Source organism: Myroides sp. TSA_177.3 (assembly GCF_052691955.1).
In genome coordinates this window covers 1-57,564 of record NZ_JBQZGD010000021.1, presented here as the reverse complement: position 1 = coordinate 57,564, position 57,564 = coordinate 1, and the positions used below count along the sequence as shown (strand labels likewise).

Below are 57,564 nucleotides of genomic sequence, written 5' to 3'. Positions count from 1 at the left end.
AAGGAGAAGCTTTAGTACAACGCAATGCAGTGTACGACAATGCGGCGTATAAATTAAAAACATACGCTGTGGGAATTAAAATAAAATATGGTTTTGGTCTATAATTGATTTTTTGTTTTAATTGTTTTAGCACTCGCTCGTTAAGAGTGAGTGCTTTTTTTAGGGAAAGAGAGAGGGTGGTCTAACAAGGCTGCCCTCTTCTTATTTATAACGGTAAACGAATGATGTTGATCAAGATAAAGTTTTAATAAGGTGGATATAAAAAAAGCTGTCTCTTTTGAAGACAGCCTTTTTTTTATTAATTGAATAAGTTATGCTTTTTTACGCGTATCTAATTCTCCGAAGTACATTTCTTGGAAACTCTTAGTTACACCGTGATCCACACGTTTATGGAACGTTCTAGGGTCAATTTCACTTGGTTTTTCATATCCAACTGCACTGATGAATTCTCCTAAAGCTTTCATTGTATTTTTGTGGAAGTTAGCTACACGCATTCTCTTGTCTGTAACATCTAATGCTTTGTATAAGGTTTCATCTTGTGTAGCAATACCTACAGGACAGTGACCACTGTCACACTGTAAAGCTTGGATACAACCTAAAGCAAACATCATCCCTCTTGCGCTATAACATGCATCAGCACCAAGTGCCATTGTTTTAGCAATATCAAAGGCAGAGATAATTCTTCCTGAAGCTAAAAGTCTGATTTTTCCTCTTAATCCATTTTCGATTAATGTCTTATTAGCAAATACTAAAGCATCATTCAAAGCCATTCCCATATAGTCGATAAACTCTAATGGAGCAGCTCCTGTACCACCTTCAGCACCGTCAATCGTGATAAAGTCTGGTGTGATACCTGTTTGTTTCATTGCATCAATAATAGCGATGAACTCATCTCTACGACCAATACAGATTTTAAATCCAACTGGTTTTCCGTTTGATAATGTTCTAAGCTTCGCTAAAAATTGTACTAATTCAACTGGATTACTGAATGCCGTATGTCCAGATGGTGAGTGTACCGTTGTATGTGGTGTAATACTTCTAATTGCAGCAATTTCAACCGTATTCTTTTCAGCTGGTAATAACCCTCCGTGCCCAGGTTTAGCTCCTTGAGAAAGTTTTAACTCGATCATTTTTACCTCAGGGTAATTTGAACGCTCTTCAAATAATTGGTCACTGAAGAATCCTTTTTCATCACGACAACCAAAATATCCTGTACCAATTTGCCAAATTAAATCACCTCCTGAACGGTGGTATTGGCTAATTCCTCCCTCACCTGTGTTGTGAGCAAAACCACCAATCTTAGCTCCTTCGTTTAAAGCAGTAATCGCTTTTTTACTCAAAGCACCATAACTCATTGCACTAATATTATAAATACTTGCGCTGTACGGTTGTTTACAATCTTCACCTCCAATTAAGGTTCTGAAATTAGTATCTGAAACGTGTTTTGGATATACAGAGTGTGCAGCCCATTCGTAACCAATACGATTAGCATCATCTTGCATACCAAATGAAACGGTTTGTTTTTCGTTTTTAGCTCTTTGATAAACAATAGAGCGCTCACGACGGTTAAATGGTTTTCCGTCTAATTCTCCTTCCCAAAAATACTGACGCATCTCTGGACGAATAGATTCAAACATATATCTGAAACGCGCAAATAAAGGATAGTTTTTACGAATCGTATGTTTGTTTTGAATTAAATCATAGATTGTTAAATATGTTAGAATTCCGGAGATTACAAGATTAACAATGCTAGCTGTTGATCGGTAAAGAACAAAAGTGGTAATAGAGTACAATACGTAAATCACAACCAATGCAATGGTCAATTGTCCAAATGTGAATCGATTAAAAAACTTTTTGTGAAACATAAATCTAAAATTTAGTGCAATCTTTTTGTTGTCTAGTTTGTAATGTTAATAGTTTAAAAATAGGGTGAATAGGGCCGATTTTTTCCCTTTTCTATTTCAAAAAAAACAGAAAATAAAATCACTTCTATCGGAGGCAAAGGTAGTAAAGATTTTGAATTTAAAAGATTTTTATAATTATTATTTTGGCAAGATTACGCTGTAAAAATGCTAATATGATAATTTTATTAGGAATGAATGATGATTTTTTATATATTTTTATATTTGTGTGATTAAAATGTAATCTTTGTTCTTTTTTTTTAGTGTTTAAGCGTATGGAAGCTTGGTTTTATAGGTATAATTGAAATTTATAGATGCTGTGTTTACCACTGATGAAATAAGCGATTAGACAACAAAGGGCAGTGTAGATAAGTGTTTCACTTCCAAATAATTCAGTAGCCATAAAGATACACGCCAGTGGTGTTTTTGTAGCACCTGCAAATACAGCAACAAATCCTAAACTAGCCACAAATCCGATAGGCAATTGAAGGTATAGGGCTAAAAAGCTACCCAAGGTAGCACCAATGAAGAATAAAGGGGTGACTTCTCCACCTTTGAAGCCTGCACCTAATGTAAGAGCTGTAAATACTATTTTGAGTAAAAATACACTATAGGTTTGCGAGGTATGAAAGGAATCAATAATAGTTTCTACCCCCAATCCTAAGAATCGCGTATCTTGAACCAAATAAAAGAGAAGGAGAAAGAGAATCCCACCCAAAAATGGACGCAAAGGAGGATAGCTAATATACTTGGATGCAAAATGAGAAACAGTATCCGTTGACTTAACAAATAAAATGGCTGTTAACCCAAATAACACACCCGCTATACTTACCTTCAGCAGCGTATAAAGTTCCAAAGTAGGAACCCAATCTACTGTATAAACTGTATGCGTGATACCCCAAGCTAAACATACATAATGCGAAACAATAGAAGTAAGTAGCAAAGGCAAGATATAGGTGTACTTATTACGACCAACAACCATGAGCTCTAAAGCGAATACCGTTCCGGCTAGTGGAGTTCCAAAAACAGAAGCAAATCCGCCTGCAATCCCCATCAAGAGCATCGCTTGTCGATCCGTAGCCCCTAGTTTGAACAGTTTTGTGAATTGATCAGCGATTGCACCTCCCATTTGTACCGCAGTTCCCTCTCTACCAGCAGATCCCCCAAATAAGTGGGTAACCCAAGTACCTACTAAAACAAAAGGGGCCATTTTAAATGGTATTTTTGCTACCGGGTGATGATATTCTTGAATTAATAAGTTATTGCCTTTGTTTGCATTCCCTCCAAAATAGTAGTACAAACAGCCAATAAAAAATCCTCCAACAGGAAGTCCAAATAAGAATAGTGGATTCGCTTGACGTACTGTTGTAACGTATTCGAGAACAAATAGAAATAGGGCAGAGGCACTACCAATTAAACTACCAATAAGTAAACTTAAAACTACCCAAACGAAAGGTTTGTTCGGGGAATGGAAAAGAAAGTCTTTAATTTTTTTACTTGTATTCATAACGGCTTTGTATAGATTATATAAACTATAGTATACTAGACGTCATCAGCTACAAGGCGGTTCGAGGCAGACATCATTGCCTATTATGATGATACAAAGATAAAAAAAAAGTTCAACCCATCGAGTTGAACTTTCGTATTTATTTTTTTATAAAAGATTAAATATCATCAAATTCTACGTCTGTAAAACTGTTTACTGAATCATCTTCTTCTTTTTGATATTCTTTTTTGAAATCTTTTTGGTGTCTTTCAGAAATAACTTCTTCACCTTTATGATTTACTACGTATTCTGTCATTTCATCTAAGATGTCTTTAAATGCAGCAAAATCTTCTTTGTATAAATAGATTTTGTGTTTTTTAAAGTGGAATGATCCATCGTCTTCTGTGAATTTTTTACTTTCAGTTACGGTTATGTAGTAATCATCAGCTTTTGTAGCTCTTACATCAAAGAAATAAGTTCTTCTACCCGCTCTCAATACTTTCGAGAAAATCTCTTCTTTTTCTAACATTTCGTTATCTCTCATAATCCTTCTATCAATTAATTGATTTGTATATATAGCTTTCAAAAGTCTAAAAAAAATCCTAATAAACCAACTTTTTACACTATTTCTTTTTCTTTCAATTGTTTTTCATGTAACTCCGCATAATATCCTTGTTGATTAATCAAAGTTTCATGTGTTCCCGCCTGAATAATCACGCCTTGATCTAAGACAATAATCTGATCTGCATTTTTAGCTGAGGATACGCGATGCGTAACAATGAGCGTAGTAATATGTTTGCTGTGTTCTTCTAAATGTTTTAAGATGCGTTCCTCGGTTTCTGTATCTACTGCGGATAAAGCATCATCCAACAAGAGAATAGGAGCATCTTTGATTAAAGCTCTCGCAATAGAAACACGTTGTTTTTGTCCACCAGACAAGGTCAATCCTCGTTCTCCTAAAACAGTGTCATACCCTTTTTCAAATTGCTCAATATTGTGGTGAACGACAGCCTTTTTAGCGGCATCAATTATTTCCTCAATCGTCGCATTTTCTTTTCCAAATCGTATATTATTGCTAATAGTATCCGAAAATAAAAAGGAATCTTGTGGAACAACCGCAACATTTTTTCTCAAATCAGTTAAATTACAATCTTCAATCAGAGTTCCGTCAAATAGAATACGCCCTGAATCAATAGTATACATACGACTGATTAAGGATAATAACGTACTTTTTCCAGATCCCGTTTTTCCTAGAATAGCCAAAGTTTCGCCTTGTTTTAAGCTAAAACTGACATCTTTCAAAGCTTGAATCCCCGTATCAGTATAAGTAAAAGAAACATGTTCGAATGTGATATCTCCTTTGATTACTGTAGGATTAGGATTAGTATTGTAAATTTCAGGTTGTACATCTAAAAACTCATTGATGCGCTTTTGTGAAGCCTCTGCCTCTTGAATCATCGAAGAAATCCAGCCTAAAGAAGCAACAGGCCAGGTTAACATATTGATGTAAAGAATAAACTGGGCAATGACTCCAATATCGGGAATATCGCCATTGAAATACATGATAGAACCAATGGTAATCACCAGTAAATTACTCAATCCAATCAGCAAAATCATCAAAGGACCAATCAAGGCTCCCGTTTTTGCCAGTTTAAGCGATTTCTCTTTGCTGCTCTGGGTTAATTCTTCAAATTCAGCTACTTTTTTAGGTTCAATAGCATAAGCTTTGATGACGCGCATCCCCGAAAATATCTCTTGCGTAAAAGTAGATAAGATGGATAAGTTCTGCTGAAAAATTAAACTGCGTTCGTTGATTTGTTTGCTGAGCTTAAAAATAAAATACCCCAATAGCGGTAAGGGTAGAAGCGAATAAAAAGTCAATTGAGGTGAAATGATATACATCTGCGTCAATACCACAGCAAAACGAATTAATGTATTGATTGAATACATGACCGCTGGACCTACGTATTGTCTTACTTTTCCAACATCTTCACTGATGCGGTTCATTAAATCCCCTGTTCTATTTTGCTTGTAAAAGCTTTGAGTGAGAATTTCGTAATGCTTGAAAATATCATTCTTTAGGTCAAATTCAATATGGCGAGACATCACAATCAACGTTTGACGCATTAAAAAAGTCAAAAATCCGGCAATTAAAGTCGTAACCAAAATCCAAAAGATATTGGACAATAAAAGCGCAGTAACTTTTTCCTTGTCAAAGGTGTTTAATTGCTCTAAAATTCGAATCGAATCCCCAACTAATTTTGGAGTATAAAGAGTGAAAATCTGAGCAACGATCGTAATAATAACACCCGTAAGGAAGTGATATTTATACTTATAGAAATATTTATTTAAGGATTGTAAAGCTCGCATAGTTTGTTTGTCTAATCTTGCAAAGTAAGGAAAATGATGGAGATAAAACCATCTTTTCACAACTTTAAAAAGTAAGATGCAAATATAAACTATTATTCTTTTTTCTTGTAATACTGATCTTTCATTTCACACAAGGATAAGGGAATTAACCCAATGAAAGAAAATAGAACTGAGTGGAATACTAAAGTTGAAAGCTTAAAAATAAACTAATAAAAAGTTAAAAATAATCTAACTAAACAAAAGGTAAGAAGAAAGTAAATATATTTGTTGCATACTAAAAAGAAGAAAAATGCAATTTATCATTATAAAAAAGGGAAAGAAGATAAACTTACGTCAAGCATCGTGAGCAATATCCTTATTTTTTATAATGAAATAAAATAACAAAGGGTTTGTCATCGCGACAAACCCTTTTTTGTGTGTGTAAATGAAAGATATGAAAGTATTAAAATTTGGAGGAACTTCCGTGGGAAGTCCTGAGCGATTCGAAAAGTTATGGCCTATTATCCAATCGCAAAAGAGCGATCGACAATTGGTCGTTTTATCTGCAGTGGCAGGAACTACAAATGCATTAGTGGCGATTGCAGCACGCTATGCACAAGGAGAAGTAGCTCAGGCGCGGCAAATGATTCAACAGCTATTTCAATCTTATCAAGTATTTGTGGATACGCTTTTTGTTACTACGGACGGAAAAGAAAAGGGACATACGCTAATCCAAAGTCATTTTACGCTGCTAGATGAGTTAGGAAATGATTTGTTTACTTCGGTAGAAGAACGTTGGGTTTTAGCACAAGGCGAATTGTTGTCAACGGCGCTCTTTCATCAGTATCTCATAGAAAAAGGGATTGCATCCGTTTTACTTCCTGCTTTAGATTTTATGCGAATCAGTGAAGATCAGGAACCTGATTTACCCTATATTCAACAACAATTAAACAATAAGCTCACTCAATTTCCGACAGCCACCTTGTTTATTACACAAGGTTACATTTGTAGAAATGCTTTTGGCGAAATAGACAACCTAAGACGAGGGGGATCTGATTATACTGCTTCTTTAATTGGAGCAGCATTAAAGGTAGAAGAGATTCAAATTTGGACGGATATTGATGGTTTTCACAACAATGATCCCCGTTGTGTATCCAATACCAAACCCATTGCTCATTTGAGTTTTGATGAAGCTGCTGAATTAGCCTATTTTGGTGCGAAAATATTGCATCCTCAAAGTGTTTTTCCAGCGCAAAAAGCCAATATTCCTGTTCGACTACTCGATACATTAGATATCCAGGCGCCAGGCACTTTAATCTCCTCGACGTTTGATCATCCCGATGAAATTGTAGCCGTTGCAGCGAAGGATAATATCACAGCTATTCGCATTCACTCTTCGCGTATGTTATTAGCATATGGTTTTCTAAGACGTGTTTTTGAAGTATTTGAACGTTATAAAACACCTATAGATATGATCACCACTTCTGAGGTTGCGGTTTCATTGACGTTGGATGACTGTACACATTTACAGGCAATTATAGCAGAATTGAACCATTTTGGAAAGGTGGAAGTGGATGAAGATCAGACTATCGTTTGTATTGTAGGAGATTTTAAGCGAAATAAGAATGGATATGCAACTCTTGTATCGGAAGCGGTAAAACACATTCCGATTCGCATGATTTCCTATGGAGGGAGTGAGCATAATATTTCACTTTTGCTTCCGTCTAAATACAAAATTGAAGCCTTACGCGCTTTACATCACCGATTATTTTAAAGAGAGAACTATGATTTCAACTGCGATATTAGAACAACTAAAAAAAGAAGAAACACCCTTGTATTACTATGATTTGCCTTTGCTCAGAGCGACGATATCTGCAGCAAAAACTGCTGCAGATCAATGGGGATTCCATATTCACTATGCGGTAAAAGCGAATAATAACCCCAGAATCCTGCAAGAAATTAGCGCCTTAGGATTGGGGGCAGATTGCGTCAGTGGTCTAGAAATAGAAACGGCAATTGCCCATGGATTTCAAGCGAAATCAATTGTTTTTGCAGGTGTAGGTAAAACAGAAAAGGAAATCCGAGTGGCATTGAGCCAAGGCATATTGGCTTTTAATGTAGAATCACTGGAAGAATTGCAAGTCATTGATGCCATAGCTAGAGAAATGGAAACACATGCTTCGGTTGCTTTGCGCATAAATCCCAATATTGATGCAAATACCCATCATTATATCACTACAGGGTTAGATGAGAATAAATTTGGAATCATGATGCATGAATTGGAGGATTGCTTGACCCTGATTCATTCTAGTGAAAGTGCTTTAGCTTTGGTAGGACTGCATTTTCACGTGGGGTCTCAAATTACGGATTGGACTGTTTTTAAACGTTTGTGTTTAAAAGTTAATGAATGGAATACGTGGTTTATTGAAAGGGGAATTGTAGTGCCAATCTTGAATGTAGGAGGAGGGGTTGGTATTAATTACAAAGATCCAGATGGCGAAGCAATCGTAGATTTTGTCGACTTTTTTGCGTTGTTCCATCGTTTTTTGGAACCCAAACCAGGGCAACAAGTGCATTTTGAATTAGGACGATCATTAGTAGCCAATTGTGGCAGTTTAATCAGCCGTGTATTGTATATTAAAAAAGGGGTGAATAAAAATTTTGCCATTCTCGATGCAGGTATGACTGAGCTATTGCGACCAGCACTGTATCAAGCCTATCATCAAATACAGTATTTGGAGCAAGGAGAATCTGAGATTGAGGCAACAGAAAAGTACGAAGTAGTGGGGCCTATTTGCGAAAGTAGCGATTGCTTTGGTAAGAATGTAGAGCTCCCTGTATTAGTTCGCGGAGATTTGATTGCTATTCGTTCTGCAGGGGCTTATGGAGAGGTGATGTCTTCTCGTTATAACTTGCGCCAACCGCTGCAATTTTATTTTGAAGAATAAATGCTTTTGTAGTAGATATTAGAAATACTTTGTTAAATTTGATTGAGATAAAAACAAAACTTTAATTTAACACCAGTAAGATGAAATTAGGAGATATCGACGTAGCAGGAGAATTAATCGATTTGAACTTTCAATTATTAAGAACACAAATCTTATTAGAAGAAGTATTAAAACACAATGCAGAAACATTAAAATTGCCTTCACCTGAAGCAATGAATGAAATTAATGAATTTGCTTTACAATCTATTCAAAAGAAATTTCCAAATATGAATATTGCGAAAAGGGATGATGAACAACAACAACCTCAAGCAGAATAAGGATAAAAAAAAAGTCGTGATTTAAATCACGACTTTTTTTTTATGTTAACTGCAATGAGAAGCATTCCAATTAGTGTGGCCTCGTCCTTCCCAGCATTTATAGCTTTGTTTGATTTGCGTTACTTGGTTGTGACCATCTTTTGCCTTAATAGTCATGACCACTTTTTTCGCTTGCATCGAATCATCATTTATTCCTTCTTCGGTTAACGTGATTAAAGTGAGCGATGAATTTGACATTTGTAAAACGGTGATGTCATAGCTGTATTTCCCTTCTGCTTCTTTATCCTCTGGAGCGTAGAATCGCATAATCCCTTCTACCGAAGTTAGTTTCTCACGTTTAATAGCTTCGTTTAGTTTATCTATTGTGTCTTGCGAAATCAATTCGTATTCGTCAATAGCAGTATCAATTTTCACTTGATCTACTGGAGTACTTGTCTCTACCTCAGAAGGAGTGGGGGATGGCGTTTTGTCTTTACAGCCCATCACACTTACTCCAACAAGTATCATGCTGAAATAATAAAATAATCTGTTCATCGCTAATTAATTAAGATTGTACTCTTATAAATATATAGAAAAAAAACAGAATATTGTAATTATTTTTTAGCTTTCTATTGAGATTACTAAACTTTTAGTTATAAACCTATGCTAAAAGAGCGAATTAAATACCAATTTCGAATTGCATTCTAAAATACCAATTGTTTTTACTTGATCCTTGGTAGAAATCTAACTTGTCATACGTCAATTCAGCCTGAAGTTTGAAGGCATGTTCCCATAAATATTTGGTTACCCCTACAGTAAATTCAGTCGTATTAGGTAAATTTAATTGCTCGTATAATTGTGTTTTCATTTTTTGTGTTGAAACACGGCCAATTAACTCGTAGTTATTAAGAAATAAGTAACTCAATTGGTAATCCATTCCATGCCCTGCGTATACATAGCTGTTGCGTTTAGTTCCATCTGGATCTATACCATAAGTAATAGCATCATCAACATTTCGATTCATAAAAGAAACCATTCCAGCCCATCCATCATATTTTAGGATTGCATCAGCCATGAAAGAGTTTAGATTTCTCGTTTCGTATAATTTTGTTCCTGTTTGTCCTTGTGAGTTTTCTGCATTATTGTTGTGTGAAAACGTACCAGCAAGCATTAACTTTGGCTTAGTCTCTCTCGCGATATCTCCTTCAAAGTAAGCTCCATTATTTTTAAAACTTCCCATAGGAAATAACTCCACGCGTCCTGTTAAAGCATAACTGTCACTTTCAGAACCTTGGAAATTTCTTCCGCGTCCTGTTGAAACCGCTGTTTTGATAACATAACCAAATTTGTCTTTGCGCTCTTGGTGATAGTAGGCTTGTAAACCAAAATCACGGTCTATATTAAATTTAGAGTTGTTAATTGAACGATCCGTTAACTGAAGTGCTCCTGAAGAGTTAATACGCTGTCTGTTTCCTGGAAGTTTTGTTTGTCCAAAGATGAAACTCCAATTCTCATTTGGACGATAAGTCATTGCCGCATCACGGATGATATTCACCGATTCTCCCTCGACTGTTTTCCCCATATCTTTTGGCGCAAATGATAATTGAATTACGTATAAGAACTTAGGATTCCCTACATAACCATCGAAACGCAAACGCAAACGACGAATCTCTCCTTCATATTTTGTTTTTTCCCCTTCATTCTCCATAAAAGTCAAGCGGTTTTGCATGCGAAAACGCAAGTTCAATTGAAATATACTATCCGAAGATGTAATTCCAACTCCTTTACCGAAGTTGTAATAAGGAAGTTGAGCTAATTTAATATCGTTATTAGCTGTTTCAATCTTTTGTGCTATTGCGTTAAGTGATAGTAACGACAATATTAATAAATAGATTTTTTTCATGTGTTCGTGTGTTGAGATTGCAAAAATAAGATTAGTTTTGTTTCCACATTTATATCGTTGTTATTGAAATGTAAGGGCAATGTTATTAAATGGTTAACTAAAGATAGTAAAGAAAAAACAGCATGTCATATATTGGATATCATTTTACAGTAGAGCCTTTAGTGCCTGGTGTAGAAATTCTTATCGCAGAATTAGGGGAAAAAGCATTTGAAAGTTTTGAAGAAACAGCTATAGGTGTTAGTGCTTATGTACAACAAGACTTGTGGACAGAAGATATTTTAGAGGATATTTTTATTCTACAATCCGATCAATTTACGATTACGTATCGAAAAGAAGAAATCGAACAAGTGAATTGGAATGAGGAGTGGGAAAAGAATTTTGATCCCATTGATGTAGATGGAGTATGCTATATTCGAGCGCCATTTCACGAAAAAACACAAGCGCAATACGATATTGTAATTGAGCCTAAAATGAGTTTTGGAACAGGGCATCATGAGACAACTTATATGATGGTTCGCCAAATTTTAAACAACGATATGCAAGACAAAGTTGTTTTGGATATGGGATGTGGAACGGCAATTTTAGCTATTTTGGCTGCCATGCGTGGAGCGAAAAATGTCGATGCTATTGATATTGATAATTGGTGTTATTTGAATTCAATTGAAAATGCTGCCCGTAACGCTTGTAGCAATATCGACGTATTTGAAGGGGATGCATCTATTTTAGTTCAAGAGCCTAAATATGATGTGGTTTTAGCCAATATTAACCGCAATATTTTATTGAATGATATGGATCACTATATCCGTACCATGAAAGAAAATGCTGAGATTTACTTCAGTGGATTCTATACAGAAGACGTTTCAAGTATTAAAAAAGCAGCAGAAGAAAAAGGTTTAACCTTTGAAAATCAATTAGAAAAAAATAATTGGGTATCTTTGAAGTTTAAAAAGTGATAGTCATTGTATTAAAATTTTGATATTATGAGTACAAAAGAAATCGTAGAAGAAAAGATTGATGTATCAGAATTGTTGAATGGTCAGAGTGAAATTATCTTGTATAATGATGATGTCAACACGTTTGATCATGTAATTGAAACCTTAATCAAAGTATGTGACCATACAGCAGAACAGGCAGAGCAATGTGCGATATTAGTGCATTATACTGGAAAATGTACGGTTAAGACGGGTGAGTTTAAAAAATTAAAACCACAATGCTTGCAATTATTAGATGCAGGGTTAAGTGCTGAAATACAATAAAAAGGGAGCTAATTGCTCCCTTTTTGTTTAAATTGTGGTCCTATAAATAGGCGTGTAGGATTTCCTCTTGCTATCTGTAGCTGATTCATCCACGTTTGTTTTTCCACAAGTTCTGCGTGGTTCTCTTTGGATTGTTCCAATTTAAGAAGCAAGCGCTCTTTGGCTAATTTCTTGTTCTGATGCTGTGATCGACTATCCATCGCAATGACCTGTAAACCCGTTGGTAAATGGGTGATGCGTACTGCGGAGCTTACCTTATTGACGTGTTGCCCTCCTGCACCTGAACTGCGAATGGCTTGATAAGCGAAATCTTTTTCCTCCCAAAGTACTGCTTGTTCTCTCGGTTCTGTCTCAAAAATACCAATGAACCAATTCTTGCGTTTGTGCTTGGGTCTCAAAGGACTGCTGCAAACCCACTGTATACTTCCTAACCATGATTCAATAAATGCTTGAATGCCTTGCTTGTCTGTTCCCTTTATTTCAATAAAAATTGAATCAGATGCTGCTGTTGTGGAAGGTAGATAAGTTGCAACAAGTTGCTGTTGATTCGCTTCTTTGACTAAAATAGCTGCGATTTTAGTAACAGCAAGAGCACATTCTGCTGGTCCTCTTCCTGATGTAATTTGTATAATCCGCTCCATATTACTTATCCATTCGTACAAACTTAGGAGTAAAGGTTCCTAGTACTTTTACTAAATCTTCTTGTGCTTGCATGACAGCATTAATGTCTTTATAGGCCATTGGTGCCTCATCTACACTACCACCAATTAGTTGTACACCCGCTGTTTTTAACTCGGTTTTGATATCGCTTTTGGTGAATTTACTCTTGCAAACATTTCTTGAATGTAATCGACCTGCTCCATGTGAAGCAGAATGCAAACTAGCTTCATTTCCCAGACCTTCCACGATAAATCCATTTGTCGTCATGGATCCTGGGATAATACCCAATTGACCAACTGCTGCAGGTGTTGCTCCTTTGCGGTGAACAATCAGTTCTTCTCCATTGATGACTTCTTTCCACGCAAAATTGTGGTGATTCTCTATGGTAAAAGCAATTTGTTTTCCCAAAGCTTTGGCAATGCGACGGTGAATATCATCATGGCAAGCTTTGGCATAGTCACCGGCTAAATTCATCGCCATCCAGTATTCTTGACCATCGTGAGTATCGAGATCCAACCAAGCTAAATGTTGTGCATTACTCGGTAAAGGACATTGCTTTGTTGCCAAATAAGTATAATGTTTCGCAATATTGGCGCCCAAGCCTCTCGATCCACTGTGGGATAAAACGGCTAAATAATCACCTGGAATTAATTTCCACTCTGGTTTGGTTTCTGCTAAGTGAACAATGCCAATTTCTACGAAGTGATTTCCACTCCCTGATGTCCCTAATTGCTTGTAGGCCTTATCTAATAATCCTTTCACAAAGGGAATATTCTTAAATTCATCGCGATAGAATACTTCGTGATCTACTTTGTTTTGATGTGTTTCATACATACCAAATTTGGTGTGATCGGATAAAATATTCAATAGCTGATGATCCTTTCCTTTGAGGAAGTTGGCTGGTAAATTGAATACAGATAAACTCATTCTACATCCAATATCAACCCCAACTCCATATGGAATAACAGCATTGTGTGTGGCTAAAACCCCACCAATTGGCAATCCATACCCATAATGAGCATCGGGCATTAAAGCACCAGCTGCTGCAACGGGTAATTTTAAAGCAGTATATAGTTGATATTTGGTTTGTTCATCTATAGCATCTGCTCCAAAAATGGAGAAAGGTGCTCTTGTATGAGTTAATTCATGTCGTTTTACTTCGACTTGCTTGACCATGCTTTCTGCTACTTTCCCCCAGATGCCATCACCTAAATAGGCGCCGGGGTTTTGTAACACTTGTTTTGCTTCCCTAAGTACCGCGTCTTTGTTTTCTTTTTTCTTATAACGACTAATGGTACCTAAAGCAATATTGATTGTATTATTTTGAGGAAAACCCAATTGAATTAAGTCTTTCCCTGAAAGTTTCCTTCCCATGATATGTTGTTTAATTGACAATAAAGGTCATGTAGAATATACATGACATAAAAAATCGTTGGCGTTCGACCAACATGTCAATTCGGGTTTTCTGTAAAGGGTCCGGAATAAACAAAAAAAAAGCCCGAATTTACATCTTCGGGCTTTTCATATATAAAAGTAATTGATTTTACTAAAAAGAAGTACCACGAAGATACACTCCTGCACCTGGTGCGGATGTGAACAATGCCGATGTAGAATTTAGTACAAACATTTTTTCTTCGTTTTTTATGTGTTAAACTTATTTGAATGCAAATTTTGCAAAAACTTTTTGATATAAACAACAAAAAATGATTTTTTATTTTTTTACATGAATAATACTGAGAAAAAAGCAATAAGTATCGATGGGAGAATTGATGTCGCATAAAGAGCACTGTTACTAAGATTTGTCTATTTTTGTAAATAAAAACATAGAGTATGAAAAAAGTAATTGGATTAATGGTAGCCTTTGGCTTTCTATTTCAATCTTGTGTAACAACAGAAGAGGTAACCGTAAAAAAAGAAGGAGTAATCACCTATGCAATGGATATGGATTTCTCTGAGTTACTACAAACAATGCCGAGTAGTGCAAATGGAATGTCTAAAGACGTAAAAAAAGCATTAGATCTAATTAATGGAGAGGAATTGACAGTAGAACAATTGTTAGATATTAGTTTGTTAGAAAGTAAAAAACCAGAACAAAAGAAAGATAGTATCCTAAAAGCAAATCCCAATTTATTAAAGAAAACAGAAAATCTTCGCGTGCGAGTGATGATGAATGATTCTATTGGGAATATTGGTTTGAAAATTAGTGCAAAAAATGCATCAGACTTGAATACTTCATTGGTTAATCTATCGGAATTAAGTGCATTAGGTGAAGGAAATGGCAAGAAATTAGATGCTCCTGAGTTTGTGAAGAAATCTAAATTTGAATGGAAGAAAAAATCATTACAACGTACTTTGTCAGTGAAACCGGAAGAATTACAAAAAGGTTTAGGTGAAATCGGGCAAATGGCAGGGATGTTTACCTATCGTATTAAAGTAAATTTCGAACAAGCAATCAAATCAGTTTCTTATCCAGACGCTTTAATTGCACAAGATGGTAAATCATTTGTCAAAGAATTTAAAATGTCAGATGTAATAAACAATCCGAAAGTATTAGAATATACTGTAGAATTGAAATAATATTTTTTATAAAGAAAAACAACAAAAGGAAGCCTAGGCTTCCTTTTGTTGTTATTTAGTAAGCTACTGTCTATGGAGAGACAACTATAAATTCTAATACAGCATCTTTCAAAACATTAACCTTTATTGTTACATGATTCCCGTATTGATCATACAAATTAAAAACCATAGGTTTTAGCCATATATGATTAGCCCATAAGGCTCCATGCCATACGCGATAGACCCAGAAGCATGCACCTGATCTCTCATGATTTTTCTCTGTTATCGTGATTTCCCAATTGTCTGTAATATGAAAGGTTGTCGTAAACCGAGCCCAATAATTAATTCTAACAGAGTTGTCTGTGGTGGTGGAACAGGCTTTGTAATTTCCTTTTTGTCTATAGTTAAACCAATATTCATCTTGTATATCTGTACTTTCGCTGATAGAATCAGTGTTAGAGGAAAAGTTTACATAATAGCTCTTTAGAATTGAATTGTAAGAGTCGGGTCTTATTTTTTCAATAGTCTCTACAGTAATGTCTTTTTGTTGAAACGTATGAGCCTCTACAAGATGTATAGGCAGGGAATTTGATACGATATGTTGATGATTAGTCGAAGCTGCCGTTGTATCTTCTTTTCTTTTATCTAAAGAGACTTTTTTGTGATGCATCAAACAGCATGCATGAAGTTTTATTTTCCCTAAAACCTGAGTGGTAGACAAGTAAAATAGACAACTAGAAATTTTAGGTTCTGTTAATTCATTTTCAACAGCTAAAGAAGATACATATTTTCCTGGTATATCACTAAATAAGAATATGTCGTTCAGTGGTGTATGATTTTCATCTTCCCATTGTATGTTCTTAAAAATTTCATGGGGAGGAATTGAAATATAATTTCCTTGAATATCTAGCGCTTCTAAAAGAACTTGAACTTGAATCTGATGTCGTCCATTAGCATAAAGAGTTTGGGTTTCATGTGCTTGAACGTGTTGTGTAATAAGCTTCAATGAAACGAGTGAATTGATTTCATTCCAAGTAGATGGATCGTTAGATTGGCGTTCATCAGTAGTTGTGGCCGTTTCTTGTTTGACATGAGCAGTACCATATACTTGAGTATTACTTTTGATACTGGCTTTTTCATAAACTTTAGCATTCCCATAGACGGAGGCCTGCTCAGAAACCATAGCATGACCATATACAGAAGCTTGTTCATATATCTCCGCCTCGTTGCAAATTATGGCATGATCACTAATTGTTGCATCGCCATAAACTTTGGCATTGTCTAAAATCATACAATTTCCCAACTGACTTAGATTTTTTTCGCTTTCAACCCAGCCTCCTTTTGCTCCAGTTGCTATATGTTCTATACGCCAAAGAGTATAGCCTTTGTGAATCATAGATTCCTCAGTAAGTTTATATTTTTTCATGGGTTGGTTTTAAAATTTCAGAACGTTTATATTGTGATAAGAGCTATGCTTCATTCAGTTTGATATATATATATCGTTTTATAAAGAGGAGTAATGATTGTTTTAAATTTAAATAATTGAGGATGAGTTTAGTAAAGCTAGCTTAAATACAAGAATTAATTAGAGATACTTCGTTAAAACAAGTATCAGATAGTGATTTTTTAAACAAAAGAACATCTTTTTAAAAAGATGGAATTTTATTTCCTTGTTTGGATAAACAAGGAAGTATAAGAATAGGTTTACAACGTTTGAAAACTTTGTTTATAAGAAAAGGAAGAGAAATAGAAATGAAGAGAAATAGAAATGAAGAGGATTGAGGTAGGTGATATAAGGAAAAACGAAAGAAATCGTAGTGTAGAAGCAATAAAAAAAACAGCAGTACAAGGAGATGTACTGCTGTTTTATACTATTTTATCTTTTATAAAGTGAATATAATATTCAGTCAGAATTAAAGATTTTTTATAATTTATTCATGTTTCCAGCTAGCGCTTCGATGAATTTTCCAATAGGTCCTTTCACCATCATAGCCATCATAGGATTGAAACTTCCTTCAAATAGAAGTTGAATTTCAGTATTGTTCGCGTCAACTTCTGTGATATTTCCAGTTAAAGTAAATGGTAATTTATCACTTGCAGCTCCTAAAACAATTTGAGAATTTGGAGTTGCCTCTTTTTTCTTTAATTTGATTTCTGGCATTCCTTTCAAAGCAAAGATGAAAGAATCATCTCCAGTTACTTCAAATTTAGCAATCGATTCAGGCATTAACTTCTCGAAGTTCTTTACGTCAGATAATGCGTTAAATATATATTCAGCAGATTGCGCTACTTTTACTTTTGGACTTTCTAATTGCATACTTTTATTTCTTTAATTATTGATTCCATTCTGATGGATTAACTCTCCATTCTTGTAGTGTCTCTAAGTCAGAAGCAGAGATGTAATTTTGTTTTACTGCATTTTCCAATAGAGAAGTATAGTTACTCAAGGTAGTCAATTCAACACCTGCTTGAGCAAAGTTATCTTTAGAAACTTGAAACTCATAGGTAAAGATAGCAGCCATACCTACAATATCAGCTCCATTTTCTTTTAAAGCTTCAACAGCTTGTAAGCTACTTTTTCCTGTACTGATTAAATCTTCAATTACAACTACTTTTTTTCCTGGTTCTAATTGTCCTTCAATTTGATTTTGTCTTCCATGTTTCTTCGGTTCAGGACGAACATAAACGAAAGGCAATTCTAAGGCTTCAGCTACTAATAAGCCAATTCCAATAGCTCCTGTTGCTACACCAGCAATTACATCAGGTTTACCATATTTTGCAACAATATGCTTTGCAAACTCCTCTTTTAAGTATTTTCTAATCTCTGGATAAGACAGTGTAATACGGTTATCACAGTAAATAGGAGATTTCCATCCAGAAGCCCATGTAAAAGGATTTTTTGGATTTAATTTAATTGCGTTAATTTGCAGAAGTAATTCGGCAGTTTGTTGAGCTGTTTCTTTAGTAAAAATCATAATACAAATGTATAAAGTTTTTGTAAACGATAAACCGTTGTTTCTAACTGATAAAATTGAGAAAGAAACCGATTTTCAGTTGTTCTTGTTAGACAGTGTTGATATTGACAAAATTATCATTAAATATTTTCAAAATAAAATTGATAAGGCATTTTTATATCATCCAGACGAAAAAGCCATGATGAAAAGGCTAAAAGAAAAAATTCCTGTTCAAAAAGCGGGTGGAGGTGTTGTCTATAATGCAGAAGGGAAAGTACTTTTTATCAAGAGAAATGGTAAATGGGATTTACCCAAGGGAGGAATTGAAAAATATGAAGAAATAGCAGATACGGCAGTACGAGAAGTGGAGGAAGAAACGGGGGTTCGAGAATTGAAAGTGATCAAGAAACTTCCCAAAACCTACCATATCTTTAAGCGAAATGGGAAATATCGATTAAAAATTACCAGTTGGTTTGAGATGAGCACGTCCTATGATGGATCATTAATAGGGCAAGCAGAGGAAGGAATTGAAGAAGTAGTTTGGTTTGATAAGGAACAAATCAAAGAAGCAATGTCCAATTCCTATGAAAATATTAAACTTTTAGTAGAAGAAGCAGGTTTGCTTAGTGAATAAAATAAAAAAGTCGCTCTCGAGCGACTTTTTTTATCTGTTATATTCGGACAGGTTCGGGTACTAGTCTGATGTAATCTCCGTGATTGCGGATCACATCACGTACTATACTTGAGCTGATGAATGAAGTACTTGCAGCGGTAAGTAAAAATACCGTTTCAATTTTTGATAGAAAGCGATTGGTATGTGCAATTGCTTTTTCAAATTCAAAATCCGCTGGATTTCGCAAGCCTCTTAAAATAAATTGAGCCTTTTTTTCATGACAAAAATCGGTAGTTAACCCTTGATACGTCTCTACTTTTATTTTAGGTTCATTTGCAAAGGTCTTTTCAATAAAAACCTTGCGTTCTTCTAAACTGAACATGTATTTTTTATCCGCGTTGACACCAATCGCAATGATAATTTCATCAAAAAGCGGCAACGCTCGTTTGATAATGTCGTAATGTCCATTCGTGATGGGATCAAATGACCCAGGAAAAACAGCTCTTCTCATATTTTGGGAGTCTTTATTTCTGCAAAGCTAAAACTATTGCATTGTCAAACAAATCGGGCAATGAAATTTTAGCTTCTGCCGCCTGTTGAGGTAAAATACTTTCTCTAGTTAAACCAGGAACTGTATTCATCTCCAATAAAAATGGGGTATCTCCAACAATGATAAATTCACTTCTCGAAAATCCGTCCATTTTTAAAATGCGATAAATCTTAATCGCAATATCTTCTATTTTTGCTTTAATTACATCGTCAATGCGAGCGGGTGTAATCTCTTGAGATTTACCTAAATATTTTGCTTCGTAGTCGAAAAAGTCATTTTCACTGACAATTTCAGTAATAGGTAAGACAATAATATCCCCCTTATAATTGATTACACCTACAGAAACTTCTGTTCCTTTAAGGAAGCTCTCAATTAAAATTTCATTGTCTTCTTTATAAGCAACCTCAATCGCATGAATTAATTCTTCAGTGGTATGAACTTTAGAAATACCAAAGCTTGATCCTGAACGGTTAGGCTTAACAAAACAAGGTAAGCCAACACGCTGTATAATAGCTTCAGGGTTGATATCATCTCCCTCATTCAAATAATAGGATATGGCTGTTTTAATACCATAAGGCTTTAAAACAGAAAGCATATCTCTCTTGTTCATGGTTAATGCGGCTTGATACGCATTACATGAAGTATGCGGCATATGGATTAAGTCAAAGTATGCCTGTAATAAACCATCCTCACCAGGTGTACCGTGGATAGCATTAAAAACAACATCAAAGGTTAATTTTTGCCCTTTGTATGATACCGAAAAATCATTTTTATCTACTGGGAATTCCTCGTTGTGCTCGTCTACATAGACCCATTTATCGCGAAAAATATGGATTTTATACGGTGTGTATGTTGTGCGATCCAATGTGTCAAATACAACTTGACCACTTTTAAGCGAAATTTCAAACTCGCTCGAATAGCCTCCCATAATTATTGCTACGTGCTTCATATACCCAGGATGTTGAGGTTAGATTTATAAAAGAATTGTTTCAAACAAATTTATAATAAAACACAGAAACAAAAAATCTTTTCGATTTTATATCTTTGTCAAAAATCTAACCCTATGAAATTAGTTCAATTTTTTAAAAGTAAGAGCTTTTTAATTTCTTTGGCAGCAGCCATCATTATCTCTATTGTGGGGGTACTAGGCCTATTGAAATGGTTGAAAGTAACGACAAATCACGGACAGCGAATTGAAGTACCCAATTTATTAAAGCTAGATACCTATCAAGCTGAGCAAACGTTGGATCAAAAAGAATTGCGTATGATTGTCTTGGATACGCTGGATTACAATAAAAATTTCCCTCCTCTAACTGTTTTAGAACAAGATCCTATGCCAGGTTCTAGCGTGAAGGAAAATAGAAAAATCTACGTTAAAATTAACGCAGCTGGGTATGGTAAAGTGATTTTACCAGAATTAGAACAGTTAACGTACCGACAAGCGAGTGCTACGATTGCTTCTATGGGCTTAAAAGAAGGAACAAGATCTTATGCCACGTTTATTGGTAAAGATGTTGTTTTGGAAGTACATCAAAATGGCAAGAAATTGAAAAAAGGAGATTTAGTAGTGAAGAACTCTAAAATCGACTTCGTTTTAGGAGATGGAAAAGCGGGTCTTTCTGCAGAACAATTGGATGTAGCACCCGATATTGATTAAGAAAAATAATTTATGCAAGAAAATGTAAATGAAGTGTTCGATGATTTAGAAGATGAATTATTTGAACATTTTCGATTTGAAGCAGGTAAAGGGCAAGCGCCGCTACGTGTAGATAAATTTTTGATGAACTTAGTTGAAAATGCAACGCGCAATAAAATTCAACAAGCAGCATCAAACGGGAATATTTTTGTGAATGATGTGGCTGTAAAGTCAAATCATAAGGTAAAAGCCTTGGATGTTGTACGTGTACTCATGAAACAGCCTCCTTTTGAAAATATTATCATTCCAGAAAATATCCCTTTAAATATCGTATATGAAGACGATGCATTATTAGTGGTTAATAAAGAACCAGGGTTGGTTGTGCATCCTGGACATGGAAACTATACAGGGACTTTGGTCAATGCGTTAGCCTACCATTTTGAAAACTTACCGCTAAATAGCAGTGAACGCCCAGGACTAGTACACCGTATTGATAAAGATACGAGCGGATTATTAGTCGTAGCGAAGACGGAGTGGGCAATGACTGAATTGCAACGTCAATTTGCTGAGAAAACTACGGAAAGAGAATACGTAGCTTTGGTATGGGGGAATGTAGTTGAAGATCAAGGTACCATAGAAAGTTATATTGGAAGACACGTGAAAGACCGTATGCAAATGGCTGCTTTTGAGGATGAGAGTAAAGGAAAATGGGCCGTTACGCATTATAAAGTATTGGAGCGTTTTGGTTATGTGACTTTAGTCTCTTGTCGTTTAGAAACAGGACGTACGCACCAAATTAGAGTGCATATGAAGTATATTGGCCATACGCTATTTAATGATGAACGCTATGGTGGAAATTTGATTCTAAAAGGAACCACCTTTACAAAATACAAACAGTTTATCGAAAATTGTTTTCAGCTCTTGCCAAGACAAGCACTTCATGCTAAAACCTTAGGCTTTGAACATCCTATAACCAAAGAGTATGTTCGCTTCGATTCAGAAGTACCTCAGGATATGGTTGCTTGTATTGAAAAATGGAGAACCTATTCACAAAATTCCACACTTGAGTTAGAATAAAATAAAACCACAAATTAAATTTTGTGGTTTTTTTATGTACAGAAATGAACCTAGAATAAGGGTTTTTCGCGAAAAAAAGGGTATTTTTGGAGTTTGCTAGACAATTGTGAATAAAGATTAACATTTATACACCGCTTGTGCTAGATATGTTGAGGTAATCCATGGAAAATAAGTTTAGAAAGCATCTTGAATCAAATTTTGCTGAATTGACACAACACCCTATTTTACTTGCTGTTAGCGGTGGAGTAGATAGTGTTGTTTTATTACATTTATGTCATCAAGTTGGACTAAATGTTGCAGTAGCACATTGTAACTTCCACTTAAGAGAGGAAGATAGTAATCTAGATCAACAGTTTGTTGAAGATCTAACTGTGCAACTAAAAGTGCCTTTTTTTGTAAAAGAATTTGATACCAATCACTATGCGACAGAAAATAAAGTTTCCATTCAAGTTGCTGCAAGAGAACAACGCTATGTTTGGTTTGAAGAAGTTTTAAAACAAGAAAACTACCAATATTTATTGACAGCGCACCACTTGGATGATTCGATGGAAACTTTTTTTATCAATTTTTCGAGGGGAACGGGTATTGAAGGATTGCTAGGGATACCAGAGAAAACAGACTATATTCGGCGGCCACTGTTAGTATTTACTAGGGCGGAAATTGAGGCGTATGCAAATAAGAATCAACTCACTTGGCGAGAAGATTATACAAATGCGCAAACAAAATATTTGCGAAATAAGATAAGAAAAAATATCTTGCCTGTTTTTAAGGAAATCAATCAGCAAATTGACCAAACTTTCCAACAGACTATTGGATTTTTGAAAGAAGCACATCAAATGAGTGAGGATGCAAGTCAAATGATGTTTGAAAAAGTAGTGCTGAAGCAAGGGGATGACCTCTTGTTTCCTTTAAAAGAGTTAAGTGAATTGTCAATACCTAAAGCCTATTTGTATAAATGGTTAGAACCTTACGGTTTTAAAGCGTGGAACGATATTGCGGATTTAGTAAAGGCAGAAACAGGAAAGAAAATTCTGGCGGAAAACTATTGCTTGATTAAAGATAGAGGATACCTCTTACTGCGATTAAAAAGCAAAATGGTGGAAGAGGCAGAGGATTCTTTTTATATACAAGAGAACCAAACTATTACACAACCAATATGCTTAACATCAACTAATTATGAAAGAAATGAAATTGAACTGACGACGGATCCCTTATGTGCTTATCTTGACCGAGATAAATTGCAGTTTCCGTTACTGATTCGCAAACCCAAGAAAGGAGATTATTTCGTGCCTTTTGGAATGAAAGGAACAAAGCGAATTTCGAAATATGTAAAAGATGAGAAAATGACCCAAATAGAAAAAGAAAATATTTGGTTATTGTGCTCAGGTGATACTATTGTATGGATTATTGGAAGTCGAATGGATGAACGATTTAAAGTAAGAAATACAACTACTAATGTTTTAAAAATTAAATTAACCGTATGAAAAAATTAGCTTATTTGCTATTTTTCTTTATATCTATTTTCACGGCTCAGGCGCAGATGATGGAAAATCCTGCCAAATGGACAACGAAAATTGAAAAGAAATCCGATACAGAATATACCATCACATGGAATGGTATTATTCAAGATGGATGGCATATGTACTCTCAATATACAGCTGATGGAGGACCCTTGCCAACCGAATTTATATACAACAATATAGATGGAAATTATGAACTCGTTGGTGACGCCAAAGAGAGTGAAACAAAAACCGTTTATAACGATATCTTTGAAGTAGATGAGACTTATTTCGTAGGTCCTGTTCAATTGGTACAAGAAATTAAATTAACTAACGCTGATACACCGAATATTCAAGTAGAATTAGGATATCAAGTGTGTTTAGATGTTTGTATCAGTCAAAGTAATTTGTTTGTATATGACTTAAAAACACTTCAGGTTACGGAAGTGGAGAATTTTGAGGCTTATGAAAATAAGACAACTACAGCAAAAGAAGGCGAAACAGCTGCAACGGATACAAAAGCAACCGCTCCTAAATCAGAAGAGAAAAGAGGATTATTTACCATCTTCATTTTAGCATTCTTCTCAGGTTTTGCAGCTTTATTGACGCCTTGTGTGTTCCCAATGATTCCAATGACCGTGAGTTTCTTTACAAAACAAAGTAAAACACGCGCGAAAGGAATTAAAAACGCGATTATCTATGGTTTATCGATCATCTTAATTTATGTAGTATTAGGAACGATTGTAACCGCAATCTTTGGAGCAGATTCATTGAATGCACTGTCAACAAACGTATATTTTAATATCATTTTCTTCTTGTTATTAGTCGTGTTCGCAACGTCTTTCTTAGGAGCATTTGAAATTATGTTACCCAATTCTTGGGCGAATAAAGTAGATTCACAAGCCGATCGTGGAGGTATTATCGGTATCTTGTTTATGGCTTTAGCTTTAGCTATTGTTTCATTCTCTTGTACTGGACCTATCGTAGGAACTTTGTTAGTAGAAGCTGCTTCTAAAGGTGGAATTGCTCCAATCGTTGGAATGTTAGGTTTCTCTTTAGCATTAGCACTTCCATTTATGTTGTTTGCTATGTTCCCTGGATGGTTAAACTCTATGCCACGTTCCGGTGGATGGTTGAATACAGTAAAAGTTTCTTTGGGATTCTTAGAATTAGCATTAGCCTTTAAATTTTTATCCAATGCCGATCTTGTATTACAAGCACATTGGTTAGAAAGAGAAGTGTTCTTAGCGATTTGGATTACTATTTTTGGAGCTTGGGCCTTGTACTTATTTGGTAAGATTCGATTACCACACGATAGCCCAATGGATAGCATTTCCGTTGGACGTTTATTCATGGGATTATTTGTTACAACGTTTACCATCTATTTAGTACCTGGATTATGGGGAGCACCATTGAAGATTATTTCAGGTTTCCCTCCTCCGATGACGTACTCAGAAAGTCCTTATGGAGTAGGTGGTAAAGGTGGATCAGGAGGAGCTTCTACAACAGAAGTTTTACCAGAAGGAGCGAAGTACGGTGCACATGACATCGTTGCTTTTACCGATTATGAACAAGGAATGGCGTATGCCAAATCAGTAAATAAACCAGTATTGCTTGATTTTACAGGATTTGCTTGTGTGAATTGTCGTAAAATGGAGGATTACGTTTGGTCAGATCCTGCAATCTTAGCTTTATTGAAAAATGAAGTGGTCTTGATTTCATTGTATGTAGATGATAAAAAAGAATTGCCAGAAAATGAGCAATACATATCAGAAACAACAGGAAAGAAAATCAAAACCATCGGAAATAAATGGAGTGATTTCCAAATGAAGCACTATCATGCCAATGCACAACCGTACTATATTGTGTTGGATGCAGAAGGACAACGTTTGTCTGAACCCGTTGGATATACTCCAGATGTGGAAGAATACAAAGCGTGGTTAGAAGGTGGTATTCAAAAAGGAAAATAAATAAGAAACAAAAAAGCGATCGAAAATTTCGGTCGCTTTTTTTTGTTTATTTTAAGACTAAATCAGGGGATTAATTAATAAATTGTATCCTTCAAATTCAAAAAATAAATTGGACCATTAAATACAAGTAAAATGATAAAAAAGTTTGTTATTACCAGTTTGGCCGTATTTGCCTTATCCGTTGCGCAAGCACAAGTGCAAACACCGCCAACGAGTACAAAATCGGAAGTGCATCAGGTAGTGGGACTAACAGATGTCAAAATTGACTATTCTAGACCTAATATGCGCGGACGTTTGGTGTTTGGTGATTTAGTTCCCTATGGACGTTTATGGCGCACAGGTGCCAATATGAATACAGTTGTTTCTTTTGCTAATGATGTGGAAATTGACGGAAAAGTATTGAAAAAAGGATCGTATGCGATTTATACCATTCCAAAAGTAGAGGAGTGGGAAGTGATTTTTTATAAAGACACCAACAATTGGGGGTTACCAGAAAAATGGGATGAATCTAAAATTGCATTATCTACAAAAGTAAAGGTGCAAAACTTAGATCGCAAATTCGAAACGTTTACCATGGCAATCAATAACGTAAATATTGATTACGCAGATTTGGAAATCATGTGGGAGCGCAGTTTAGTTCCAGTGCGTTTCAAAGTGCCAACTGATAACTTAGCCATGGAAAGTATTACAGAAACTTTTGAAGGTCCTAAAATCGTAGATTACTATGCTGCTGCAGAGTATTTTTATTTGACAGGGAAGGATCTATCTAAAGCTTTGTCGTGGATTAATAATGCAATTGATAAATCAGGAGAGAAAGTACCATACTATTTTGTTCGATTGAAATCTCAAATTCAAGCAAAAGCAGGGGATAAAATCGGAGCCGTAGCGACAGCAAAAGTGGCACTAGATTTAGCTGAAAAAGCAAATAATCTAGACTACGTAAAAATGAATAAAGACGCAATTAAAGAGTGGTCTAAAGCAATTTAATGCTGATTTAATGGCGTTGATTCCCATGTAAGGGCGAATGAAAATTTGCCCATTATAGGTTAATGCATACATCGAGACGAATAACAGTGTATCTATTGAAATAATAGGAAGAAACCCATTAAAATCACAAAAAACAAAAAAGCAAACCGCGTAAAAAATATTATCTTTGTCTCTTAACAACACAATCTAAATGATGCTGACAGAACTGAATGCTATATCGCCTATTGATGGACGTTATAGAAGTAAAACCCAATCCTTAGCACAATACTTCTCAGAAGAAGCTCTAATCAAGTATAGAGTTTTAGTTGAGGTAGAATATTTTATTGCGCTATGTGAATATAATCTTCCGCAATTAAGTGGGATTTCCCCTAATCTATTTCCAGAGTTACGAAAATTATACAAAGATTTTACAGCAGAAGATGCCCTTTGGATTAAGGAAAAAGAAAAAATAACGAACCACGATGTAAAAGCCGTTGAGTATTTTATCAAAGATGCTTTTGATCGTTTAGGATTAGAGTCGTACAAAGAATTTATCCATTTTGGATTAACTTCTCAAGACATCAATAATACCTCTATTCCGTTATTAACAAAAGAAGCTTTTCATGAAGTGTATATGCCTTTATTCCTTTCAGTAGTTAATAAACTGAAAGAATTAAGCCAAGAGTGGAGTGATGTTCCTATGTTGGCAAGAACACATGGGCAACCAGCTTCTCCGACGCGTTTAGGAAAGGAAATTCAAGTATTTGTACAACGTTTGGAAGAGCAATTGCGCTTGTTGAATAACGTGCCGTTTGCTGCGAAATTTGGCGGAGCAACAGGAAACTTCAACGCGCACCATGTAGCTTATCCAAAAAATGATTGGAAGCAATTTGGAGAAGATTTCGTTGAATTGAGTTTAGGATTGAAATATTCATTCCCAACAACACAAATTGAACATTACGACCACTTTGCTGCTTTCTTCGATGCACTGAAACGAATCAATACTATTTTGATTGATTTAGATCGCGATATCTGGACGTATGTTTCCATGGATTATTTCAAACAAAAAATTAAAGCGGGTGAGATTGGCTCTTCTGCAATGCCTCATAAAGTAAATCCGATTGATTTTGAAAACTCAGAAGGAAACTTGGGAATTGCGAATGCTATCTTTGAACATTTAGCCGCAAAACTTCCCTTATCGAGATTGCAACGTGATTTAACGGACAGTACAGTCTTGAGAAATATTGGAGTACCGATGGGGCATACGATCATCGCTTTTGAATCTACGTTGAAAGGATTGAATAAGCTCTTGCTAAATGCAGATAAATTTGCTGAAGATTTAGATCGAAATTGGGCTGTAGTAGCGGAAGCAATTCAAACCATTTTAAGACGAGAAGGATATCCAAATCCATATGAAGCTTTAAAAGATTTGACACGTACTAATACGGTAATCAACAAAGAATCTATTCACAATTTTATTGAAACACTTGCGGTAAGTGAAGCAATAAAAACAGAATTGAAACAAATTACTCCAAGTAATTATTTAGGAGTGAAATAATAAAAGTAAAAAAGGACTGTGGTAAAAACAGCCCTTTTTTTTATGCTGATAAAAAAAGGCTGTCTTACTCCAAGACAGCCTTTTTATATATAAGATTATTGACTAGATAGTATCAATAATTGTATTCAATGTAGCACTTGGACGCATTGCTTTTGCAGTTGCTTCTGGGTTTGATTGATAGTACCCACCAATTTCTTGCGCTTTACCTTGAGCTCCGATTAACTCTTCGTTAATTTTCGCTTCGTTTTCATTCATTGCTTTAGCGATAGGTGCAAATTTAGCTTTTAATTCTGCATCTTTCGATTGAGCAGCTAATGCTTCAGCCCAATACATAGCTAAATAGAAATGAGATCCACGGTTGTCGATAGATCCAACTTTACGAGCAGGTGACTTATCGTTATCTAAGAACTTAGCAGTAGCTTCATCTAATGTTTCAGCTAATACTAGTGCTTTTGTATTATTTTGAGTTTGGCTTAAGTGTTCAAAAGAAGCACCCAAAGCTAAGAACTCTCCTAATGAATCCCAACGTAAATAACCTTCTTCGATGAATTGTTCGATGTGTTTTGGAGCAGATCCACCAGCACCTGTTTCGAATAATCCTCCACCGTTCATTAAAGGAACGATTGAAAGCATTTTTGCAGAAGTACCAACTTCTAAGATTGGAAATAAATCAGTTAAGTAATCACGTAATACGTTTCCTGTTACAGAAATAGTATCTAATCCTTGACGGATGCGCTCAACAGAAACTTTAGTAGCTTCAATCGGGCTCAAGATACGGATGTCTAAACCTGTTGTATCGTATTGTTTTAAGTATTCGTTTACTTTTTTGATTAATTCTCTATCGTGAGCTCTGTTTTCATCTAACCAGAAGATTGCTGGTGTTTCAGATAAGCGAGCGCGGTTTACTGCTAATTTAACCCAGTCTTGGATTGGAGCATCTTTCGTTTGACACATTCTGAAGATATCTCCAGCCTCAACAGCTTGTTCAAAGAACACGTTGTTGTTTTCATCAGAAACGCGGATTGATCCTACTGCATCAGCTTGGAACGTTTTATCATGAGATCCGTATTCTTCTGCTTTTTGAGCCATTAAACCAACGTTTGGTACTGATCCCATAGTCGTAGGGTTGTAAGCACCATTTGCTTTACAATCTTCGATTACAGTTTCATATACTCCCGCATAACAACGGTCTGGAATAATTGCTAATGTATCTTGTTGTTTTCCTTCTTTGTTCCACATTTGACCTGAAGTACGGATCATTGCAGGCATAGAAGCATCTACAATTACATCAGAAGGAACGTGTAAGTTTGTAATTCCTTTGTCTGAGTTTACCATTGCAATAGCTGGTCCTTGTGCAATAGCTGTATCGATAGCCGCTTTAATTTCAGCTTCTAAAGCATGTCCTGCAATCTTAGCATATAAATCACCTAAACCATTGTTTGGGCTAATACCTAATTCAGCAAATACAGCTGCGTATTTAGCATATACATCAGCAAAGTATCCTTCTACTACAGCTCCAAAAATGATAGGGTCTGAAACCTTCATCATGGTTGCTTTTAAGTGTGTAGAGAATAAAATATTTTTCGCTTTCGCTTCTTCTTTACATTCAGAAACAAATGCTTTTAATTTATTTAAGTTTAAAACAGTTGAATCAATTACTTCTCCTTGTAAAAGAGGAGCGTAATCTTTCAATAATTTAGTAGAACCATCTGCACCAACAAATTCAATTTTGAATTTAGTATTTTGTGCAACAGTTACTGATTTTTCAGTACCATAAAAATCGCCATCTGCCATAGATGCCACTCTCGTTTGTGAGTTTGTAGCCCAAGCTCCCATTGAATGTGGATGTTTTTTCGCGTAATTCTTTACTGCTTTTGGTGCTCTACGGTCAGAGTTACCTTCACGCAATACAGGGTTTACAGCAGATCCTAAAATTTTAGCATATTTAGCTTTGATCTCTTTCTCTTCGTCATTTTTAGGTTCCGCAGGATAATTAGGAACTGCAAATCCATGCGCTTGAAGTTCTTTAATCGCAGCGTTTAATTGGGGAATAGAAGCAGAAATATTCGGTAATTTGATAATGTTTGCTTCTGGGCTTTTTGCCAATTCTCCTAATTCAGCTAAAGCATCGCCAATTCTTTGTTCCTCTTTTAAATACTCAGGGAAATTTGCTAAAATACGTCCAGCTAAAGAAATATCTCTTGTTTCTACATCAATACCTGCAGTCTGAGCAAAAGCCTGAACGATCGGTAAGAAAGAATACGTAGCTAACATTGGAGCTTCGTCTGTAAACGTGTAAAGGATTTTAGAATTTTGTGTCATTTTTGTTCAATTTAAATGATAACAATATAATTGTTGTATATGTTGAGTCTAAATAGTAAAATTATAAAGCAAATATAAGCATAAGCATTGAAAAAAACGTGGTAATTCAGTGATATAACAGTAGAATTGTTAAGTTTATAATATGCCTTAGTAAAATTGCTTTATTGTTATTTTTGAAGGTTTTAAAAAGTGATATTGCTAAAAAGGCTAGCATATTTCTATGCCAGCCTTCTGTGTTTTATTTCATTATTTTAAATTCAAAAGCTTTTTCCACCATGGACGTTTATCTTCTAACACATCGTGTCCATAACCGTAACCATAACCATAGCCGTAACCATAGCCACCATATCCTTTCATGGTCGTTGTGTCATTTAAGATAATAGACATGTTTTTCAACTTGCCTTCGCGGTGTAAATCCGTAGGAAGTTTTAACATGCGTTTGTCTAGGTAGTTAGCGCGTGTTACGTAGATAAACGTATCAGCAAACTTACTTACCAATAATGTATCCGTTACTAAACTAACAGGTGCTGTATCCACAACGATATAGTCATATTCTGCTTTTAGTTTGGTAAACATCGCCTGAATTGGATTCCCCATCAACAACTCGGCAGGATTTGGAGGAATAGTTCCCGCTGGTAAAGCAAAGAAATTCTCGTATCCTTCCACTTTGACGATGAATTGATCAATATCAATATTCTTTCTTAAAAGATAATCTGATACCCCTTTCGATGGTAGATTCAAATAATCATCTAATCGAGGATTACGCAAGTCCATTCCAATTAAAAGCGTACGTTTACCAGAAAGTGCAATTGTTGCAGCTAAGTTTACAGAGGTAAAGGTTTTTCCTTCTTTTGGAAACGTTGAGGTAAGGAAAATAGTTTTAGCCATTCCTTCTTTCACATTCCCTAACATAAACTCTAAGTTCGTGCGTATAATACGCAAGGCTTCAGCTGAACTTGATCGACTAGATAAATCAATGATATTTTCGTGATCATCCGAATGCGGAATATCTCCCAAAAACGGTACATCTGTATTATTCTCAATATCCAAGCGATTTTTCACTTTCGTATCCAATAGTAAACGCAAGTAAATAACTGCAAAAGGAATTAACCCTCCTAAAATTAAGGCCGCTAATAAAATAATTGCCTTTTTAGGTGAAACAGGCTTATCAGAACTCTTTGCTGTGTCAATCACTTTTGCATTAAGATCAGTAGCTGCTAAAGTAATAGCTGTTTCTTCTCTTTTTTGGAAAAGGTACAAGTAAATAGCCTCTTTTACCTTTTGTTGTCTATCGATAATTCTAAATTCTCTTTCTTGTCTAGGTACTTGAGAAAGTTTTGAACGCAATTCAAACTCTTTGCTTTCTAATTCTTTCTTTGTGATTTTTAAAGAGCTTTCTAAACGATTTAGGCTAGCTAATACAGAAGCTTTCATCGCAGAAATTTGATCGTCCAATCGAATAACAGCAGGGTTTAAATCCGTAGAACTAGATGAAATCTTATTGCGCTCTAAGACTAAGGTATTATATTGATTAATTAACGAGTTAGAGCTCGGATCTGAAGAAACGATATTACCCGGTAATAGCTCATTTTGTTTGCTGTTTCTCAAGAAATCAATCAAAGAGGAAACTACTTTTAATTCTGTTTCATTCTCAATGATTTGCTTGTCATAAACATTGGCATTTTGCAAGTATAATCCCAATTCAGTAGGAATATCAGTAATGCTGTTTTTTGATTTATAGCCTTCTACTGTTTTTTCAACATCACTTAATTCATCTGTGATGAGTTTTAAACGACTATCAATAAATTCAGAAGTCTTTTCCGAAATATAACGCTTATCTGCAATAGCAGCATCGTTGTATAGGGTGATTAAGTTATCTAAATAGTCCACTGCCTTTGCTGGAGTTGGACTTAATAACGATAAGTCAAGGATACTTGAAAACTTGTCTGTAGGAGCGATTTGAACATTTTTAACAAAGTAATCAGTTACTTGTTCAATAGGTTTGATCTCAACAGTAATATTGCTGACATCTTCCATTTCTTCGCTTTCTTCAGTTTCTCCTTCAGTTCCTTTTTTAAGGGTAGAAATTGGTTTAGGTTGGTTTCTTGTAACAATTAACTTTCCTAAAATAGTTTCAATAGGAGTATTGTATTCAAAAGTACCTAACTTAACTTTCTCTTTATCTAAAAGTGTAAATGAAGTATCGGTGATATCTTTTACAAAGAAGGTGTAGCTCAATTGATCGAAATCAAATACACGTTCGATGAAATTGAAATCAATAGGACTATTATTGTAAAGCTCACTATTAACAACACGACCTTCATTGATATAAGAAATATTCAATTGCAAACGACGCACTGTTCGTTCTGCTAATGTACGAGAAGATAAAATCTGAGTTTCATTTTCAAGGTTACTCTTGCCTCCTGATAGCATTCCTAAGTCTGCAAATGCAGAAAGCTCAGTAGAAATACCGCCTCCTCTTTTTTCGTCTTTTACTATAATAGTTGTATTAACTTTATAGGTTTTTTCTGTATAACGAAGGTAGATAAAAGCCAGAATCAATGTAATAAAAACACTAACTACAAACCATCTCCAGTGTACAATATATTTCTCTAATTCTTCTCGAATATTAATGTTTACATTTTCACTATTGTCGAATTTTCCTTCCATTTCTTTTATTTAGTTGACAGCGCAATTATAGTTACTAACAAAGATAGTGCCGAAATACCTAAAGTAAGGTTAGGACCTACAACAGAAGAATTTACTCTTGTTTTGTTAGGCTCGACATATACAATATCGTTTTGGTTTAAGTAATAGTAAGGGGAGGTAATAAAATCAGCTTTAGTCATATCTACACGGTAAGGAATGCGTTTTCCTTCCACTTCGCGAATCACAAGAACATTGTCTCTTTTTCCATAAACCGTCATGTCTCCTGAAAGTGCAATTGCATCAGAAAGCGTCAAACGCTCACTAACAACAGTGTGGATTCCAGGTCTGTTTACTTCGCCTTGTACGGTTACTTTGTAATTCATGATTCTCATGTTAACAATAGGGCGAATGATATATTTACTAATCTCAGTTGTTAGGTAATCAATAGCTTCTTTTTTTGTTAATCCGCTGATTTTTAGTGTTCCAAGAACAGGGAATTCGATGTTTCCTTTGTTGTCTACCAAATACAATTGTTGTTGCATTTGACCTGTACCCGCAGCGTTATTGGGGTTGGTCGTCATTGTATTTAACAAGTTAAATGGAGCAGCTGCTTCTCGATCTTGAGCTGATACAATAATCATTAGTAAATCATCTGGTTGCAGATGGGTTTCAAAATTGGTAACTGTATTATTGTTCGCTAACACGTCTTCCACATTTTGGTAGTAAACTACTGATTTTCTGGACGCACAAGACGTCAGAAATACAGCTGTTAAGAGGAGTAATACAGCAAATGAGCTTCTTAATTTCATTGTTAATTTTTTTGCAAAAGTAGAACTTTGTTAAGTTGAATAAAAGTAAAAGTAGCAATATTTTACTAATTACAGTAAAAGAGCACTAAAATTCATTCAGGTACTAGTAGACCTAGTCGAAGTCTAATTTCTTTTTACGCAATTCAAAGTTTTGACCTAAATATACTTTTCTAACCATCTCATCCTCTGCTAGTTCTTCTGGAATTCCAGCTTTAAGAATACCTCCTTCAAACATTAAATAGGTCTTATCTGTAATTGCTAACGTTTCTTGTACGTTGTGATCTGTAATTAAAATTCCGATGTTTTTGTTTTTTAATTTAGCAACAATACGTTGAATATCCTCTACTGCAACAGGGTCAACACCAGCAAAAGGTTCATCGAGTAAGATGAATTTTGGATCGGTAGCCAAAGCACGAGCAATTTCCGTTCTTCTGCGTTCACCTCCAGATAACAAATCCCCACGGTTTGTGCGAATGTGTTCTAAGTTAAATTCAGCAATTAAAGACTCCATCTTAGCCACTTGCTCTTGCTTAGAAAGCTTGGTCAACTGAAGTACACTTAAAATATTATCCTCGATACTTAATTTTCGAAACACTGATGGTTCTTGGGCTAAATAACCAATACCATGTTGTCCTCTTTTGTACATCGGAAAACTGGTAATGTCCATATTGTCCAAATAGATGTGACCGAAATTGGGCTTTACCAATCCGACAATCATATAAAACGAAGTCGTTTTTCCAGCTCCATTAGGGCCTAATAACCCTACAATCTCTCCTTGATTTACTTCAACAGAAACGCCTTTTACAACCTTTCTCTTTTTGTACATCTTGACAATATTATCTGCTCTTAATTTCATACTTAGTCATTATTGTTTGGTGCCAAAACTTCCGTTTTAGGTTTCTTTTGAACAAATTTAGAGATATAAATACTAATTTCATATAGAATCAACAAAGGGATAGAAACTATAATTTGGCTAATCACATCCGGAGGAGTGATGATTGCTGCTAAAATTAGAATTAATACAATAGCATATTTTCTGTATTCTCTTAAAAATTGTGGGGTAACTAAACCAAGAACCGATAAGAAATACATGATAATCGGAAGTTCAAAAATTAAACCACAAGCGATAGAGGTGGTTTTTACTAGCCCAATGTAAGAGTTGATGTCAATGTCATTTTTTACTACATCACTTACCTGCAGATTTACCAAGAAGTTGATAGATAGTGGAGTAATTACATAATAGCCAAATAAAACACCCAAAAAGAATAAGAATGATGAAATGACGATAAAGAATTTAGCGTATTTCTTTTCTTTAGTGTATAAAGCTGGACTAATAAATTTCCATATTTCCCATAGGATAAAAGGAACTGAAATGATGAAACCTGCTGTAATACACGTCCACATCATGACAGAAAATTGCCCATCCATGGTTCTGTTTTGGATTTCAAAAGGAAGTTCTTGTTGACAAAAACTATCATCAAAATTAAAGTACTGTGCAATTTTACAGAAGAATTGATAGGTAACGAAATCGCTGTTCTTTGGTCCGAAAATGATTGTATTGAATATAAAATCCCTGAAAAAGAAAGCGATGATTCCCCCGCCTAAAATAAAAACGGAAGCGCGGATTAATAGCCATCTTAATTCTTCTAAATGGTCTAAAAAGGACATTGCCTTTTCTGAGTTTTTTTGTTTTGCCATTTTGTTATACTATTCCTTCTTTTAAAATGTCGTGTAAATGGATAATACCTTGATATTCTCCAGCTTGAGTTACAATTAATTGGGTAATTGAATTGTCCTCTAATATCGATAAGGCTTGAGAAACCAATTGATCTGATTCAATGGTTTTCGGATTCGCACTCATGATATCTTTTGCTTGGATGGTTTCAAAACTAGTATTATTTTGTAACATTCTGCGCAAATCACCATCTGTAATAATGCCAATTAACGTATTATTATCAATTACAGCCGTTACGCCCAATCGTTTTTGCGAGATTTCTACGATTACATCTTTAATTGAAGAGGTCGGTGAAACCATCGGTTTGTTTTGATTGTTTAAGATATCTTTGACCAATAATAGCAGTTTCTTTCCTAAGGCACCTCCTGGGTGATATAGGGCAAAATCATTGGTTGTGAAGTTTCTACATTCAATTAAACAAGCAGCCAATGCATCGCCTAATGCTAATTGAGCTGTTGTGCTATCCATCGGAGCTAAGTTGTTTGGATCTGCTTCTCTGTCTACTTTTGAGAGTAAAACATAATCAGCATTTTTTCCTAAAAATGAAGTCTCATTTGCAGTGATGGCGATAAGGGTATTGCCAAAGCGCTTAAGTAGGGGAGTCAATACTTTTATTTCAGGACTATTTCCACTATTGGAAATGCAAATCACACAATCATTGGGCTGAAGTAACCCTAAATCTCCGTGAACCGCTTCTGCTGCATGCATGAAGAGAGATGGAGTCCCCGTAGAGTTGAATGTTGCGACAATTTTACTTCCAATTAACGCACTTTTTCCAATCCCCGTTACAACTACACGTCCCTTGCAGTTTAAAATGGCTTGTACAGCATCTGAAAAGTCTTCCGTTAGGTAGTCGATGAGCTTTTTAATGCTTTCACTTTCAGATAGTAAAGTTTTTTTTGCTCGCTCTAATATGGTGGTATGTGTATTCAAAATGACTAGAATGTTAAATATTAGGATTGCACCAAAGAAAATTAGTATCTTTAGGTACTGCAAATTTATGTAAAATACCATACAAAATTAAATGAAATCAATTGAAATTGACTTGCACAAAGAGTTAAAGAGATTTTTTGGCTTTTCCCAGTTTAAGGGTCTTCAAGAAGACGTGGTGAAAAGTATTATCTCCGGGCACAATACATTTGTGATTATGCCTACAGGTGGTGGTAAATCACTTTGCTATCAATTACCTGCATTGGTTTTAGACGGGACAGCTATCGTTGTTTCTCCGTTGATCGCTCTGATGAAAAATCAAGTTGACGCTATTCGCAGCTTGTCTACAGAGCATGGAATTGCCCATGTTTTAAACTCCTCTTTGACCAAAACGGAAGTAAACCAGGTAAAAGATGATATTAAGCAAGGAATAACAAAATTGTTATATGTAGCCCCAGAATCACTAACCAAAGAAGAGTATGTCAACTTCTTACAAGAGGTAAAACTGTCTTTCGTCGCCATTGACGAAGCACACTGTATCTCAGAATGGGGGCATGACTTTAGACCAGAGTATAGAAACCTAAGGAATATCATCCGACAATTAGGCGATATTCCAATTATTGGTTTAACCGCTACTGCTACGCCCAAAGTACAAGAGGATATTCTGAAAAACCTCGAAATTCCCAACGCTAATGTTTTTAAAGCCTCATTTAATAGACCCAATCTATACTATGAGATAAAACCCAAAACAAAAAACATTGAGAGTGATATTATTCGCTTTATTAAACAGCGAAAAGGAAAATCAGGTGTGATTTATTGCTTGAGTAGAAAAAAAGTTGAAGAAATTGCCAATGTATTGCAAGTAAATGGAATTAGCGCTGTTCCCTATCATGCGGGATTAGATGCTAAAACCAGAGCCAAACACCAAGATATGTTCTTAATGGAAGATGTCGATGTAGTTGTGGCGACAATTGCTTTTGGTATGGGAATTGATAAACCAGATGTACGTTATGTTATTCATCACGATATTCCAAAGTCATTAGAGAGCTATTACCAAGAAACAGGTAGAGCTGGACGAGATGGAGGAGAAGGATGGTGCTTGGCATATTACTCGTATAAAGATATTGAGAAATTAGAAAAGTTCATGGCTGGCAAGCCAATTGCAGAACAAGAAATTGGAATCGCCTTGCTGCAAGAAGTAGTAGCTTATGCTGAAACATCCATGTCAAGACGCAAATTTTTACTGCATTATTTTGGAGAGGAATTTGACGAAGTACATGGAGATGGGGCAGATATGGATGATAATGTTCGCAACCCGAAAAAGAAAAGTGAAGCCAAAGATGAACTTCAAAATGTGTTGAAGATCATTAGTGAAACAAAACAAGTATATAAAACCAAAGAAATTGTATTTGTACTTTTAGGAAAGTTAAATGCTTTGTTGAAAGTGAATAAAACAGATACACAAGCATTCTTCGGCTCTGGGAAAAATCAAGACGAACGTTTTTGGTTGGCTTTAATTCGACAAGCAAACGTAGCGGGTTATCTCAAAAAAGATATTGAATCTTACGGCGTTTTGAAATTGACAGAATTAGGGGAGCGTTTCATCTCAGCTCCTGTTTCTTTCTTGATGACGGAAGATCACGAATATGCTGAAGGAGATACTGCGGTTGAAAGCGATGCGCCAAGAGCGGAACTTGTTATTGATCAAGTGTTGATTAATCTCTTAAAAGATTTACGTAAAAAAGTAGCCAAAAAAGCTGGTGTTCCTCCTTTTGTTGTTTTTCAAGACCCTTCTTTAGAAGAGATGTGCTTGAAATATCCAATCACGTTAGAAGAAATGGCAAACATCATTGGAGTGAGTGATGGAAAGGCGAAAAAGTTTGGGAAAGATTTCGTTGATGCAATTAAAAATTACGTAGAAGAAAACGATATTATTCGACCAGATGATTTAGTCGTAAAATCTACAGGAGCTAATTCTGCTTTGAAACTATATATTATTCAAAGTGTCGATCGTAAATTGTCTTTAGACGATATTGCGAAAGCAAAAGGATTGGATATGGATGCTTTATTGAAAGAAATGGAGCAAATCGTGTATTCCGGAACTAAATTGAATATCGACTATTGGTTGGATGAAGTATTAGATGAAGATCAACAAGAAGAAATCTACGATTACTTCATGGATTCGGAATCCGATAATATTAAAACCGCAATGGCCGAATTTGATGGTGAATATGATACGGAAGAGTTGCGATTAATGCGTATTCAGTTTATTACAAAAGAAGCAAATTAAGAATAAGATTTTTTTACATCTATTCTATTAGTTATATGAAATCCAGAGGGAATATTCTTTCTGGATTTTTTTATGCCCCAAAAATAGAAGAGGTAAACAATAAATTATGTTAATTATTCGCAAAAAGAGAAGTTGTTGTTTTTTTGTTTTTATTTTAGCTTAATTAATCATGTGGTGTTTTTGGTTAATAGTATGGGGATAAAATAATAATTAATAATAAATAAATGAATAAAATAAGACAAAGTGTGTTTGCGGTTTTGTTGTTTTGTAGTATTAGTTATGCGCAAAAAACATCACTACAAGAACTCAATCTTGATTTTGAACAGGTCGAAAGTGGATTTCCCTTGCATTGGAGTACGATGGGGAATGAAGAGTATAAAATATACATGGATTCAGTTCATGTGAAAAGCGGGCATTATGCTGTTGTACTCGAAAGTACATCAAAAGAAGAAGGGTTTAAAGCTTTAGCTATTTCTTTACCAGCTAATTACAAAGGGAAAGAGATCCGATTAGCAGGTTACATGAAAACAGAAAATGTTGCGGAAGGATACGCAGGATTGTGGGTGCGTATCGATCCTGAGGTGGGGTTTGATAATATGTTTGATAAGGGGGTGAAAGGTACTACGGATTGGACAGCTTATGAAATTATACTGCCCTTATCGCCTGAGCAAACAGATCAAATTGTCTTGGGAGCATTGTTAGTAGGAAATGGAAAAATGTGGCTAGACAATCTTACGGTGACTATTGATGGTAAAACTCTAGATGATCCAACCTTAGAAGTGTTAGAAAGAGAACAATTACCCGCTGATCTAGACAAGGAATTTAATGATGGATCTACAATTGAAATTTCGGATTTATCGGAACAAGTAATTTCTAATTTGGAATTATTAGGAAAATTATGGGGAGCAATTAAATACTATCATCCAGAAGTTGCGAAAGGCAATTACAACTGGGATTATGAATTATTTCGTTTATTGCCGGACTACTTAAAAGTGAAGGACATCAAGGAAAGAGATGAGTTATTAGTTTCGTGGATGACAAAATATGGTAAATTAGAGAAATGTAAGACTTGTGAACCAACCCCTAAAGAAGCCTTTTTAAAACCGGATTTATCTTGGATTAAGCAGTTTAATGCATCACAAGAGTTGCAAAAAGCTCTTCAAAATTTGTATGACAATAGAAATCAAGGAGAACATTATTATGTAGGGCTTGAACCTAATGTGGGGAATCCGCGTTTTACCAATGAAAAGACCTATGACAATATGCCTTATCCAGATGATGGTTATAGATTATTAGCTGTTTACAAGTATTGGAATATGATTGAATACTTTTTTCCTAATAAGCATTTGACTGATAAAACATGGGAATTAGTTTTAAAAGAATACATTCCTAAATTCCTAGAAGCAAAAAACGAGTTAGAATACGAGCTTGTAGCAATTCAGCTCATTGGTGAAGTTCAAGATAGTCATGCTAATTTATGGGGTGGGGGAGATAAGTTTAATGAAGCGCAAGGAGGTAATTTTGCGCCTTTCAAGGTAAGGTTTATTGAAGGTCAATTGGTAGTTGTTGATTATTATAACCCTGAATTAGCAGAAGTAGCACAGCTGAAAATAGGTGATGTAATCACACATATTAATGGAGAAACCATTGATTCTCTAATCAATCGCTTGCGCAGTTATTATCCTGCTTCAAATGAAGCTGCTCGTTTGAGAGATATAGCAGAAGATGCATTGCGTTCATCAAATCCTTATGTGTCGATTAGTTATCAAACAGAAGGGGAAACAAAGCAAATAGATGTTGTGTTGTATCCAAAAGGAAAACTGAATCGATATCGTTGGTATAAAGTTGATGAACAACAAAAGAGTTTCAAGTTGCTGAATGACAATATTGGCTATGTAACTTTAGCTAATATTAAAGCAGAAGATATGCCAGAAATAAAACGCGCCTTCAAAGACACGAAAGGAATTATTGTAGATATTCGAAATTATCCTTCTGCTTTTGCTGTGTTTGATTTGGGTGGGTGGTTTGTAGATAAAGCAACGCCATTTGTCAAGTTTACGAAAGTTGATATCAATAATCCGGGAGCGTTCATTTTTACTCCAGTGTATGAAATTCCAAAGGATGAAGAACAGTATAAAGGTAAATTGATTGTATTGGTAAATGAATATTCCCAAAGTCAAGCGGAATATACCGCTATGGCTTTTAGAGCAGGAAAAAACACAACGATTGTAGGCAGTACAACAGCTGGTGCGGATGGGAATGTTTCTAGTTTTTACCTGCCTGGAGGATTGTCAACTATGATTTCAGGTATCGGTGTGTATTATCCAGATGGTACAGAAAATCAACGTGTTGGTATTGTGCCAGATGTTGTTGTTCAGCCAACGATACAGGGTATTAAAGAAGGTAAGGATGAAGTGTTAGAAAAAGCAATAAAATTGATTAATAACGGGAAAAAGTAATAGAAAAACCTAGGTGATTACCTAGGTTTTTTTTATTGCTCGTATAATTCTCCTCGATGTGGTTTTAATACATCTCTCAAGGTGCGCATTTGCTCATCATTAACAACGAGATAAGCAATGCTGTGTACGTCATTTAATACCTGTTTGTCTATAAGGGTTAACGGTAGTTTTTCCATAGCGACAAATTCGCGTAAATGAATCACGTGATGATCCGCTATTTTTTCGGCATCAGGACCGCGAAAATCCCAAATTAGTTTGATTAATCTTTCCATAGGTCTTATAAAAGAAACAAAGGTAAATAAAATGTGTGGGAAGTACGGAATTTCAGTAATCTTTAGAAAGCATCAAAGCGAAAATGCAATTTTTAAACTCCTTGAGAGCATTGGTTTCCTATTTTGTTTTTTGTACTTTTGGAAGTAAAATAAATTTGAAACTAGGTATGATTGAAGAGCAAGTGATTTTAGTTAATGAGCAAGATGAACAAGTAGGTACCATGGGCAAACAAGAGGCTCATGAAAAAGCTTTGTTGCATAGAGCGTTTTCTGTATTCATTTTTAATGATAAAAATGAAATTATGTTACAGCAACGCGCAGCGGAGAAGTACCACTCACCTTTATTATGGGCAAACACTTGTTGTAGTCATCAAAGAGTTGGGGAGACCAATATCGAAGCCGGAACACGTCGATTGAGAGAAGAAATGGGATTTGAAGTAGAATTGAAAGATGTTTTTCATTTCATTTATAAAGCACCTTTTGACAATGGGCTAACGGAACATGAATTTGATCATGTGATGGTAGGATATTATAATGGAGAACCTACAATTAACCCTGAAGAAGTAGAAGCGTGGAAATGGATGGGAATTGAAGAGGTGAAAAATGACATGGAAGCGAATCCTCAATTGTATACTGCTTGGTTTAAGATTATTTTTGCTAAGTTTTACCCGCATATCGAAGCACATAAAATCTAAGACATCATGAGATTAACAGTTAGCCGTAAAGCACATTTTAATGCAGCACATCGCTTACATCGTCCAGATTGGTCCGATGAGCAAAATCAGACTGTATTTGGCAAGTGTAATAACCCTAATTTTCACGGACACAATTACGAATTAATCGTTCATGTAACGGGTGAAGTTGATCCAGAAACAGGATTTGTGATGGATTTGAAAATCTTGTCTGATTTGATAAAATCGGAGATTGAAGAAGCTTTCGACCATAAAAACTTAAACTTGGATGTTATAGAATTCAAAAACCTAATCCCGACTGCAGAGTATATTGCAGTAGTGATTTGGCAAAAATTAAGGCCTTTTATTGATAAAGATAAAGATTTAGAGGTGGTTTTGTATGAAACTTCTAGAAACTTTGTAACTTTTAAAGGGGAGGGGATTTAACATACTTAGTATTCATTAAAAGTTGTACATTTGCGTCTTGTTTTATGCAGTGTTCCTTCTGTGGACTACTGCAAAATGAGGAAGAAGTTAAGCCTATGAGTTTTATACAATATCCAATGATGTTTGAACCCATCCTAAAAGATAGAATTTGGGGAGGGGAGAAATTACATACTGTTTTAGGTAAACAGCAGATTTCTGATTCAATTGGAGAAAGCTGGGAAATTTCAAATGTTCCAGAAAATGTCAGCCTTGTTTCCAATGGCGGTTATAAAGGACAAAGCTTAGAAGAACTGATTAAAACCTATCCAGAGGATATCTTAGGTTCGTATATTGTATCGACTTTTGGATACCAATTCCCTTTGTTGTTTAAGTTTTTAGATGCAAAGGAGGATTTATCGATTCAGTTGCACCCCAATGATGAATTAGCGCGAGAACGACATAACTCTTTGGGGAAAACCGAAATGTGGTATGTCATGCAAGCGGATCCAGGTGCTAGAGTGGTAGTAGATTTTAAGGAAGGGGTGACTCAACAAGATTATTTACAACATTTACACACCAAGACATTACCAGCTATTTTAAATGAGATTCCCGTAAAAAAAGGCGATGCTTTTTTTATACAAACGGGAACTGTTCATGCCATAGGAGGCGGAGTTTTGCTAGCTGAAATCCAACAAACATCTGATATTACCTATCGCGTGTACGATTGGGATAGGGTAGATAGCGAAGGACAAACCCGAGAATTACACGTAGATTTAGCGTTAGAGGCGATTAATTACGAGAAAAAACAGGTTGTACTTTCTTATACGAAAGATATTAATCAAGCAAATCCTGTGGTGTCTTGCCCGTTTTTTACGGTTAATTTAATCCCTTTAGAAGAACGATATGAAATAGAGAAGCCACTAGATCGCTTTTACCTTTATGTTTGTACAGAAGGGGCGTGTGAGCTTCAGATTAATACCTTGACGTGTGGAATTAAGAAAGGTCAAACGGTATTGATTCCTGCATCAGTGAAAAATTTAGTTGCAACTGGTCATGCAACGTTGTTAGAAATATATATCGATTAGACCACCGATATCGAAAAGATAATATGTACTTTTGTTTAAAATTTAAATAAATTATTATGGCAAGTGTAAGAGGACTTAAGAAAGATGTTCACCAAGTATTGGGAGATATCATTGAAGCAATTTATATCCACGAATTGACAACAGGTGGTGCTACAGAGCAAACATCTGCATTGATTGAAGAAGCATTGACAAGTTTCGACGAATTGATCGTTGACATCAATGCAAAAGGAGTAGAAAACAAAAAAGCACATTTTAAAGGTGTTTTTGTAAAGTTGGAAAATATTGCAGGTCAATTAGTTGAAAAAATAAACAACTTGTAATTAAAATAAAGCGAAAAAAAACACGCAGAATCAGTTGGAAGATTGAAAAAGCGTGTTATATTTGCACTCGAAAAATGAGTCGCCGGTGTAGCTCAGCTGGCTAGAGCAGCTGATTTGTAATCAGCAGGTCGTGGGTTCGAGTCCCTCCATCGGCTCAAAATTTTCGAGATTAAATATTGCAATGCAATTTGAGTCGCCGGTGTAGCTCAGCTGGCTAGAGCAGCTGATTTGTAATCAGCAGGTCGTGGGTTCGAGTCCCTCCATCGGCTCAAATTTTGAAGATTAAGTATTGCAAGGCAATTTGAGTCGCCGGTGTAGCTCAGCTGGCTAGAGCAGCTGATTTGTAATCAGCAGGTCGTGGGTTCGAGTCCCTCCATCGGCTCAAATTTTGAAGATTAAATATTGCAAGGCAATTTGAGTCGCCGGTGTAGCTCAGCTGGCTAGAGCAGCTGATTTGTAATCAGCAGGTCGTGGGTTCGAGTCCCTCCATCGGCTCAAATTTTGAAAATTAAGTATTGCAAGGCAATAAGTTGCCGGTGTAGCTCAGCTGGCTAGAGCAGCTGATTTGTAATCAGCAGGTCGTGGGTTCGAGTCCCTCCATCGGCTCAAAAGCCTCCTAATAAATTAGGAGGCTTTTTTGTTTTTATCCCTCTCCTCATTTTAAAGTACTATACGAATAACAAGCATTGATAGACGGATGTGATTCTTCCGCCGTCAGTATAGTAAACGGTGCAGAGTAATACCAATTGATCCGTTTTTTTGTAGTTCCCTATAGCTCCCTAAATTTTGCGCTTAATCTTTCGTATGTATCTAGAAAGTAAAAAGATTTGTTATCCTGACTAAGGAAGGAAAAGAAAAACACACCTAATAACTATTATTGGTTTCCTGATTTTGGAACAAAAACAAATTTTGCCACTTTTTCTGCTTTTATAATCTATTTTAGATAATATTTTTATAATTTAAAATAAAATTCATTTATTTTAAGTTTAAAGTTGTTAATTTTTAAAATAATAATATACTTTTGTAGTTAAAATAATTCAAAATTTAAAATAATGAGAAGAAAACTGACGTTTTTGTGTGCCTTTCTATTCTTGTTAGGAAGTAATGCACTACAAGCTCAAGACACAACTTGTGCGCTTGATGCTAATGAGTTATCGTATGATGTCATACTGGTTGGTGGTCAATCTAATACACATTATGGATATCCTCTTAATACGCAATTGGATACCGTAAATCCTCGTGTATATGAATTAAAACGACATGATAGCAAGAATTATAGAATTAATCCAGCGGGACCAGTTCTTGATTTTTGGACGAGACAAACAAACCGAAATAGTTTTGCTACTACATTTTCAAATCTGTATATCAATACATATTTGAAAGATAATAATCGAAAAGTACTTATTATTCCATGTGGATATTCAGGGAGTAGTATTACATACTGGACAAAAGGAAAGAAATACTATGATGATGCAATGGAGCGTGTAAATTATGTATTAGATAACGTTCCAGGAAGTAAGCTAGTAGCTATACTGTGGCACCAAGGAGAGGCAAATGTTGGATGGAATCCATATCAAACAACGCTAGATGGTATGATTTCCGATATGAGAAATGATATTCACCAAGAGAATGGACAAGAAATTCCTTTTATTGTTGGTGGTATGGTTCCGCATTGGGTGAATCAGAATGTAAATAGAAGAAAGCAACAAGAGATTATTAAAGATACGCCTAATCGTGTTGCTAATACTGGATATGCTGATTCAGAATTCCCAACTGTTATTGCAAAACCGAACAATAATTCAGATGCGATCCACTTTGATAGTGCGGGACAAAGAGAAATGGGAATTCGCTATTTTAATGAGTACCGTACTTTAGCTGATACAAATAGACAACCTCGTGCAATGCAACATTTAGCTGTAACAGAACAGCCAATTGAGGTTGAATCTAATGCTACTAAATTGTTTCCAAATCCAGCTACAGATGTTGTAAATCTTGTTGCTATTCAAAAGATTAAACAGGTCGAAATTTACAACCAAATTCAATCCCGTGTGTTTAGTCATTCATACAACCAATCAGAGATTACGATTGCAATCGCTAATTTGCCAAATGGCTTGTATGTTGCGCGTATTACATTGGAAGATCATACGATAGAGCAGATTAAAATAATTAAAAAATAATTGAGATGAGATATTTATACCTTTTTATAACTTTATTTTTCGTCAATATTTCATTTGCTCAACAACAAGTAGATCCTTGTTTGGATGTAAGTGAAGGGTATGACGTAATCTTAGTTGCAGGACAATCGAATACACATTATGGGTACCCATTAGATGCACAGTTAGACACAGTCAATGCGAAAGTGTATGCAATACATAGACAAAGCGGAATGGATTATCGTATTGATAAAGCAAAACCAGCACTAGATTTCTGGACAAAAAGTACCAATCGCAATAGTTTTGCTATTACATTTTCGAATCTTTATGCAACACAAATTCTGACTAATTCTAATAGAAAAGTATTAATTATTCCTGCTGGATATTCAGGAAGTAGCATACTAAATTGGAAAAAAGGAGGGAATTTATATAAAGATGCCATGGAGCGTTTAAATTATGTGTTGGACAACATTCATGGAAGTAGATTGGTTGCTATTTTATGGCATCATGGAGAAGCAAATGTTGGATGGGCGCCGTATCAAGAAACATTGGATACGATGATTGCTGATATGAGAAGTGATATTCACCAGCAAAATGTAGAAGAAGTTCCTTTTGTTTTAGGAGGAATGGTTCCATATTGGGTGAGCCGTAATCCGAAGAGAGGGGAACAACAAGCTATTATTAAGGATACACCCAATCGAGTAAATAATACGAGGTATGCTGATCCAGAATTCCCTACAGTAATTGATAAACCAAACAATGGATACGACGAAATTCACTTTGATGCAGCTGGACAAAGGGAGATGGGAAAAAGATACTTTAATGCGTTTAATGAATCCAATGGAATGAGATTTAAAGTGTCTATTACAAGATACCATGAGTTTGAATATAAAGAAGACGATTTACAAGAGATACCCGTAGATAAAATTGAGGTTACTGCAAATAAAAATATACAATCGGCTATTATTTATAATGCAAATAATACGCCTGTATTAACAGTAGATGAAATTACGAGTAATAGTTTTTCCGTTGAAGTAGAAACGTTGCCTTTGGATAATCAAGCCTATCAGTTAAAAATAACAGATGTCAATGATTTTACCCATAGTTACCGTTTTTATCGCTAAAAATGAGAATAGAGAAAAGAGTAGTTCGTTGATAACTACTCTTTTTTGTTTTAGTTTAATACCATCTAGGTATAGCTGTTTTACCATTTGTAAAAAGATACAATTAAAATTGTTCTTTCATTTTTGATACTTTGGAGTAACCTTTTTTCATATTGTCGATTTATTTGTGCTTTAAATGAAAGACACATGAAAAAAAAAGTATTAATTATTTTTATGAGTGCTTGTAGTTTGGGTTATGCACAATTGGGTGTAAATACGACTGAAATTACTAGTACATTAACTGTACAAGGATCTATTTCGGCAAATTATCGCGAAATAATAAATTCAACTTATGCGATTCAACAGGATGATTGTAATATTAGTTATCGAGGAAACAGTAGGGAAGGAGTATTTTATCTACCTTCAATTGAAGGTTCTGGAGATTCTTTTGGAAGAATGTACAACATTAAAAATTTATCAAAAGACAAAAATCTAGAGATAAGAACATTAGGGAAGCAATTTTTACAATTTGGAGGAGAATACCCAAATAGAGTAACTGATTTTATTATTTATCCAGGGCAACATATGCATGTAGTAGCAAATAAAGAAAATAATTGGGTAGTATATGATTATGACAATCATGCAAGAAAAAAGGTGAAAATAGATAATTCAATTACAGAAAATTCGGTTGTTCGTCTTGGAAATTATAGCTTTCGAATAGTACAAGGTAAATCGCAGAGTAGTGGACAAATGTATTTACAAATCATGTCACATCAAACTTATAAAGATTATATAATTGCCGATATAAGTTTACATAGTTATATTTTTAGTAATAATGAGAAAAAATATGAGAATTTTTTTGATGGTAAGTTTATTGATAGTGGTAAATGGGAATATGTATATAGAGACAATACCTTTGTTGTAAAACCTATTTTTATAGTTGGAAATAATCACTCCCAAGTGAGTCTTATAACAATTCAACGTACAGGTGAAATGTACAGAGTTACTTGTACTGCATCTAGAGCAACTAATGTTGCATCTGAAAATATAGTTATTCACGTTGAACGATTGGGTTAAAAACGAGCGTGATCAAGAAGCATTTAGGCTTGTTCTAGCGCTTATGAAATGATACTATGAGTAAGTTGATTTTAAAAAGTTTAGATTATAGTAAAGGAAAGTTTCTTCTTTAGTAGGATAAAAATTAATTCAAAACAAGACTGTCCTGTATAGGAGCTAGAACAAGCAAATGTACTACATAAAATTACTGTAGTTAAGCGAATCAAAGCGTTTTAGAGGTAAACATAGATAAGTTTAGAAAAAGAATGCTTAAATTTAGGTTCGCTTTTAAGGCAAATACTTTTACTTTATCGTAAAGAATTCAAACTATGATGTCATTATTTTTCGAATCAGAGTGGATCATTTATTGGGAAGTCGCGTACTTTATCATTGCAATTCTCGTGTCTATTCGAATTATTTATGACACGGATTCGATTTCCAAAACATTAGCCTATTTACTCCTAGTATTCTTTGTTCCTATTTTTGGAATTATTTTCTATTTTTCCTTTGGTATCAATTACCGACGACGAAAAATGTATTCTAAAAAATTAATCGCTAATGACAACTATGCTGAGCGATTCAATAAGCGTATTAGCGAAATACACCTTGATTTAACGCAACAAGGACATCCTATTGTTGATCAACATCGTTCGTTTGTTCAATTGCTCTCTAATGCAATTGTAGGCGAAGGTCCGCTTTTGGTTGATAATGATGTAGAACTCTTACAAAATGGGGAAGCTTTTTTTCCGCGCTTATTACAAGATATTAAAGAGGCGAAACACCATATTCATATTGAGTATTATATCTATGAGAATAATGAAATAGGAAAAGAAATTGCCGATTTGCTAAAAATAAAAGCACAAGAAGGAGTAGAAGTGCGTTTTATTTATGATGATTTTGGTAGTCGAAGTATACGCAAGAATATTGTGAAAGAACTTCGTGCAAATGGGGTACAAGCTTTTGCCTTTAACAAAATTATTCTATTGGCTTTAGCAAATCGTCTAAACTATCGCAATCACCGTAAAATCGTGGTGATAGATGGACAAATTGCCTATACAGGAGGGATCAATATATCAGATCGCTATGACAATAGCAGAAAAGGAGAAAACGATTTCTTTTGGCGTGATACACATATTCGAATTGAAGGAAGTGGTGCCTATGGTTTACAGCATGTTTTCTTAACAGATTGGAACTTTTGTAGCAAAGAAAATATTAATTTCTCTGCAGATTATTTTCCTAAAATTCACATGGGAAAACAAAAAATATTACCCTTACAAGTTATTGCTTCCGGACCAGATTCGGATGTTCCTTCTATTTTGTTTAGCGTATTACAAGCCATTCAGGCTGCAAAGAATGAAATTTGTATCACAACCCCTTATTATATCCCCGATGAATCACTTCAACTAGCAATTAAAATGGCGGTGCTTAGTGGAAAAAGAGTAAAGCTTTTATTGCCAGGAATTACAGATTCACTAACTGTTAAATTAGCTTCTGAATCCTATTTCCAAGAGTTATTGGAATCGGGTGTTGAAATTTACTTGTATAAAAAAGGGTTTATCCACGCTAAAACATGGGTAACCGATTCAGGTATTAGTTCTGTGGGTACTTGTAATTTAGATCACCGTAGTTTTGATTTGAATTTTGAAGTGAATGTAGTACTTTATGATATGGATTTTGCCAATCAAATGCGAACCATGTTTGAAGAGGACTGTAAAAATTCAATTCAATTGAAACTGGATCGCTGGAACAAACGCTCCAAATGGCACCGATTGAAAAATAGCTTTTTGCGTTTGCTTTCTCCTTTGCTTTGATAGTGGTAATGAGAGATGGGTTAGAGGTTATGGGTTAAGGTTGAGATGGTGAGAGGTCAGGCGGTGAAATCGGAACGTAACAAGCGTTGTATTCACCCCCAGTAACCACTCAGTATGTCACCCTGAGGTAACGAAGGGTCGCATCCAGTGCTCACGCCATGCTGTGAGGGTACTGTGTGGAGTGACTGATTAGAGTAACAAGCGTTGAGTAACAGATGCGATCCCTCCTTCGTCGGGATGACATACTGGGTGTGTAGCCATACTAAACGGGATACTGCGTGGAAAATCACGAAGAGCAAATCTCACAAAGTACGAACCTCACGAACCCTCACCAATCTCACCCCCTCATCGCCTCACCCCTTCAAAAACACTCAACAATATCCAAAAAAAATAGCAGTAGGCTTTCGCTCACTGCTATTTTTAACTATGGATGTGTTGGTGTGTTTTATTCTAATCCACCACCTAATGAACGATACAACTGTACTAACGTAGTCAATTGCGTCAATTCTGTGTTGATGTAGCTTAATTCAGCAGCAAGTGCACTTTCTCTAGCTGTTAATACATCTAAATAAGTAGCCATACCTTGAACTAATAGTTCTTCAGAGTATTCTGTTGCTAACTGATAAGCTTCGTATTCTTTTTTCTTTAAATCTAATTTTTCAGAAGCACTTTCATACGTGTATAACGCATCAGATACCTCTTTAGAAGCCGTTAAGATCGCTTTTTTGTACCCTAAGTACGCTTGCTCTTTTTTCGATTGAGCTACTTGGTGTTGCGTTCTAATTTGTCTTCCATTTAATAACGGTTGAGTTAATCCACCGATTAAATTAGCAAATAAAGAGTTGGTGTTGAATAATTCATCAAAATCAAGACTTTGAAGTCCGCCATTTGCTGTTAAACGCAAAGATGGGTAGAAGTTAGCTCTCGCTACATTCGTCATCTCAAATGCGTTTACTAAACCGTATTCTGCTGCTCTAACATCAGGACGATTTGCCAACAACTGCATCGGAACTCCTACTGTTAAATCAGTATTTACTTTTTGATTGCTTAGTTTTTCTCTTTTGATTTCACCTGGAGTTTGTCCTAGTAAAATGCTGAATGTATTTTCAGTGATTTTGATGTTGTTGTTCAAGTCAACCAACAAGGCTTGCGCATTGTACAATTGTGCTTGAGTTTGTTTCACTGCAATCTCATCCACTTGTCCAGATTCTTTCAACGCTTGAATCGTCTCTAAACTGTTCTTTCTATTAGCAATCGTAAGTTCTGTAATTTCTTTTTGTCTATCTAAAGCAACAAGTTGAAAATACGTTGTTGCAATAGTTGAAATTAGTTGCGTCTTTACTGCTTGTTGAGCCGATACTGTTTGTAAATAGCTCGCTACAAAAGCTCTCTTATTACTTCTTAGCTTTCCCCAAACGTCTAGTTCCCATGAAAACTGACCTGTAATATCATAAAGGTCTGTTTTGATGCGTTGGTCACCACTAAGGATTCCCTGTGGGCCGTTTTTCGATTGGATGCTATGCGTATAATTTCCACCAACACTCAAGGTAGGAGCAAAGCCCCATTTTCCTTGTTGCATATAAGCATGCGCTGCGTTAATGTTCTCAATCGCGATTAACATATCTAAGTTGTTGTCTAACCCCGTCTCGATATGTTGAATCAAGGTTTGATCAGAGAACAACTCTTTCCATGACATAGTTGCCATAGAAAGAGAGTCTGCTGTATTGCTACCTCTATATTGTTCCTCTTGAATAACGTCAGGTCTATCATATTTTTTTGCAACTATACAAGATTGCATGGTAAGCCCTAATATTGCAACAGGAATCGCTCTGTATATATATGTTTTTTTCATGTTATTCAGACTTAATTTCTTCAAATTTAATTGGTTTAATTTTCTCTTGAAGATATTGGAATATTGCATATAATACTGGAATTACAAACACTCCAATGATAGTACCAATCAATAGACCGAAGGCTGCACCTGTACCAATTGAACGGTTTCCGATATAACCAACTCCACCAGCAAATACCAATGGCATTAATCCTAAGATAAACGCGAATGAAGTCATTAGAATTGGTCTTAAACGCGCTTTTGCACCGTTAATTGCTGATTCTACAATCGATTCGCCATGTCTTCTACGTTGAACGGCGAACTCCACAATCAAAATGGCATTCTTCGCGAGTAGTCCAACTAGCATGACCAGGGCAATCTGGAAGTAAATATTATTTTCTAATCCTGCAATTTTTTGTGCAATGAAAGCTCCCATAATACCTGTTGGTAACGATAAGATTACCGCAAATGGCAACATATAACTTTCGTATTGTGCAGATAGTAAGAAATAAACGAATACCACACACAAGAAGAAAATAAGTACGGTTTGGTTACCCGCGTTAATCTCCTCACGAGATAATCCTGTAAAGTCAATACCGTAACCTGCAGATAAGTTTTGTTCCGCAACTTCTTGAACCGCTTTAATCGCATCTCCAGAACTGAAGCCTGGTTTAGGAGCTCCTGTAATATTTGAAGAGGTAAATAAGTTATAACGGTTAATAGATTGCGGTCCATATACTTTATTCAAGTTAACAAACTGTGTAATTGGCGCCATCTCTCCTGATCCTGTTCTTACATAGATCTCATTCAAGCTGTTTACATCTGAACGATATTCTGGTAATGATTGTACCATTACACGGAACTGTTTACCAAAACGCGTAAAGTCAGCCGCATAAATACCTCCAATATACCCTTGTAAAGCAGAGAAGATATCACTTACTAAAACACCTGATTCTTTTGCTCTAGCTACGTTTAAATCCAATTCATATTGTGCATAGTTCGTGTTAAATGACGATTGCGCATACATGATTTCAGGACGTTGCATTAAAGCTCCTAAATACTCTTTTGATTTTTCATCAAAGTCTGTCAAAGAACCTCCTGTTTTATCTAATAATTTCAACTCAAAACCAGATGACATACCGAAACCAGGAATACTTGGTGGTTGGAAGAAAATCATTCTTGCATCTTGGAATTGTGTCGCTGCTAAACCGAATAATTTTCCAATTACTACGTCAGTAGCTAATTCTGGCGCTTTTCTTTCTTTGAAATCTTTCAATTTAATCATCGCCATACCGTAGTTAGATCCCTGACCGTTGATGAAAGAGAATCCTGATACTACAGTTACCCCATCAACACCTGGAATTTGTTGTACAATTTTAGAGAATTCTCTCTGAATTGCTACCACACGGTCTTGAGAAGCACCTGCTGGTAATTCGATGTTACCCATGATAAATCCACGGTCCTCGTTTGGTACGAATCCTGTAGGCATTGTTTTTGCTGAGTAATAAGTAATTCCTAAACACGCTAGTAAAACAACAAACGTTAACCATTTGTGTTTTAATAATAATTTGAATGAATTACCATAACGCTCTGTAAGGCTGTTAAACGCAATGTTGAACGCTCTAAAGAAACGTTGAAGTAAATTCTTTCTCTTTCCATTATCTACTACATCGTGGTGTTTCAAGAATACCGCACATAAAGCCGGACTCAAGGTCAAGGCGTTTACAGCCGAAATTAAAATCGCAATAATAAGCGTAATACCAAACTGTTTATAGAATACCCCTGTTGGACCACTAATAAACGTTACTGGAATAAATACCGCCGCCATTACTAAGGTAATAGAGATAATCGCACCAGAAATTTCATCCATGGTACTCTTACTCGCCTCTAATGCATCTTCACCGGTAGCTTCCATCTTGGCGTGGACGGCTTCCACCACAACGATGGCATCATCCACCACAATCCCAATGGCGAGTACGAGGGCAAATAGCGTTAGTAAGTTCAACGAGAATCCAAAGGCATTCAAGAAGAAGAACGTACCTACAATCGAAACTGGTACCGCAATCAACGGAATTAACGTCGATCTAAAGTCTTGTAAGAAGATATATACTACGAAGAATACTAAGATAAATGCTTCAATTAACGTCGTAACTACTTTACTAATTGATGCATCCAAGAATTCGTTTGTATCCATCAATACTTTATAGTGGATTCCTTCTGGGAAGTTTTTCGATAAAGATTCTAATTCACTGTGTAAGTGCTTATTAATTTCTTGCGCGTTTGATCCTGGCGTTTGATAAATAGCCATGGCAACCGCAGGGTGTCCGTCTAATTCTGAGTTTCCTACATAAGACATCGCTCCTAATTCAATTTTAGCAACATCTTTTAGTAATAATACTTGTCCATTAGCTAAAGACTTCACTACAATATTTTCATATTGCTCTTGTGTTTTGTATTTACCGCTGTATTTGATAACATATTGGAATGCTTCTGCATTATTTTCACCCAATTGTCCCGCAGCAGCCTCCAAACTTTGTTCGTTTAATACGCGAACAACATCAGAAGGAACTAAGCCATAGGCTTTCATTTTTGATGGTTCAATCCAAATACGCATCGAGTAGTTACGAGAACCAAACGCTTGCGCATCTCCAACACCACTTACACGTTTTAACTCAGGAATAACGTTAATATTCATGTAGTTTTGAATGTAAACCGCATCGTAGTTTGGATTTTCAGAGTAGAACGAAAGGAACATCAAAGCACTCGTTTGTTGCTTTTGTGTTGTTACCCCTGAACGGGTTACCTCCGCTGGTAAAAGCGGTGTAGCACGAGCTACACGGTTCTGTACGTTTACTGCTGCAATATCCGGGTCTACCCCTTGTTTAAAGATTACTTGAATACTCGCACTACCATCATTACTGGCAGTAGAAGTAATGTAATCCATGTTTTCCACCCCGTTTACTTGCTCTTCAATCGGAATGATAACACTTTGCATTACAGTCTCAGCATTCGCTCCAGGATAACTGGCGTTAATCTGTACTGTTGCAGGCGCAATATCAGGATATTGCGTCACAGGAAGTGCGGTCAATCCCAGCACCCCTAAGATTACTATTAGGATAGAAATAACTGTCGATAGAACAGGTCTTTCAATAAATGTCTTTAACATAGTTTAGAATGTAGGTTTGATGCTGTTGTTAATCTCTTCAATTGAAGTTGGATCTGGCGTAATAGCTGAACCATTACGTAATGTACCTAATCCTGTCGCTACAACTGTTTGTCCTTTCTCCAATCCTGATTTTACAACGGCTAATTTGTTCACACGGTCAATCACTTCAATTGGGGTTGATTTTACGGTGTCATTTTCTACTTTGTACACATACACTTGTCCTTGTTGCTCGAAAGTAGATGATTCTGGAACAACCATCACATCTTTGTACGTTTGTGGAATTAATAATGTACCACTATTTCCTGTACTTAAGATTCTGTCTTTGTTCGGGAATGCTGCACGTACTTGTACTGTACCTGTAGCCGTGTTAATTTGACCACTGATTGTTTCGATTTTACCCGTATATTGGTAAGTCGTACCATTGGCTAATTGTAACTTCACTTCTGGTAAGTGGCCTAATTTTTCTTTTAACGAATTTCCTTCAATTTTTTCTAAGAAATTAAAGTACTCTTTTTCGTTCATCGAGAAGTAAGCAAATACTTCGCTATCGTCAGAAACAGTAGTTAATGGAGTAGGATCACTAGGTGAAATTAAAGCCCCCTCACGGAAAGCAATAGCTCCAACAATACCGTCTATTGGACTTCTTACAATAGAGAAATCAACATTTGCAACCACACTGTTGTATGTTGCTCTTGCTGCTGCTACTTGACTTTGTGCACTAGCTAAATTTGCTTTTGCTGTTTCCAATTGAATGTTACTTACAATTCCTTTTTGGACAAGAGGAATTAATTTGTCTACATTCACTTGTGCTACATTTACTTGTGCTTCAGCTGTTTTAATAGCTGCTTTACTAGCATCTGCATTTTGTGATAAAATATTGGTCTCCAAACGGAATAAAGGTTGTCCTTTTTTTACCGTTGCTCCTTCATCCACATACACCTCTTGGATGTATCCTGTTATTTTTGCGCGAACGCTACTCGTAACTTTACCTTGAAGTGTAGTTGGGTACGAAGTATGACCCACAACATCTTGTGTTGGAACTTGAACAACTTTGTATGGCATTGGACCTTGCCCTCCTTGTGCTTGCTCTTTCTTACCGCATGAAATTACGGCTAATGATGAAAGAGAACCAAGAACGATAGTATGCAAATAACGTTTCATATAAATTACTGGTTTGTACTTTTTAATTTTTCTATAGTGTTTGTTAACTGAATTTTACTGTTTTCTAGATGCTCAATGTAGAGCTTCATCTTCGCTTGACAGTTGTTAGAATTAATTAACCCTTCTTCAACAAAACCTTTGAGTTTGAGTGTTAAGGTTGATTCTCTGTCTAACATGTTCTTAATCAACTCCAATCGGGTAGTAATAAAATTAGAGTTTAAACGAAAAAATCGCTTCCGCTCATCAATCTTATTGAAATGTTCGATTTGATTGTTGCTGATTAGTAAATTTAAACTCGTCGATACGGAACTTTTACTAGCGTTTAGTCGTTCAACAAGTTCGTCAAATGTAACGCCGTCTCTGTTGTTATTGAACATGATGTAGGTGTAAATCTGAGCCGTAAGAGGCGAGAAATGATAGACTACTTCATGATGTGCACAGAAGTCTTGAAACAAATCGACTAATCTTTGATCGTATTGCATTATGGAAATAACTCTTAATAATAATTATACACGGCAAAGATAGTGTTAGTTTTGTTCTTTCCGAACCAAACAAACTTAAAGTTCTCTTAAATTATGTGGACGTCGTCTAAATAATGTAGCAAGTCAATGTTAAAAAGGGTTGGGAAGGTTTTTTTTGTGTTTTATTTTGAACATTTTGGCTTTAAAATCGCAAAAAATATTTCTTTTTTTTGGTTTTATGAATACAGTATGTTCGATAAAATTGCGTATTTGACAAGTAAAAAGGGGTTTTAGGAGGAGTTTAATTTTGGAAAAAAGATTGATTTAAACGCCGTTCGTCATAAAAATAGGGAGTTATTGGGTAGAAAATGCAGTTGTGTAAATAAAAAAAAGGAAGATGAGTAGTTCAGAAGAAGGGGATTATAACGAAATTAGGGGGAGAAAAGTTTTTTTTTAGGCGTTTGTTTAAGGATATCTCGTTGATATTCTGCATGAAGAAAAAAAAATGAAACAGATGTAAAAAAAATATCTTTTTATTTCTTGCATAAAATTTGAAAAATGCCTTATATTTGCATCCACAATTGCGGAAGTAGCTCAGTTGGTAGAGCTCCAGCCTTCCAAGCTGGTTGTCGCGAGTTCGAGCCTCGTCTTCCGCTCCAAAACTTGATGAAAGTTT

Annotated in this window: 47 protein-coding genes, 6 tRNA genes and 1 riboswitch; of the genes, 29 read left to right on the top strand and 24 right to left on the bottom strand. The window is 35.5% G+C overall.

The features are described from left to right. Window positions 1-311: 311 nt before the first annotated feature. From ACUTSE_RS15415 to ACUTSE_RS15400, 4 genes are all read right to left on the bottom strand, one after another. Entirely contained in the window at window positions 312-1,865 is a 1,554-nt protein-coding gene (locus ACUTSE_RS15415) for an FMN-binding glutamate synthase family protein (RefSeq protein ID WP_002987199.1), read from the bottom strand. A 325-nt stretch (window positions 1,866-2,190) separates the two neighbouring features. After that, window positions 2,191-3,408: a chloride channel protein gene (locus ACUTSE_RS15410; protein ID WP_445640878.1), complete on the bottom strand. Its 1,218-nt coding sequence runs from the start codon at window positions 3,406-3,408 to the stop codon at window positions 2,191-2,193. Window positions 3,409-3,437: 29 nt separating this feature from the next. Then, window positions 3,438-3,498: riboswitch (Fluoride riboswitch) on the bottom strand. Window positions 3,499-3,565: 67 nt separating this feature from the next. Beyond that, on the bottom strand, window positions 3,566-3,931 hold the full coding sequence (locus tag ACUTSE_RS15405; RefSeq protein ID WP_445640877.1) for a PUR family DNA/RNA-binding protein: 366 nt from the start codon (window positions 3,929-3,931) through the stop codon (window positions 3,566-3,568). A 74-nt stretch (window positions 3,932-4,005) separates the two neighbouring features. Then, on the bottom strand, window positions 4,006-5,757 hold the full coding sequence (locus tag ACUTSE_RS15400; RefSeq protein WP_445640876.1) for an ABC transporter ATP-binding protein: 1,752 nt from the start codon (window positions 5,755-5,757) through the stop codon (window positions 4,006-4,008). Between the two features lie 433 nt (window positions 5,758-6,190). Here ACUTSE_RS15400 and ACUTSE_RS15395 point away from each other — a divergent pair, with 433 nt between their 5' ends. The 3 genes from ACUTSE_RS15395 (at window position 6,191) to ACUTSE_RS15385 (ending at window position 9,001) form a co-directional block, all read left to right on the top strand. Beyond that, window positions 6,191-7,510, top strand: a complete 1,320-nt coding sequence (locus tag ACUTSE_RS15395) for an aspartate kinase (protein WP_445640875.1) — start codon at window positions 6,191-6,193, stop codon at window positions 7,508-7,510. Window positions 7,511-7,520: 10 nt separating this feature from the next. After that, window positions 7,521-8,684 carry a diaminopimelate decarboxylase gene (gene lysA / locus ACUTSE_RS15390; RefSeq protein WP_445640874.1) on the top strand — a complete coding sequence of 388 codons (1,164 nt, stop codon included), beginning with the start codon at window positions 7,521-7,523 and terminating at the stop codon, window positions 8,682-8,684. Between the two features lie 80 nt (window positions 8,685-8,764). Then, complete coding sequence (locus tag ACUTSE_RS15385) at window positions 8,765-9,001, top strand: hypothetical protein (protein ID WP_259189702.1); 237 nt, start codon at window positions 8,765-8,767, stop codon at window positions 8,999-9,001. 45 nt (window positions 9,002-9,046) lie between these two features. On the opposite strand, the gene ACUTSE_RS15380 is transcribed toward ACUTSE_RS15385, so the two are convergent. Then, on the bottom strand, window positions 9,047-9,535 hold the full coding sequence (locus tag ACUTSE_RS15380; RefSeq protein ID WP_445640873.1) for a hypothetical protein: 489 nt from the start codon (window positions 9,533-9,535) through the stop codon (window positions 9,047-9,049). A gap of 124 nt (window positions 9,536-9,659) precedes the next feature. Next, window positions 9,660-10,883, bottom strand: coding sequence for a porin (locus ACUTSE_RS15375; protein WP_445640872.1), 1,224 nt, complete (start codon window positions 10,881-10,883; stop codon window positions 9,660-9,662). Window positions 10,884-11,005: 122 nt separating this feature from the next. On the opposite strand from ACUTSE_RS15375, the gene prmA reads away from it, so the two are divergent. Both prmA and ACUTSE_RS15365 read left to right on the top strand, forming a co-directional pair. Continuing rightward, the gene (gene prmA, locus ACUTSE_RS15370; RefSeq protein WP_002987180.1) at window positions 11,006-11,836 is read left to right on the top strand and encodes a 50S ribosomal protein L11 methyltransferase; all 831 of its coding nucleotides are present in this window, start codon (window positions 11,006-11,008) and stop codon (window positions 11,834-11,836) included. Between the two features lie 27 nt (window positions 11,837-11,863). Continuing rightward, window positions 11,864-12,139, top strand: coding sequence for an ATP-dependent Clp protease adaptor ClpS (locus tag ACUTSE_RS15365; protein WP_002987178.1), 276 nt, complete (start codon window positions 11,864-11,866; stop codon window positions 12,137-12,139). Between the two features lie 8 nt (window positions 12,140-12,147). On the opposite strand, the gene prfH is transcribed toward ACUTSE_RS15365, so the two are convergent. After that, window positions 12,148-12,780, bottom strand: coding sequence for a peptide chain release factor H (gene prfH / locus ACUTSE_RS15360; protein ID WP_445640871.1), 633 nt, complete (start codon window positions 12,778-12,780; stop codon window positions 12,148-12,150). 1 nt (window position 12,781) lies between these two features. Further along, entirely contained in the window at window positions 12,782-14,173 is a 1,392-nt protein-coding gene (locus tag ACUTSE_RS15355; RefSeq protein ID WP_445640870.1) for an RtcB family protein, read from the bottom strand. Window positions 14,174-14,629: 456 nt separating this feature from the next. Between ACUTSE_RS15355 and ACUTSE_RS15350 the strand changes: the two genes are divergently transcribed. Beyond that, on the top strand, window positions 14,630-15,376 hold the full coding sequence (locus ACUTSE_RS15350; protein WP_445640869.1) for a hypothetical protein: 747 nt from the start codon (window positions 14,630-14,632) through the stop codon (window positions 15,374-15,376). Between the two features lie 70 nt (window positions 15,377-15,446). Here the strand turns inward: ACUTSE_RS15350 and ACUTSE_RS15345 are convergent, their stop codons facing one another. The 3 genes from ACUTSE_RS15345 to pyrE form a co-directional block, all read right to left on the bottom strand. Continuing rightward, on the bottom strand, window positions 15,447-16,781 hold the full coding sequence (locus ACUTSE_RS15345; protein WP_445640868.1) for a hypothetical protein: 1,335 nt from the start codon (window positions 16,779-16,781) through the stop codon (window positions 15,447-15,449). Window positions 16,782-17,279: 498 nt separating this feature from the next. Beyond that, window positions 17,280-17,672 carry an SRPBCC family protein gene (locus ACUTSE_RS15340; RefSeq protein WP_353102022.1) on the bottom strand — a complete coding sequence of 131 codons (393 nt, stop codon included), beginning with the start codon at window positions 17,670-17,672 and terminating at the stop codon, window positions 17,280-17,282. Between the two features lie 16 nt (window positions 17,673-17,688). Then, on the bottom strand, window positions 17,689-18,330 hold the full coding sequence (gene pyrE / locus ACUTSE_RS15335; protein WP_002987166.1) for an orotate phosphoribosyltransferase: 642 nt from the start codon (window positions 18,328-18,330) through the stop codon (window positions 17,689-17,691). Window positions 18,331-18,337: 7 nt separating this feature from the next. Here pyrE and ACUTSE_RS15330 point away from each other — a divergent pair, with 7 nt between their 5' ends. Then, window positions 18,338-18,943, top strand: coding sequence for an NUDIX hydrolase (locus ACUTSE_RS15330; protein WP_445640867.1), 606 nt, complete (start codon window positions 18,338-18,340; stop codon window positions 18,941-18,943). Window positions 18,944-18,980: 37 nt separating this feature from the next. Here the strand turns inward: ACUTSE_RS15330 and coaD are convergent, their stop codons facing one another. Continuing rightward, entirely contained in the window at window positions 18,981-19,433 is a 453-nt protein-coding gene (coaD, locus tag ACUTSE_RS15325; RefSeq protein WP_115091427.1) for a pantetheine-phosphate adenylyltransferase, read from the bottom strand. A gap of 13 nt (window positions 19,434-19,446) precedes the next feature. Beyond that, entirely contained in the window at window positions 19,447-20,421 is a 975-nt protein-coding gene (locus ACUTSE_RS15320; RefSeq protein WP_445640866.1) for a D-alanine--D-alanine ligase, read from the bottom strand. Between the two features lie 114 nt (window positions 20,422-20,535). Here ACUTSE_RS15320 and ACUTSE_RS15315 point away from each other — a divergent pair, with 114 nt between their 5' ends. From ACUTSE_RS15315 to purB, 6 genes are all read left to right on the top strand, one after another. Then, a complete protein-coding gene (locus ACUTSE_RS15315; protein WP_115091425.1) occupies window positions 20,536-21,129 on the top strand; it encodes a PASTA domain-containing protein in 594 nt (197 codons plus the stop codon). A 12-nt stretch (window positions 21,130-21,141) separates the two neighbouring features. After that, on the top strand, window positions 21,142-22,185 hold the full coding sequence (locus tag ACUTSE_RS15310) for an RluA family pseudouridine synthase (RefSeq protein WP_002987156.1): 1,044 nt from the start codon (window positions 21,142-21,144) through the stop codon (window positions 22,183-22,185). A gap of 161 nt (window positions 22,186-22,346) precedes the next feature. After that, entirely contained in the window at window positions 22,347-23,669 is a 1,323-nt protein-coding gene (tilS, locus tag ACUTSE_RS15305; RefSeq protein ID WP_445640865.1) for a tRNA lysidine(34) synthetase TilS, read from the top strand. After that, complete coding sequence (locus ACUTSE_RS15300; RefSeq protein ID WP_445640864.1) at window positions 23,666-25,654, top strand: cytochrome c biogenesis protein CcdA; 1,989 nt, start codon at window positions 23,666-23,668, stop codon at window positions 25,652-25,654. Before tilS ends, ACUTSE_RS15300 begins: the two co-directional genes overlap by 4 nt. 132 nt (window positions 25,655-25,786) lie before the next feature. After that, on the top strand, window positions 25,787-26,641 hold the full coding sequence (locus ACUTSE_RS15295; RefSeq protein WP_002987151.1) for a DUF2911 domain-containing protein: 855 nt from the start codon (window positions 25,787-25,789) through the stop codon (window positions 26,639-26,641). A 193-nt stretch (window positions 26,642-26,834) separates the two neighbouring features. Continuing rightward, window positions 26,835-28,178: an adenylosuccinate lyase gene (gene purB / locus ACUTSE_RS15290; protein WP_445640879.1), complete on the top strand. Its 1,344-nt coding sequence runs from the start codon at window positions 26,835-26,837 to the stop codon at window positions 28,176-28,178. Window positions 28,179-28,280: 102 nt separating this feature from the next. Here the strand turns inward: purB and ACUTSE_RS15285 are convergent, their stop codons facing one another. From ACUTSE_RS15285 to ACUTSE_RS15260, 6 genes are all read right to left on the bottom strand, one after another. After that, window positions 28,281-30,500 (bottom strand): NADP-dependent isocitrate dehydrogenase, encoded by a 2,220-nt coding sequence (locus ACUTSE_RS15285; RefSeq protein WP_445640863.1) that lies wholly within the window; start codon window positions 30,498-30,500, stop codon window positions 28,281-28,283. A 246-nt stretch (window positions 30,501-30,746) separates the two neighbouring features. Further along, window positions 30,747-33,170, bottom strand: coding sequence for a GumC family protein (locus ACUTSE_RS15280; RefSeq protein WP_445640862.1), 2,424 nt, complete (start codon window positions 33,168-33,170; stop codon window positions 30,747-30,749). Between the two features lie 5 nt (window positions 33,171-33,175). After that, window positions 33,176-33,958 carry a polysaccharide biosynthesis/export family protein gene (locus ACUTSE_RS15275; protein ID WP_445640861.1) on the bottom strand — a complete coding sequence of 261 codons (783 nt, stop codon included), beginning with the start codon at window positions 33,956-33,958 and terminating at the stop codon, window positions 33,176-33,178. Window positions 33,959-34,070: 112 nt separating this feature from the next. Then, window positions 34,071-34,814: an LPS export ABC transporter ATP-binding protein gene (gene lptB, locus ACUTSE_RS15270; protein WP_060875189.1), complete on the bottom strand. Its 744-nt coding sequence runs from the start codon at window positions 34,812-34,814 to the stop codon at window positions 34,071-34,073. 2 nt (window positions 34,815-34,816) lie between these two features. After that, complete coding sequence (gene tatC, locus ACUTSE_RS15265; RefSeq protein WP_002987135.1) at window positions 34,817-35,656, bottom strand: twin-arginine translocase subunit TatC; 840 nt, start codon at window positions 35,654-35,656, stop codon at window positions 34,817-34,819. A 4-nt stretch (window positions 35,657-35,660) separates the two neighbouring features. Beyond that, window positions 35,661-36,626 carry a KpsF/GutQ family sugar-phosphate isomerase gene (locus ACUTSE_RS15260; protein WP_115091416.1) on the bottom strand — a complete coding sequence of 322 codons (966 nt, stop codon included), beginning with the start codon at window positions 36,624-36,626 and terminating at the stop codon, window positions 35,661-35,663. 91 nt (window positions 36,627-36,717) lie between these two features. Here ACUTSE_RS15260 and ACUTSE_RS15255 point away from each other — a divergent pair, with 91 nt between their 5' ends. Together ACUTSE_RS15255 and ACUTSE_RS15250 are read left to right on the top strand one after the other, a co-directional pair. Next, window positions 36,718-38,913: a RecQ family ATP-dependent DNA helicase gene (locus tag ACUTSE_RS15255; RefSeq protein WP_445640860.1), complete on the top strand. Its 2,196-nt coding sequence runs from the start codon at window positions 36,718-36,720 to the stop codon at window positions 38,911-38,913. Between the two features lie 224 nt (window positions 38,914-39,137). Continuing rightward, complete coding sequence (locus ACUTSE_RS15250) at window positions 39,138-41,372, top strand: S41 family peptidase (protein ID WP_445640859.1); 2,235 nt, start codon at window positions 39,138-39,140, stop codon at window positions 41,370-41,372. A gap of 32 nt (window positions 41,373-41,404) precedes the next feature. Here the strand turns inward: ACUTSE_RS15250 and ACUTSE_RS15245 are convergent, their stop codons facing one another. Then, on the bottom strand, window positions 41,405-41,644 hold the full coding sequence (locus tag ACUTSE_RS15245) for a hypothetical protein (protein ID WP_445640858.1): 240 nt from the start codon (window positions 41,642-41,644) through the stop codon (window positions 41,405-41,407). A 167-nt stretch (window positions 41,645-41,811) separates the two neighbouring features. On the opposite strand from ACUTSE_RS15245, the gene idi reads away from it, so the two are divergent. The 13 genes from idi to cls all read left to right on the top strand — a co-directional run bounded on the left by idi (window position 41,812) and on the right by cls (window position 50,269). Then, window positions 41,812-42,339, top strand: a complete 528-nt coding sequence (idi, locus tag ACUTSE_RS15240) for an isopentenyl-diphosphate Delta-isomerase (RefSeq protein WP_353103954.1) — start codon at window positions 41,812-41,814, stop codon at window positions 42,337-42,339. A gap of 6 nt (window positions 42,340-42,345) precedes the next feature. Then, window positions 42,346-42,762: a 6-pyruvoyl trahydropterin synthase family protein gene (locus ACUTSE_RS15235; RefSeq protein WP_445640857.1), complete on the top strand. Its 417-nt coding sequence runs from the start codon at window positions 42,346-42,348 to the stop codon at window positions 42,760-42,762. A gap of 95 nt (window positions 42,763-42,857) precedes the next feature. Then, window positions 42,858-43,826, top strand: a complete 969-nt coding sequence (locus ACUTSE_RS15230) for a type I phosphomannose isomerase catalytic subunit (RefSeq protein ID WP_445640856.1) — start codon at window positions 42,858-42,860, stop codon at window positions 43,824-43,826. A 56-nt stretch (window positions 43,827-43,882) separates the two neighbouring features. Further along, on the top strand, window positions 43,883-44,146 hold the full coding sequence (locus tag ACUTSE_RS15225; RefSeq protein ID WP_002987118.1) for a hypothetical protein: 264 nt from the start codon (window positions 43,883-43,885) through the stop codon (window positions 44,144-44,146). An 81-nt stretch (window positions 44,147-44,227) separates the two neighbouring features. Next, window positions 44,228-44,301: transfer RNA gene (locus ACUTSE_RS15220), tRNA-Thr, on the top strand. Between the two features lie 40 nt (window positions 44,302-44,341). Then, window positions 44,342-44,415: transfer RNA gene (locus ACUTSE_RS15215), tRNA-Thr, on the top strand. Window positions 44,416-44,454: 39 nt separating this feature from the next. Beyond that, window positions 44,455-44,528, top strand: a tRNA-Thr gene (locus tag ACUTSE_RS15210). Between the two features lie 39 nt (window positions 44,529-44,567). Continuing rightward, window positions 44,568-44,641: transfer RNA gene (locus ACUTSE_RS15205), tRNA-Thr, on the top strand. 37 nt (window positions 44,642-44,678) lie between these two features. Further along, a tRNA-Thr gene (locus tag ACUTSE_RS15200) sits at window positions 44,679-44,752 on the top strand. 446 nt (window positions 44,753-45,198) lie between these two features. After that, a complete protein-coding gene (locus ACUTSE_RS15195; RefSeq protein ID WP_445640855.1) occupies window positions 45,199-46,323 on the top strand; it encodes a sialate O-acetylesterase in 1,125 nt (374 codons plus the stop codon). Between the two features lie 5 nt (window positions 46,324-46,328). Further along, complete coding sequence (locus ACUTSE_RS15190; RefSeq protein WP_445640854.1) at window positions 46,329-47,423, top strand: sialate O-acetylesterase; 1,095 nt, start codon at window positions 46,329-46,331, stop codon at window positions 47,421-47,423. 186 nt (window positions 47,424-47,609) lie between these two features. Beyond that, a complete protein-coding gene (locus ACUTSE_RS15185; protein WP_445640853.1) occupies window positions 47,610-48,479 on the top strand; it encodes a hypothetical protein in 870 nt (289 codons plus the stop codon). Window positions 48,480-48,787: 308 nt separating this feature from the next. Then, window positions 48,788-50,269, top strand: coding sequence for a cardiolipin synthase (gene cls / locus ACUTSE_RS15180; RefSeq protein ID WP_445640852.1), 1,482 nt, complete (start codon window positions 48,788-48,790; stop codon window positions 50,267-50,269). A gap of 445 nt (window positions 50,270-50,714) precedes the next feature. Here cls and ACUTSE_RS15175 read toward each other — a convergent pair whose 3' ends face one another. From ACUTSE_RS15175 to ACUTSE_RS15160, 4 genes are read right to left on the bottom strand one after another with little or no spacing between them, the layout of a single operon-like run. Further along, window positions 50,715-52,121, bottom strand: a complete 1,407-nt coding sequence (locus tag ACUTSE_RS15175; protein ID WP_445640851.1) for an efflux transporter outer membrane subunit — start codon at window positions 52,119-52,121, stop codon at window positions 50,715-50,717. Window position 52,122: 1 nt separating this feature from the next. After that, the gene (locus ACUTSE_RS15170) at window positions 52,123-55,266 is read right to left on the bottom strand and encodes an efflux RND transporter permease subunit (RefSeq protein WP_445640850.1); all 3,144 of its coding nucleotides are present in this window, start codon (window positions 55,264-55,266) and stop codon (window positions 52,123-52,125) included. A 3-nt stretch (window positions 55,267-55,269) separates the two neighbouring features. Then, window positions 55,270-56,427 (bottom strand): efflux RND transporter periplasmic adaptor subunit, encoded by a 1,158-nt coding sequence (locus tag ACUTSE_RS15165; RefSeq protein WP_445640849.1) that lies wholly within the window; start codon window positions 56,425-56,427, stop codon window positions 55,270-55,272. Window positions 56,428-56,432: 5 nt separating this feature from the next. Next, a complete protein-coding gene (locus ACUTSE_RS15160) occupies window positions 56,433-56,909 on the bottom strand; it encodes a GbsR/MarR family transcriptional regulator (RefSeq protein WP_115091832.1) in 477 nt (158 codons plus the stop codon). A gap of 562 nt (window positions 56,910-57,471) precedes the next feature. Between ACUTSE_RS15160 and ACUTSE_RS15155 the strand changes: the two genes are divergently transcribed. Next, window positions 57,472-57,547: transfer RNA gene (locus tag ACUTSE_RS15155), tRNA-Gly, on the top strand. Window positions 57,548-57,564: the final 17 nt, after the last annotated feature.

What these genes read in the sequence shown, in the direction of transcription:
- ACUTSE_RS15415 (WP_002987199.1), bottom strand. Translation starts at nt 1,865, where the DNA reads ATGTTTCACAAAAAGTTTTTTAATCGATTCACATTTGGACAATTGACC.
- ACUTSE_RS15410 (WP_445640878.1), bottom strand. Translation starts at nt 3,408, where the DNA reads ATGAATACAAGTAAAAAAATTAAAGACTTTCTTTTCCATTCCCCGAAC.
- ACUTSE_RS15405 (WP_445640877.1), bottom strand. Translation starts at nt 3,931, where the DNA reads ATGAGAGATAACGAAATGTTAGAAAAAGAAGAGATTTTCTCGAAAGTA.
- ACUTSE_RS15400 (WP_445640876.1), bottom strand. Translation starts at nt 5,757, where the DNA reads ATGCGAGCTTTACAATCCTTAAATAAATATTTCTATAAGTATAAATAT.
- ACUTSE_RS15395 (WP_445640875.1), top strand. Translation starts at nt 6,191, where the DNA reads ATGAAAGTATTAAAATTTGGAGGAACTTCCGTGGGAAGTCCTGAGCGA.
- lysA (WP_445640874.1), top strand. Translation starts at nt 7,521, where the DNA reads ATGATTTCAACTGCGATATTAGAACAACTAAAAAAAGAAGAAACACCC.
- ACUTSE_RS15385 (WP_259189702.1), top strand. Translation starts at nt 8,765, where the DNA reads ATGAAATTAGGAGATATCGACGTAGCAGGAGAATTAATCGATTTGAAC.
- ACUTSE_RS15380 (WP_445640873.1), bottom strand. Translation starts at nt 9,535, where the DNA reads ATGAACAGATTATTTTATTATTTCAGCATGATACTTGTTGGAGTAAGT.
- ACUTSE_RS15375 (WP_445640872.1), bottom strand. Translation starts at nt 10,883, where the DNA reads ATGAAAAAAATCTATTTATTAATATTGTCGTTACTATCACTTAACGCA.
- prmA (WP_002987180.1), top strand. Translation starts at nt 11,006, where the DNA reads ATGTCATATATTGGATATCATTTTACAGTAGAGCCTTTAGTGCCTGGT.
- ACUTSE_RS15365 (WP_002987178.1), top strand. Translation starts at nt 11,864, where the DNA reads ATGAGTACAAAAGAAATCGTAGAAGAAAAGATTGATGTATCAGAATTG.
- prfH (WP_445640871.1), bottom strand. Translation starts at nt 12,780, where the DNA reads ATGGAGCGGATTATACAAATTACATCAGGAAGAGGACCAGCAGAATGT.
- ACUTSE_RS15355 (WP_445640870.1), bottom strand. Translation starts at nt 14,173, where the DNA reads ATGGGAAGGAAACTTTCAGGGAAAGACTTAATTCAATTGGGTTTTCCT.
- ACUTSE_RS15350 (WP_445640869.1), top strand. Translation starts at nt 14,630, where the DNA reads ATGAAAAAAGTAATTGGATTAATGGTAGCCTTTGGCTTTCTATTTCAA.
- ACUTSE_RS15345 (WP_445640868.1), bottom strand. Translation starts at nt 16,781, where the DNA reads ATGAAAAAATATAAACTTACTGAGGAATCTATGATTCACAAAGGCTAT.
- ACUTSE_RS15340 (WP_353102022.1), bottom strand. Translation starts at nt 17,672, where the DNA reads ATGCAATTAGAAAGTCCAAAAGTAAAAGTAGCGCAATCTGCTGAATAT.
- pyrE (WP_002987166.1), bottom strand. Translation starts at nt 18,330, where the DNA reads ATGATTTTTACTAAAGAAACAGCTCAACAAACTGCCGAATTACTTCTG.
- ACUTSE_RS15330 (WP_445640867.1), top strand. Translation starts at nt 18,338, where the DNA reads ATGTATAAAGTTTTTGTAAACGATAAACCGTTGTTTCTAACTGATAAA.
- coaD (WP_115091427.1), bottom strand. Translation starts at nt 19,433, where the DNA reads ATGAGAAGAGCTGTTTTTCCTGGGTCATTTGATCCCATCACGAATGGA.
- ACUTSE_RS15320 (WP_445640866.1), bottom strand. Translation starts at nt 20,421, where the DNA reads ATGAAGCACGTAGCAATAATTATGGGAGGCTATTCGAGCGAGTTTGAA.
- ACUTSE_RS15315 (WP_115091425.1), top strand. Translation starts at nt 20,536, where the DNA reads ATGAAATTAGTTCAATTTTTTAAAAGTAAGAGCTTTTTAATTTCTTTG.
- ACUTSE_RS15310 (WP_002987156.1), top strand. Translation starts at nt 21,142, where the DNA reads ATGCAAGAAAATGTAAATGAAGTGTTCGATGATTTAGAAGATGAATTA.
- tilS (WP_445640865.1), top strand. Translation starts at nt 22,347, where the DNA reads ATGGAAAATAAGTTTAGAAAGCATCTTGAATCAAATTTTGCTGAATTG.
- ACUTSE_RS15300 (WP_445640864.1), top strand. Translation starts at nt 23,666, where the DNA reads ATGAAAAAATTAGCTTATTTGCTATTTTTCTTTATATCTATTTTCACG.
- ACUTSE_RS15295 (WP_002987151.1), top strand. Translation starts at nt 25,787, where the DNA reads ATGATAAAAAAGTTTGTTATTACCAGTTTGGCCGTATTTGCCTTATCC.
- purB (WP_445640879.1), top strand. Translation starts at nt 26,835, where the DNA reads ATGCTGACAGAACTGAATGCTATATCGCCTATTGATGGACGTTATAGA.
- ACUTSE_RS15285 (WP_445640863.1), bottom strand. Translation starts at nt 30,500, where the DNA reads ATGACACAAAATTCTAAAATCCTTTACACGTTTACAGACGAAGCTCCA.
- ACUTSE_RS15280 (WP_445640862.1), bottom strand. Translation starts at nt 33,170, where the DNA reads ATGGAAGGAAAATTCGACAATAGTGAAAATGTAAACATTAATATTCGA.
- ACUTSE_RS15275 (WP_445640861.1), bottom strand. Translation starts at nt 33,958, where the DNA reads ATGAAATTAAGAAGCTCATTTGCTGTATTACTCCTCTTAACAGCTGTA.
- lptB (WP_060875189.1), bottom strand. Translation starts at nt 34,814, where the DNA reads ATGAAATTAAGAGCAGATAATATTGTCAAGATGTACAAAAAGAGAAAG.
- tatC (WP_002987135.1), bottom strand. Translation starts at nt 35,656, where the DNA reads ATGGCAAAACAAAAAAACTCAGAAAAGGCAATGTCCTTTTTAGACCAT.
- ACUTSE_RS15255 (WP_445640860.1), top strand. Translation starts at nt 36,718, where the DNA reads ATGAAATCAATTGAAATTGACTTGCACAAAGAGTTAAAGAGATTTTTT.
- ACUTSE_RS15250 (WP_445640859.1), top strand. Translation starts at nt 39,138, where the DNA reads ATGAATAAAATAAGACAAAGTGTGTTTGCGGTTTTGTTGTTTTGTAGT.
- ACUTSE_RS15245 (WP_445640858.1), bottom strand. Translation starts at nt 41,644, where the DNA reads ATGGAAAGATTAATCAAACTAATTTGGGATTTTCGCGGTCCTGATGCC.
- idi (WP_353103954.1), top strand. Translation starts at nt 41,812, where the DNA reads ATGATTGAAGAGCAAGTGATTTTAGTTAATGAGCAAGATGAACAAGTA.
- ACUTSE_RS15235 (WP_445640857.1), top strand. Translation starts at nt 42,346, where the DNA reads ATGAGATTAACAGTTAGCCGTAAAGCACATTTTAATGCAGCACATCGC.
- ACUTSE_RS15230 (WP_445640856.1), top strand. Translation starts at nt 42,858, where the DNA reads ATGAGTTTTATACAATATCCAATGATGTTTGAACCCATCCTAAAAGAT.
- ACUTSE_RS15225 (WP_002987118.1), top strand. Translation starts at nt 43,883, where the DNA reads ATGGCAAGTGTAAGAGGACTTAAGAAAGATGTTCACCAAGTATTGGGA.
- ACUTSE_RS15195 (WP_445640855.1), top strand. Translation starts at nt 45,199, where the DNA reads ATGAGAAGAAAACTGACGTTTTTGTGTGCCTTTCTATTCTTGTTAGGA.
- ACUTSE_RS15190 (WP_445640854.1), top strand. Translation starts at nt 46,329, where the DNA reads ATGAGATATTTATACCTTTTTATAACTTTATTTTTCGTCAATATTTCA.
- ACUTSE_RS15185 (WP_445640853.1), top strand. Translation starts at nt 47,610, where the DNA reads ATGAAAAAAAAAGTATTAATTATTTTTATGAGTGCTTGTAGTTTGGGT.
- cls (WP_445640852.1), top strand. Translation starts at nt 48,788, where the DNA reads ATGATGTCATTATTTTTCGAATCAGAGTGGATCATTTATTGGGAAGTC.
- ACUTSE_RS15175 (WP_445640851.1), bottom strand. Translation starts at nt 52,121, where the DNA reads ATGAAAAAAACATATATATACAGAGCGATTCCTGTTGCAATATTAGGG.
- ACUTSE_RS15170 (WP_445640850.1), bottom strand. Translation starts at nt 55,266, where the DNA reads ATGTTAAAGACATTTATTGAAAGACCTGTTCTATCGACAGTTATTTCT.
- ACUTSE_RS15165 (WP_445640849.1), bottom strand. Translation starts at nt 56,427, where the DNA reads ATGAAACGTTATTTGCATACTATCGTTCTTGGTTCTCTTTCATCATTA.
- ACUTSE_RS15160 (WP_115091832.1), bottom strand. Translation starts at nt 56,909, where the DNA reads ATGCAATACGATCAAAGATTAGTCGATTTGTTTCAAGACTTCTGTGCA.